General features: G+C 47.5%; 47 protein-coding genes, 1 other RNA gene and 1 pseudogene (2 of these 49 running past the window's edge). 4 read left to right on the top strand and 45 right to left on the bottom strand.

Annotated features, from left to right (window positions below; translation table 11 throughout):
• Window positions 1–3,393, top strand: the 3' portion of a protein-coding gene (locus DWW13_RS00875) for an ABC transporter ATP-binding protein/permease (RefSeq protein ID WP_117760375.1). The gene continues 201 nt to the left of window position 1, outside the view; 3,393 of the gene's 3,594 nt are visible here — the last part of the coding sequence; its start codon lies beyond the left edge, outside the window; its stop codon occupies window positions 3,391–3,393.
• Between the two features lie 94 nt (window positions 3,394–3,487).
• Here DWW13_RS00875 and DWW13_RS00870 read toward each other — a convergent pair whose 3' ends face one another.
• The 11 genes from DWW13_RS00870 to DWW13_RS00820 all read right to left on the bottom strand — a co-directional run bounded on the left by DWW13_RS00870 (window position 3,488) and on the right by DWW13_RS00820 (window position 18,645).
• Entirely contained in the window at window positions 3,488–4,798 is a 1,311-nt protein-coding gene (locus DWW13_RS00870) for a M18 family aminopeptidase (protein ID WP_117760376.1), read from the bottom strand.
• Window positions 4,799–5,038: 240 nt separating this feature from the next.
• On the bottom strand, window positions 5,039–6,964 hold the full coding sequence (locus DWW13_RS00865; RefSeq protein ID WP_117509074.1) for an ABC transporter ATP-binding protein: 1,926 nt from the start codon (window positions 6,962–6,964) through the stop codon (window positions 5,039–5,041).
• A 3-nt stretch (window positions 6,965–6,967) separates the two neighbouring features.
• Window positions 6,968–8,716 (bottom strand): ABC transporter ATP-binding protein, encoded by a 1,749-nt coding sequence (locus tag DWW13_RS00860; protein WP_117760378.1) that lies wholly within the window; start codon window positions 8,714–8,716, stop codon window positions 6,968–6,970.
• Window positions 8,710–9,171 (bottom strand): MarR family winged helix-turn-helix transcriptional regulator, encoded by a 462-nt coding sequence (locus tag DWW13_RS00855; protein ID WP_226906310.1) that lies wholly within the window; start codon window positions 9,169–9,171, stop codon window positions 8,710–8,712. The genes DWW13_RS00860 and DWW13_RS00855 overlap by 7 nt, the downstream gene beginning before the upstream one ends.
• A gap of 236 nt (window positions 9,172–9,407) precedes the next feature.
• Window positions 9,408–11,195, bottom strand: coding sequence for a cobaltochelatase CobT-related protein (locus DWW13_RS00850; RefSeq protein WP_117760379.1), 1,788 nt, complete (start codon window positions 11,193–11,195; stop codon window positions 9,408–9,410).
• An 11-nt stretch (window positions 11,196–11,206) separates the two neighbouring features.
• The gene (locus tag DWW13_RS00845; protein WP_117760380.1) at window positions 11,207–12,118 is read right to left on the bottom strand and encodes an AAA family ATPase; all 912 of its coding nucleotides are present in this window, start codon (window positions 12,116–12,118) and stop codon (window positions 11,207–11,209) included.
• Between the two features lie 269 nt (window positions 12,119–12,387).
• Window positions 12,388–13,845 (bottom strand): radical SAM protein, encoded by a 1,458-nt coding sequence (locus DWW13_RS00840; RefSeq protein ID WP_055226489.1) that lies wholly within the window; start codon window positions 13,843–13,845, stop codon window positions 12,388–12,390.
• A 230-nt stretch (window positions 13,846–14,075) separates the two neighbouring features.
• Window positions 14,076–14,534: a cyclase gene (locus DWW13_RS00835; protein WP_022463293.1), complete on the bottom strand. Its 459-nt coding sequence runs from the start codon at window positions 14,532–14,534 to the stop codon at window positions 14,076–14,078.
• Window positions 14,535–14,857: 323 nt separating this feature from the next.
• Window positions 14,858–16,192 carry an aspartate--tRNA(Asn) ligase gene (gene aspS, locus DWW13_RS00830; protein ID WP_330418062.1) on the bottom strand — a complete coding sequence of 445 codons (1,335 nt, stop codon included), beginning with the start codon at window positions 16,190–16,192 and terminating at the stop codon, window positions 14,858–14,860.
• Window positions 16,193–16,579: 387 nt separating this feature from the next.
• The gene (locus DWW13_RS00825; protein ID WP_117760381.1) at window positions 16,580–17,752 is read right to left on the bottom strand and encodes a metallophosphoesterase; all 1,173 of its coding nucleotides are present in this window, start codon (window positions 17,750–17,752) and stop codon (window positions 16,580–16,582) included.
• A gap of 92 nt (window positions 17,753–17,844) precedes the next feature.
• Window positions 17,845–18,645 carry a PHP-associated domain-containing protein gene (locus DWW13_RS00820; protein ID WP_055218178.1) on the bottom strand — a complete coding sequence of 267 codons (801 nt, stop codon included), beginning with the start codon at window positions 18,643–18,645 and terminating at the stop codon, window positions 17,845–17,847.
• A 296-nt stretch (window positions 18,646–18,941) separates the two neighbouring features.
• On the opposite strand from DWW13_RS00820, the gene DWW13_RS00815 reads away from it, so the two are divergent.
• On the top strand, window positions 18,942–19,964 hold the full coding sequence (locus DWW13_RS00815) for a hypothetical protein (protein ID WP_117760382.1): 1,023 nt from the start codon (window positions 18,942–18,944) through the stop codon (window positions 19,962–19,964).
• A gap of 21 nt (window positions 19,965–19,985) precedes the next feature.
• On the opposite strand, the gene DWW13_RS00810 is transcribed toward DWW13_RS00815, so the two are convergent.
• From DWW13_RS00810 to DWW13_RS00640, 34 genes and pseudogenes are all read right to left on the bottom strand, one after another.
• Window positions 19,986–20,534, bottom strand: coding sequence for a TetR/AcrR family transcriptional regulator C-terminal domain-containing protein (locus DWW13_RS00810; RefSeq protein ID WP_055226495.1), 549 nt, complete (start codon window positions 20,532–20,534; stop codon window positions 19,986–19,988).
• Window positions 20,535–20,654: 120 nt separating this feature from the next.
• A complete protein-coding gene (locus tag DWW13_RS00805) occupies window positions 20,655–22,253 on the bottom strand; it encodes a sensor histidine kinase (protein WP_226906309.1) in 1,599 nt (532 codons plus the stop codon).
• Window positions 22,250–22,933, bottom strand: a complete 684-nt coding sequence (locus DWW13_RS00800; RefSeq protein ID WP_117804030.1) for a response regulator transcription factor — start codon at window positions 22,931–22,933, stop codon at window positions 22,250–22,252. The genes DWW13_RS00805 and DWW13_RS00800 overlap by 4 nt, the downstream gene beginning before the upstream one ends.
• Window positions 22,934–23,192: 259 nt before the next feature.
• Window positions 23,193–24,296 (bottom strand): glycerol dehydrogenase, encoded by a 1,104-nt coding sequence (locus tag DWW13_RS00795; protein WP_118718988.1) that lies wholly within the window; start codon window positions 24,294–24,296, stop codon window positions 23,193–23,195.
• A gap of 32 nt (window positions 24,297–24,328) precedes the next feature.
• Entirely contained in the window at window positions 24,329–24,721 is a 393-nt protein-coding gene (locus tag DWW13_RS00790; protein WP_117760384.1) for a hypothetical protein, read from the bottom strand.
• Between the two features lie 124 nt (window positions 24,722–24,845).
• Window positions 24,846–26,135 (bottom strand): ATP-binding protein, encoded by a 1,290-nt coding sequence (locus DWW13_RS00780; RefSeq protein ID WP_118594709.1) that lies wholly within the window; start codon window positions 26,133–26,135, stop codon window positions 24,846–24,848.
• Between the two features lie 223 nt (window positions 26,136–26,358).
• Window positions 26,359–27,909, bottom strand: coding sequence for an ATP-binding cassette domain-containing protein (locus DWW13_RS00775; RefSeq protein WP_118718986.1), 1,551 nt, complete (start codon window positions 27,907–27,909; stop codon window positions 26,359–26,361).
• Between the two features lie 313 nt (window positions 27,910–28,222).
• Window positions 28,223–29,143: an aminoglycoside phosphotransferase family protein gene (locus tag DWW13_RS00770; protein WP_118718984.1), complete on the bottom strand. Its 921-nt coding sequence runs from the start codon at window positions 29,141–29,143 to the stop codon at window positions 28,223–28,225.
• Window positions 29,144–29,296: 153 nt separating this feature from the next.
• On the bottom strand, window positions 29,297–29,842 hold the full coding sequence (locus DWW13_RS00765) for a hypothetical protein (protein WP_118718982.1): 546 nt from the start codon (window positions 29,840–29,842) through the stop codon (window positions 29,297–29,299).
• 201 nt (window positions 29,843–30,043) lie between these two features.
• Window positions 30,044–30,220 carry a YccF domain-containing protein gene (locus DWW13_RS00760; RefSeq protein WP_082424435.1) on the bottom strand — a complete coding sequence of 59 codons (177 nt, stop codon included), beginning with the start codon at window positions 30,218–30,220 and terminating at the stop codon, window positions 30,044–30,046.
• A gap of 38 nt (window positions 30,221–30,258) precedes the next feature.
• Window positions 30,259–30,735, bottom strand: coding sequence for an LURP-one-related/scramblase family protein (locus DWW13_RS00755; protein WP_117509084.1), 477 nt, complete (start codon window positions 30,733–30,735; stop codon window positions 30,259–30,261).
• Between the two features lie 116 nt (window positions 30,736–30,851).
• Window positions 30,852–31,445 carry a type IV toxin-antitoxin system AbiEi family antitoxin domain-containing protein gene (locus tag DWW13_RS00750; RefSeq protein ID WP_118666295.1) on the bottom strand — a complete coding sequence of 198 codons (594 nt, stop codon included), beginning with the start codon at window positions 31,443–31,445 and terminating at the stop codon, window positions 30,852–30,854.
• Window positions 31,446–32,052: 607 nt separating this feature from the next.
• A complete protein-coding gene (locus tag DWW13_RS00745) occupies window positions 32,053–32,673 on the bottom strand; it encodes a hypothetical protein (protein WP_117509085.1) in 621 nt (206 codons plus the stop codon).
• Window positions 32,674–32,689: 16 nt separating this feature from the next.
• A complete protein-coding gene (locus DWW13_RS00740; protein ID WP_147326093.1) occupies window positions 32,690–33,454 on the bottom strand; it encodes a carbohydrate ABC transporter permease in 765 nt (254 codons plus the stop codon).
• 21 nt (window positions 33,455–33,475) lie between these two features.
• Window positions 33,476–34,324 carry a carbohydrate ABC transporter permease gene (locus DWW13_RS00735; RefSeq protein ID WP_055266562.1) on the bottom strand — a complete coding sequence of 283 codons (849 nt, stop codon included), beginning with the start codon at window positions 34,322–34,324 and terminating at the stop codon, window positions 33,476–33,478.
• A 35-nt stretch (window positions 34,325–34,359) separates the two neighbouring features.
• Window positions 34,360–35,712, bottom strand: coding sequence for an ABC transporter substrate-binding protein (locus DWW13_RS00730; protein ID WP_118594707.1), 1,353 nt, complete (start codon window positions 35,710–35,712; stop codon window positions 34,360–34,362).
• Between the two features lie 389 nt (window positions 35,713–36,101).
• Window positions 36,102–36,408, bottom strand: a pseudogene (locus tag DWW13_RS20095) (DUF188 domain-containing protein); the annotation flags it as partial.
• Between the two features lie 13 nt (window positions 36,409–36,421).
• Entirely contained in the window at window positions 36,422–37,861 is a 1,440-nt protein-coding gene (locus DWW13_RS00720; protein WP_117804025.1) for an ATP-binding protein, read from the bottom strand.
• Between the two features lie 745 nt (window positions 37,862–38,606).
• Window positions 38,607–38,964: a transfer-messenger RNA gene (gene ssrA / locus DWW13_RS00715) on the bottom strand.
• A 128-nt stretch (window positions 38,965–39,092) separates the two neighbouring features.
• Window positions 39,093–39,563, bottom strand: a complete 471-nt coding sequence (smpB, locus tag DWW13_RS00710) for an SsrA-binding protein SmpB (protein WP_022463315.1) — start codon at window positions 39,561–39,563, stop codon at window positions 39,093–39,095.
• A 19-nt stretch (window positions 39,564–39,582) separates the two neighbouring features.
• Window positions 39,583–41,565: a ribonuclease R gene (gene rnr / locus DWW13_RS00705; RefSeq protein ID WP_226906308.1), complete on the bottom strand. Its 1,983-nt coding sequence runs from the start codon at window positions 41,563–41,565 to the stop codon at window positions 39,583–39,585.
• Between the two features lie 70 nt (window positions 41,566–41,635).
• Window positions 41,636–41,872, bottom strand: a complete 237-nt coding sequence (gene secG / locus DWW13_RS00700; protein WP_117760392.1) for a preprotein translocase subunit SecG — start codon at window positions 41,870–41,872, stop codon at window positions 41,636–41,638.
• An 86-nt stretch (window positions 41,873–41,958) separates the two neighbouring features.
• Window positions 41,959–43,302: a phosphopyruvate hydratase gene (gene eno, locus DWW13_RS00695; protein WP_117760393.1), complete on the bottom strand. Its 1,344-nt coding sequence runs from the start codon at window positions 43,300–43,302 to the stop codon at window positions 41,959–41,961.
• A 561-nt stretch (window positions 43,303–43,863) separates the two neighbouring features.
• Window positions 43,864–45,405 (bottom strand): 2,3-bisphosphoglycerate-independent phosphoglycerate mutase, encoded by a 1,542-nt coding sequence (gpmI, locus tag DWW13_RS00690; protein WP_117760394.1) that lies wholly within the window; start codon window positions 45,403–45,405, stop codon window positions 43,864–43,866.
• 180 nt (window positions 45,406–45,585) lie between these two features.
• A complete protein-coding gene (locus DWW13_RS00685; RefSeq protein WP_055267016.1) occupies window positions 45,586–46,875 on the bottom strand; it encodes a homoserine dehydrogenase in 1,290 nt (429 codons plus the stop codon).
• Between the two features lie 15 nt (window positions 46,876–46,890).
• Complete coding sequence (locus tag DWW13_RS00680; RefSeq protein WP_022463321.1) at window positions 46,891–47,274, bottom strand: RidA family protein; 384 nt, start codon at window positions 47,272–47,274, stop codon at window positions 46,891–46,893.
• A 298-nt stretch (window positions 47,275–47,572) separates the two neighbouring features.
• Window positions 47,573–48,325: a triose-phosphate isomerase gene (gene tpiA, locus DWW13_RS00675; RefSeq protein ID WP_022463322.1), complete on the bottom strand. Its 753-nt coding sequence runs from the start codon at window positions 48,323–48,325 to the stop codon at window positions 47,573–47,575.
• A gap of 92 nt (window positions 48,326–48,417) precedes the next feature.
• A complete protein-coding gene (locus DWW13_RS00670) occupies window positions 48,418–49,611 on the bottom strand; it encodes a phosphoglycerate kinase (protein WP_022463323.1) in 1,194 nt (397 codons plus the stop codon).
• A 214-nt stretch (window positions 49,612–49,825) separates the two neighbouring features.
• Entirely contained in the window at window positions 49,826–50,839 is a 1,014-nt protein-coding gene (gap, locus tag DWW13_RS00665; protein WP_022463324.1) for a type I glyceraldehyde-3-phosphate dehydrogenase, read from the bottom strand.
• Window positions 50,840–51,102: 263 nt separating this feature from the next.
• Window positions 51,103–51,903 carry a histidinol-phosphatase HisJ family protein gene (locus tag DWW13_RS00660; RefSeq protein WP_118718980.1) on the bottom strand — a complete coding sequence of 267 codons (801 nt, stop codon included), beginning with the start codon at window positions 51,901–51,903 and terminating at the stop codon, window positions 51,103–51,105.
• Entirely contained in the window at window positions 51,900–52,994 is a 1,095-nt protein-coding gene (gene mnmA / locus DWW13_RS00655; RefSeq protein WP_118718978.1) for a tRNA 2-thiouridine(34) synthase MnmA, read from the bottom strand. The genes DWW13_RS00660 and mnmA overlap by 4 nt, the downstream gene beginning before the upstream one ends.
• Window positions 52,995–52,996: 2 nt before the next feature.
• Window positions 52,997–53,434: a Fe-S cluster assembly scaffold protein NifU gene (nifU, locus tag DWW13_RS00650; protein WP_022463327.1), complete on the bottom strand. Its 438-nt coding sequence runs from the start codon at window positions 53,432–53,434 to the stop codon at window positions 52,997–52,999.
• 107 nt (window positions 53,435–53,541) lie between these two features.
• Entirely contained in the window at window positions 53,542–54,723 is a 1,182-nt protein-coding gene (gene nifS / locus DWW13_RS00645) for a cysteine desulfurase NifS (RefSeq protein ID WP_022463328.1), read from the bottom strand.
• Window positions 54,724–54,729: 6 nt separating this feature from the next.
• Window positions 54,730–55,185: an RrF2 family transcriptional regulator gene (locus DWW13_RS00640; protein WP_022463329.1), complete on the bottom strand. Its 456-nt coding sequence runs from the start codon at window positions 55,183–55,185 to the stop codon at window positions 54,730–54,732.
• Window positions 55,186–55,343: 158 nt separating this feature from the next.
• Between DWW13_RS00640 and DWW13_RS00635 the strand changes: the two genes are divergently transcribed.
• Window positions 55,344–56,705, top strand: a complete 1,362-nt coding sequence (locus DWW13_RS00635; RefSeq protein WP_118718976.1) for a polysaccharide biosynthesis protein — start codon at window positions 55,344–55,346, stop codon at window positions 56,703–56,705.
• Between the two features lie 167 nt (window positions 56,706–56,872).
• A protein-coding gene (locus DWW13_RS00630; RefSeq protein ID WP_117509093.1) for a 3-deoxy-7-phosphoheptulonate synthase crosses the window boundary here: on the top strand, window positions 56,873–57,671 show its 5' portion. The gene runs 236 nt beyond the window's last position; the window shows 799 of its 1,035 coding nt (coding positions 1–799); the start codon lies at window positions 56,873–56,875; its stop codon lies beyond the right edge, outside the window.

Below are 57,671 nucleotides of genomic sequence, written 5' to 3'. Positions count from 1 at the left end.
TCCACGAAAAAGTATAAGGACCGCGACTGGGATTCCTACCGGAACCACACGATCGGCTTTGTCTTCCAGAGCTACAACCTGATCCCGCACCAGACCGTCCTTGCAAACGTAGAGCTGGCGCTTACCATTTCCGGTGTTTCCAAAGAAGTGCGGCGCAAAAAAGCAATCGCGGCACTTGAAAAGGTCGGTCTTGGAAAACAGCTCCACAAGCGGCCGAGCCAGATGTCCGGCGGTCAGATGCAGCGTGTCGCCATCGCCCGCGCTCTTGTCAATGACCCGGAAATTCTGCTTGCCGATGAGCCGACCGGCGCGCTCGATTCCGACACCAGTATTCAGGTCATGGACCTGCTGCAGGAAGTTGCCAAAGAACGCCTTGTCGTCATGGTCACACACAATCCAGAGCTCGCCGAGCTTTACGCCAACCGGATCGTCACCCTGCGCGACGGTGTGATCTGCTCCGACACGAACCCGTTTGAGCCGGATTCCGAAACCCTGCTTCCTCCCAAGCACAAAAACATGGGCAAATCGTCGATGTCCTTTCTGACGGCGCTCTCCTTAAGTTTTAATAACCTGCGCACCAAGAAAGCGCGGACCTTGCTCACCTCGTTTGCCGGCTCGATCGGCATCATCGGCATTGCACTGATTCTGGCACTCTCCTCTGGTGTCAACGAGTATATTCAGAATATGGAAGAGGAAACTCTCTCCGAATATCCGCTTCAGATCCAGCGCACCGGCTTTGACCTCACTTCGATGATGGTCGGCTCACAGAATGCCGGCAAAGACTCAAAAGATTCCGGCAAAAAGAATGAAATCAAAGTCCAGGAAGTCGTGACCAACATGTTCTCCACCATGAACTCCAACGATCTCGCTTCCCTGAAAAAGTACCTTGACGGCGGTGCGGACGGCATTTCCGACTACACAAATGCCATCGAATATTCCTACTCCGTCACGCCGCAGATCTACCGCGAAGACGGCGATTCCATCCGCCAGGTGCACCCGGACCAGTCGTTCCGCTCGCTCGGCCTTGGCGCAAGCTCCAACAGCATCATGTCATCCATGATGAGCACCAACGTCTTTTACGAGATGCCGGACACCGCTTCCCTGTACGAGAACCAGTACGACTTAAAAGCCGGACACTGGCCGGAAAACTATAACGAATGTGTGCTTGTCCTCACTTCCGACGGCGGAATGAGTGATTTTCTGCTCTACACCCTGGGGCTCCGCGATGCACTCGAGCTGGATGAGATGGTCCGCCAGTTTTTAAATGAAGAAACCGTCGAGACCCCTTCCTCCATCGGCACGTATTCCTACGATGATATTCTCGGCACCACGTTCCGTCTTGTGAACAGCGCAGACTGCTACGAATACGACAGTCAGTATCAGGTCTGGAAAGATAAAAGCGACAATGAAGACTATATGAAAAAACTCGTTGCCAACGGCGAAAAGCTCACAATCACCGGTATTGTCCAGCCGTCCCCTGACTCTGCCGCCTCTGCCCTGACCGCCGGCATCAATTACCCGGCATCGCTGACCCGCCACGTTGTGGAGGAAGCAAAGAAATCCGAGATTGTGAAACAGCAGATGGCGGACTCCTCCATCGATGTCTTTACGAATCAGGAATTCGGCACCGTGGATCAGAACAGCGGTCTTGATATGGATTCCTTTATCACTGTCGATGAGGACAAGCTGCAGAACGCTTTCCAGTTCGACGATTCCGCACTCTCCGGTGCTTTTTCCGGTGATTCCATGAACCTTGATTTTTCCAGCGCCTTTGCGGACGCCGGAAGCAGCATGGATCTCGCGGGTGCGATTGACCTCAGTCAGATCTCTCTTAATTTCGACGGACTGCCGCAGCTTGATCTTGGCCAGATTTTATCCGGGCTTACTCTCAATGTCAGTGAAGACGGCATGCAGGAACTGGCTTCCAGCCTCATGGAGGGCTATCAGGGCTACGCCTCGGAGCACCCGGAGGCGGATTATTCCCATTTACAGGAGGATTTCGTCTCCTACATCAATTCCACGGAAGCACAGGAAATCCTGCGGCGCCACATCCAGACCATCATTGCAGACGGCGGCGGTGTTTCCATTACACAGGAACAGATCCAGGAACTCATTCAGCGGATCTTCAAAGGGTATCAGGCATACCTGATCAAGATGGGCTACACCGATCCGGAACAGTTTGATGCTTATCTTGCGGAGTATCTGCAGACCGAAGAAGCTGTTCAGATCATCAACGACTGGATTTCCGAGGTGATGCAGAACAACGGCAATATCGAAATTACATCCGACCAGCTCACTGCGCTTGCGACGGAGCTTTCTAACGGTTATCTCGCTTACGTGAAGGAGAACGGCCTGCCGGATCCGACGGAGATGGGCCAGCACTTTATCGCCTACCTGAACACGGCGGACGGCCAGCAGCGGCTGAACAGCGGTATCACAAAAATCGTCGATCTCGACGGACTGCAGTCCCAGGTTTCTTCTGCGCTCACAAACTACATGGCAGGCGTTATGGGAAGCTACTCCGCTTCTGTCGCCTCGGTTCTGCAGACACAGATCACTTCCGCGATGGAACAGATGATGACGCAGATGGCCTCTGCAATTCAGTCCGAGATGGAGCGCGCCATGACGCAGGTCGGTAATTCTCTGCAGGATTCGATGGGCGATGCCATGAAGATTGACACCGATGCCTTTGCAAGTGCCTTCCAGATGAATATGACTGAGGATGATATGAAGGAGCTCTTCGCTTCTCTTAGTTCTTCCGGCTCTTCCACCTATGAGGGCAATCTGCAGAAACTGGGCTACGCTGATTTTGACGAACCCTCTTCGATCAGCATTTACCCGAAAAACTTTGAGAGCAAGGAACACGTTGTCTCCATCCTCGACGGCTACAATGACACGATGGAAAAAGAAGGCAAAAACGAGCAGGTAATCTCGTACACCGATGTGGTCGGCACTCTGATGTCCTCCGTCACGGATATCGTCAACATCATCAGCTACGTGCTGATCGCTTTTGTCGGCATTTCCCTTGTGGTTTCCTCGATTATGATCGGCGTCATCACCTATATCAGTGTTCTGGAACGTAAGAAAGAGATCGGTATCCTGCGCGCGATCGGTGCTTCGAAACGCAATATTTCGCAGGTCTTCAATGCCGAAACCTTCATCATCGGACTCTGTGCAGGACTGATCGGCATCGGGCTCTCGCTGCTTCTGATGATTCCGGGCAACCTTCTGATCCACCATCTGGCGGATACGACGAAGGTCAGTGCTTCTCTTCCACTCGTCCCGGCGCTTGTTCTGATTGCACTCAGCGTCGTTCTGACCCTGATCGGCGGTCTGATTCCGTCGAAGAAAGCGGCAAAAAGCGATCCGGTTACGGCACTCCGGACAGAATAATCTGATCCTTAAAACACACTTTGCAAGTACGCAAAAAGCGGCCGGCAGAGGCTTTTCAAAAGTCCCGCCGGCCGCTTTTTTCTATCTTAAACTTTTATTTTTCTTCCAGAGAAAATCCATGCTCTGTCCGCACCAGTGTCGTCTCATAGAAGGTCTTTGCGAACTGCACCAGATAAGCAGTATCTTTGGCGCCTGCCGTCTCATACGGGGAATGCATCGCAAGCTGAGCCATTCCGATATCCACGCTTGTCACCGAGACAAGAGAGTTCAGAATTGCGCCAAGCGTGCTTCCGCCCGGAATGTCGGCGTGGTTTGCGAATACCTGGCACGGTACGCCGGCCTTCTCGCAGAGCATCTTTGTTACTGCCTCGGAAACGGCATCCGTTGTATATTTCTGGTTTGCGCTCTGTTTAATGACAACGCCCCCATTCATGTATACGCGGCTCTTCGGATCGTATTTCTCCGCATGTGCCGGGTGGAAGGCATGTGCATTGTCAGCAGAAACAAGGAAGCTTCCCGCAAGATCTCTGTGATATGCAATCGTGTCTTTTCCACAGGCTGCATTGATATGCTGCAGTGTCTCTGTCAGGAACGAAGAATCCGCACCCTGCTTTGTGAGGCTTCCTACCTCCTCATTGTCAAAGATTGCGCAGACATTGACCTGGCCTGTTGCCTTTGCAGCAAGAAAACCCTTTAAGGAGCCAAACGCGCTCTGCAGGTCATCCAGACGCCCACTGGATAAAAACTCCCTGCCGGCACCCCAGATGGATCCTTCCACTCGGTTATACAGATAAAGCTCCATGGAGAGAATATCCTCTTTTGCGGTATCCGGCAGAAACAGCTCATAAAAATGATCTTTCGCTGTCTCATCACCGAGAATCGGGAGCATGTCGGTCTGCACACTGTATTTGATTCCGTTGTTGATGTCACGATTCAGATGAATCGGCAGATTCGGGATCGTCACCAGATCTCGTCCGGCATCAACCAGCACGGATTTCACGCTGTTTCCGTCACGTACCACCATGCGGCCCGCCAGGGAAAGCGGACGGTCAAACCATGGGGAACGGATCATTCCGCCGTAGCCCTCCACGTTCAGGCGGGTGTAATGACCATCCGTCACGAATGGGTCCTCTCCCTTTACTTTAAACGTCGGACAGTCGCTGTGGCTTGCGATGATCTGGTAGCTGGAAAATGCGCTCTCAGGGATCTGGAACGCAATCACCGAGGATTCATTTCTCGTCACATAATATTTTCCGCCCGGAACGAGACTCCATTCTTTTGTCTCCTCCAGTTTTGTATATCCATTTTCGTTCAGCAGATCGCCGGCTTCTTTTACCACATGAAACGGGCTTTTGCACCGCATGATAAAATCGAGCAGCTCCTGCGCTGTATTCAGGTATTCCATAGTTTTTCTCCTTTGCATATATTCAAACGCTTCTTCTATTTTATAAAATCCCGCTGTCTTTTTCAAGACCCAAAAACCTGTGGGAACTTACTGTATCACTCGCAATCATCATTTCGAAGCGGATATTCGCAATCCGCTTCGCTACTCGCACATAAAACCAGCCGCTGCTTCGCAAAAAAATCCCGCACAGACAGATTTTTATTTTCTGTCGTGCGGGACTTACTTTTTCCGTTTTTTCTGCTATGCGGAAACCTGATTTCCGGTATACAGCTGGTAATATTTTCCTTTCTGTTCCATCAGCTGATCATGGGTACCGCGTTCAATAATTTGTCCCTGCTCAAGAACCATGATACAATCGGCGTTTCGTACGGTAGACAGACGATGTGCGATAACAAAGGTTGTTCTTCCGCTCATCAGCTTATCCATACCATCCTGAACAATGCGCTCGGTACGGGTATCGATGGAGCTTGTCGCCTCATCGAGAATCAGTACCGGCGGATCTGCAATGGCTGCACGCGCGATCGCAAGAAGCTGCCGCTGACCCTGGGACAGATTCGCACCGTCTCCGGTCAGCATTGTGTCATAGCCCTGCGGCAGACGCATAATGAATCCGTGCGCATTCGCCAGTTTTGCTGCTGCTACAACCTCATCCTCCGTCGCATCGAGCTTTCCGAAGGCAATATTTTCTCTTACCGTTCCCGTAAACAGATGTGTATCCTGCAAAACAATGCCAAGCGATCTTCTCAGGTCATCTTTTTTGATCTTTCCAATGTTGATCTCATCGTAACGGATCTTACCTTTCTGAATATCATAGAAGCGGTTGATCAGATTGGTAATGGTTGTCTTTCCGGCTCCGGTAGAACCGACAAACGCGATCTTCTGACCCGGCTCTGCAAACAGCGATACATCGTGCAAAACAATTTTATCCGGGTTGTAGCCGAAATCAACATGTTCGAATACCACACGGCCCTGCAGCTCGCGGTAATCCACAGATCCATCTGCCTGGTGCGTATGCTTCCATGCCCATTTTCCGGTACGCTCTTTCGTCTCGGTGAGTTTTCCGTTTTCTTCCTTCGCATTGACAAGCGTTACATACCCCTCGTCCAGCTCCGGCTCTTCATCCATCAGTCGGAAAATACGTTCCGCTCCTGCAAGTGCCATAACAATTGCGTTCAGCTGCTGGCTGACCTGGTTGATCGGCATGTTAAAACTCTTGTTGAAGGTCAGAAAGCTTGCCAGACCACCGAGCGTAAAGCCACCGACGCTGCCAAGGGCAAGTGCACCGCCTACAATTGCACAGACAACATAGCTCATATTTCCAAGCTGTGCATTGATCGGTCCGATAACATTTGCAAACGCATTGGCATTGTAAGCACTCTCATACAGATTGTTATTAATTTCTTTGAATTTTTCGATATTCTCCTCTTCATGACAGAATACCTTGACAACCTTCTGGCCATCCATCATCTCTTCGATAAAGCCGTTGACTTTACCAAGATCCCTCTGCTGTTTTACAAAGAAATTTCCGGAAAATCCGGCCACCTTTTTTGTCACTCCCAGCATGATAGATACCATAACCAGCGTTGTAATCGTCAGCGGGATGTTCAGAATCAGCATACTGACAAAGACACTGACAATCGTGATTGCACTGTTGATGATCTGCGGGATACTCTGACTGATCATCTGACGCAGGGTATCAATATCATTTGTATAAATCGACATGATGTCGCCGTGCGCATGGGTATCAAAATATTTGATCGGCAGCTTTTCCATATTGCCGAACAGATCATTTCTCAGATTCCGCAGGGTTCCCTGGGATACATAAATCATGGTACGGTTCTGAACGAACGCAGCCACAATACCGATTCCGTAAAATCCGGCCACCCGCAAAATTGCGTGGAGCAGCGGGCCAAAATCCGGATCCGGCTGGGTCAGCATCGGCGTGATATAGCCGTCAATCAGCGTTTTCATAAACATCGTTCCCTGTACATTTGCCAGGACGTTGACAAAAATCGCAATGACAACAGCGATGCAGTGTACCGTATAATCCTTTAATACATATTTCATAATTCTGGTAAAGATCTTCATCGGATTCTTGACCTGCGGTTTCACCCCTCTTGGAGGTCTTGCTCCCGGCCCCTTTACCTGCTGTACTCTCTCTGCCATTCCTTACTCACCTCTCTTTTCGTCAAAGTCTCCGCCGCCACCGGTCTGAGACTCATATACTTCGCGGTAAATTTCATTGGTTTTCAGTAATTCCTCATGGCTTCCAAAACCATTTACTTTTCCGTTCTCCATGACAATGATGCGGTCTGCGTCCTGCACACTGGAAATACGCTGTGCAATGATCAGCTTTGTCGTTTCAGGAATCTCAGTCAGGAATGCCTTCCGGATTTTCGCGTCGGTTGCGGTATCGACAGCACTTGTACTGTCATCCAGAATCAGCACCTTTGGTTTCTTCAGCAGTGCTCTTGCGATACAGAGGCGCTGTTTCTGACCGCCGGATACGTTGGATCCGCCCTGCTCGATGTAGGTGTTATAGCCCTCCGGCATCCGATCGATAAATTCATCGGCGCAGGCAAGACGGCAGACACGCTTGCACTCTTCTTCCGAAGCATTTTTATCACCCCATCGGAGGTTGTCGAGAATAGTACCGGAAAACAGCACATTTTTCTGTAAAACAACGGCTACTTCATTTCGCAGCGTTTCCATATCGTAGGAGCGGACATCCTTTCCGCCGACCTTAACGGATCCATCTGTTACATCATACAGACGGCTGATCAGGTTGACAAGACTTGTCTTCGCACTTCCGGTTCCGCCAATAATACCGATTGTCTCACCCGATTGGATGGAAAGATTGATATCCGAAAGAACCGGCTCGCCGGCTCCTTTTTTGTAGTTGAAATAGACATGATCGAAGGTAATGCTTCCATCCGGAATCGAAAAGTCCGGATTCTCCGGATTATCGAGATCACTCTTCTCATTCAGGACTTCTGAAATACGGCGCGCACTTGCAAGGCTCATTGTGATCATAACGAATACCATGGAAAGCATCATAAGGCTCATCAGAATGTTCATGCAATAGGTCAGAAGGCTCATCAGTTCTCCGGTCGAAAGACTGCTTCCGACAATCATTTTGGCGCCGAGCCAGCTGATCAGAAGAATACAGCTGTACACGGTCAGCTGCATCAGCGGTGCATTAAAGGAAAGATTTTCTTCTGCTTTACAGAAAATTTTATAAATATTTTCGGACGCTTTGTGAAATTTTCCTGTCTCATAATCTTCGCGCACATACGCTTTTACCACACGGATTGCGGATACGTTTTCCTGCACACTCGCATTTAATTCATCATATTTTGGAAATGCCTGCTCGAAATATTTGGTTGCAGACCGCATGATCAGAAACAGACACGTTCCAAGAAGAATAACGGCCACCAGATAAATGCTCGCAAGGCGTGCATTGATGTAAAACGACATAATCATTGCAATGATCATACTCGCCGGTGCACGCATGCACATACGAAGGATCATCTGATATGCATTCTGCAGATTCGTCACATCTGTGGTCAGACGGGTGACAAGACCTGCTGTACTGAATTTGTCAATATTGGAAAAAGAATATTCCTGGATATTTTCAAACATGGCCTGACGCAGATTTTTTGCAAATCCGGCAGATGCCTTTGCTCCATATTTTCCGCCCATGATACCTGCAAACAGACCGATGGCTGCTGCCACTACCATGAATGCTCCCACCACGTAAATGTGATGGAGATCGCCTTTTTCTACACCGTTATCGATAATGGATGCCATCATAAGAGGAATGATCATCTCCATGATAACCTCCAGAATCATGAAAATCGGAGTGGCAATGGAGGCTTTTTTAAACTCTTTTACCTGTGCTCCAAGTGTTTTTAACATGATGTCTCTCCTAACATATTTTTTACGTTGTTTTTGACCTGATCGATGACACGGTAGAAAGTGTCAAGATCTTCTTTTGAAATTCCCGCAACCGTCTGTTCTTCCAGCATATCGATCATATCTTTCGTCTTCTCGTGAAGCTCTCTTCCGGTATCGGTCAGCACCAGTTTTTTCAGCCGCGCGTCATAGGGAACGGACTCCCGTTTGATGTAGCCCTTTTTCTCCATGAGCTTTAAAATGTTGGTCACGGTAGAGCGGCAGATCTTAAATTCCGCTTCAATATCTTTCTGGAAAATATCTTTGTGCTCGTTCCTGCACAGATAGTCCAAAATCCACCCGTGCATGGCCGTCAGTTCATCGACGCCCCGCTCTCTGGCGGCTGCCATCAGGTTCCGTGACATCATATTGTCCAGCGTCCGCAGTTCGTGGCCGATTTTTCTTTTTTTACAACACACGCTGCTTTTTTCCTCCTTTCCCCTTTGCTGCCGTCCCCATCTGTTCGTTATAAAACTGTTTGAATAAGGACTGTTCCATAAGCAACTGTTCTATAGATGACTGTTTCATATTAAACAGTTCGCTATAGAACATTCTAGGAGATTTTGTGGGAAATGTCAACCTGTTTGCGTAAAAAAATCGAAAAAAATGCTCCGGATAAAAGTTTTTCACTTTCCGCCCGGAGCATTCCGCTCGTTTATTCTTCGATTTTTCTTCTTAAATAGCTTCCCACCATATGGGAAAAGTTGCGGATATCGCGCGCATACGCGAAATCCTTGCCGAAAATCTTCTGCTCCGCCATAAGCTCCGTCTCCTCGCCTACAAAGACCCCAAGCACCGAGACACCCTGCTGCCTGAGGCGCCGCACCTCAGTTGCCGTGTCATGCAGTGCATAGTCATCCCGGTACGGCTTTGGATTTCTCGCATTCGGCCGGTTCACCAGCACATCGTACGGCTTTCCGTCGCTTAAGAGGATCAGCAGCTTCCGGTCCTCCTGGCGTTTTAAAAGATCCATCCCCGCCGCCTTGACAGCAAGCCCGTCGCGGTTGTTTGAGGATGTGATATACTCAAAAATATTGCTGTTCTTCTCCCGCGGATCGTCGTAATCGCGCATCCGGTGCAGGATCGTGTAATCCCAGAACGTACAGAAGCTCATCACGCGGAACGGGATGTGCAGGCGGCTTAAGGTCTCCGCCAGAATGTACGTCTGCAGTGTCACATTCTCCTGGCGCGGCCGCTGGGAACCGCTCGCATCTACGAGAATATCCACGACAAAATCCAGCGAATTCCGCCGCTGCTCCAGCCGGAACAGATCCGCATTCTGGCTCCGTCCCACCTTCCACATCCGCGCGGGCTGTAAAATTCCGTGGTCTGCATCCGCAAACGACTGATCCTCCTGCAGCAGCATCGCTTTTTTCAGTTCCTGATACAGCAGCGAAATGTTCTGCCGCACCGCGCGGTGCTGGTCGTAATAGGCATGAAGGTTTTTATCCTTCTGCTTCTGCGCGTAGGAGAGCTGATAATACTTTCCGACCGGATTTTTCAGCACACCCTCCGTGTAATAGAGGCTGCAGTCGCTGTGGATGCCGCGGCAGAGCTGGTAATTCCGGCTTTTCTCCTCACTCTCCGAGAGCCACGTTTTTCCGTAATTGCGCTGAATGTACTGATACATCCGTGCCAGCGCTTTCTCATCGACGACAACGACCTTTTTGGTATCGCTTCCCGCTGTTTTTTCTTTCTTCTCTTCCGCCTCTTTTGATGTGAAATTTGTCATATCAAGCGAAACTCGCTCCAGATATGTCTCGAGCCCGTCCTCATACAGCTCTTCCGAAAGGAAATCCTTCCAGGAATACTCGGTGAGCTCCTCGATCGTTACCGCAAGAACCGAGGCAAGATCACCGTGCTTTTTCACAAATGCGGGATCGACGACCTTATTGTACAGCTCGTCCGTCACCCGGATCAGTTCCATTGTATCCGCTGTTTCGGATGCGTGCTTCAGCAGTTTCATCCACTCCCGCGTTTTTCCCGAGTATGAAGGGCTTTTCCCCTCGTCCTCCTCTCTTCTTCCGCGCAGATACTCCAGTTTCAGGCGGCCTGTCTCATTTTTGGATAAAGATTCAAACGAGTGGTCCAGTATTTCCTCCGCTGCTCTCCTTCGAAAGCCCTTGACACCGGGGCGCTCGCTTTCGAGCCGCTTCGATACGGCCTCCTCCGTCACCAGCTGGGCGAGCATCATCAGTTCTCCCTCCGCTGCGCCGCTGTAAACCTTCTTCACCAGATACAGGCTGTAGGCTTCCCGATCAAAGTAACACGAAAAGGCGCCCTGGCGGATTGTGTCGTACAGTACCGTATCCGGCTCCTTCGCATACCGCTCCACATCCGGTCTCAGCTTCAGCGTGTAGTCGCCGCTGACAGTCCAGACGAGATTGCGGATCCGGCTTTCCAGCTCCATCTCATGCGTTTTTAATGTTTCCTCTGTCACCATACGTATTTCCTCTAAAAAATATCCTGCGGCGTCCACTCTTCCGGAATCCGCGTGCGCACGACATCCCGCACGATCTCTTTTTCAAACAGGTCAAAGCATTTATTGACAATGCCGATCTGCACCGCAAGATACGGGGACAGCCCCTGGCGCATCGTGCCGATCGCTCCGAACAGACCGCGGAGGTCGAGCGCGCGCGTGGTGATTTCCGCCTGTTTTGCCTTTTTCTGCAGATCGAGGTAAAGGCCGGCCAGCGCTTCGCGTGCCGCCGGTTTCAGATCCGGGAATTTTGACTGCATCAAATAAAACAGTGTCTCTTCTGTAAGCGGCGGCATGTCAATCACCAGAAAGCGGGACACCAGCGCTTCATTCAGCTCCCTCGTTCCCGCATAGCCGTAATTCATCGTTCCGATCATCCGCGCCGCCGGGTGAAGCAGAATTTTATCGTAGCCCGGCACATCGATGATGCGGCGGTAGTCGAGCGCGGCGTGAAGAACACTGACCGCATCGTTTTTCGCCATGTTGATCTCATCGAGAATGCCAAAACCGCCTTCCTCTGCACAGCGGTAAATGCTGCCTTTCCGGAGTGTGACCTCCTGGTTCTGGAACGTATCGGTTCCGATCAGCTCGGCGCTTCCTGTGTTTACATGGAAGGAAACGTTGTACGTCGGTCTTCCGAAAACATACGCCAGTGTCTCTGCCAGCACGTTTTTTCCCGTTGCCTTCTCGCCGGTCAGCAGCAGATTTTCGCCCTGCAGCAGCGCGGCAATTGCCATCTCCAGAATCTCTTTTCCGAAAAACGGGATTTCCGGCGTGCTCATGCGGTTCTCTAAGCCCTCCGCCACCGGATAGCTCTCGCGGAATTTCCGCACACTCTCAATTAACGCCCCGCTCACGCCCTGTTCCTGTAAAAATGAATCGTTCATCTTCTATTTTTTAATCCTCTCTGTCGTTAAAATATCTTTTTGCTTCTACCAGTATACGGGATCTGCCTTTTTTCTGCAAGACCTGTCGGACTTATAGTAATCCCCGAAAATAATGCAAAAAATTCGCGCTCTGCAGCACTGCCTTTTTTGCATTATTTTCGGGTCTTGCTATAGATTGAATTGAATTGAAACATAAAGACACCGGAAAACAGGCTTTATCCCGTTTCCCGGCGTCTTATTTCTGTCATTGATTCAGTTCATGCATCGCATTATCCGCGGATTCCGGAAAGAATTTCCTCTGTGGAAGCTTTTGCCTCCTCGTCCAGGTTCTCTTTCTTATAGTTCTCATATCTCTGTTTGTGATGCGGATTCTCTGCCCACAGCTCGTCTGCGGCTTTTTTCCACTCAGCAGCATACAGGTCACATTTTCCGCACAGATGCTCTGCGCTCTCCGGAGACTGCAGGTCGGTTGACTTCGCGCCGGTCTTCTCTACCATCTCACGCAGCAGTTCCGGATTTTCGAGCATCGGACATGGGCGCAGGTGGTTGCGGTTGAACGGCTGTCCATCGCGGTATGCCTGGAACAGCGGCTGCTGCAGTGCTTCGATCAGGGAAACTTCGTTGATGTTGGCGCCGGAGTAATGGATGAAAACACACGGCTCCACATCGCCGTTTGCATTGATATGGCAGTAGTTTCTTCCTCCTGCGATACAGCCTCCGACGAACTCACCGTCGTTCTGGAAGTCCATAACAAAGATCTGTTTGTCGCTCTTATCGGAACGGATCTCACGCAGTCTGTGATAGATATATTTTCTCTGCTCAACCGTCGGCATCAGCTCCGGTGCAGCGTCCATGCCGACCGGCATGAAGTGGAAATACCAGCTGTAACGGCATCCGTGCTCGATCAAAAGATCCAGGAACTCGTCACTTGTAACGGTCTCGAGGTTTGCTCTTGTGTAGCAGATGGAAGTACCAAAAAGCAGACCGTGTTTTTTCATCAGATCCATGGCTGCCAGAACTTTATCGAAAATACCCTCGCCGCGGCGTCCGTCGTTGACCTCCTCGAAGCCTTCCAGAGACAGGGAGAAGGAGATATTGCCGAGCTTCTGAACCGCCTCACAGAACTCCTCGTCGATCAGGGTTCCATTGGTGAAGCAGTGGAATTCACAGTCATGATGCTCTTCTGCCAGACGCAGGATGTCTTTTTTGCGCACAAGCGGTTCGCCGCCGGTGAACATGTAGAAGTAGGTTCCCAGCTCTTTTCCCTGGCTTATGATATCAGAAAGTTTCTCATAGGAAAGATTCAGCTTGTGGCCGTATTCTGCTGCCCAGCATCCGGTGCAGTGCAGGTTACAGGCACTTGTCGGGTCCATCAGCATCGTCCATGGGATGTTGCAGTTGTATTTTTCACGGTTCATACGGATCTGTTTCGTTCCGACGAAAGCTGCCTGGAATCCCAGGTTCAAAGCAGTCATTTTGATCACCTGCGGATCCAGCTCGTCCAGTCCGCGGTTGACATACTGTACCCATTTGTTGTCCGGATTCTGCAGCATGGTGCGGATGTTGTCGAAGGTTTTCTCCGCAAACATATTTCCGGTAAATTTCTGTACAAAATCCGTCAGATTCAACAGCGCTTTTGTTCTGTCGTCTCCGTGATTCACATATTTTAAAACACCATCGATCGCAGCGCCTGCAGCGGCTCTTTCTACTTTCATTTTTGCATCCATTGTTCACGATCTCCTTTGTAATAGTTTAATATTTTCGCCCGGAATTGATCTGGTTTTGAATACCACATCCTGGCTTTTTCCCATTATATTCTCCATATTTGGAAAATACAACCCAAAATTCCCTCGTTTTGGACACATCAAAAAAAGTGTCCCACAAGGGAACACTTTTTCCTGTTTTTCTCTTTCCGTTATATTTTACATTGCATTTTCAGATTCACACAAAGCATTTTCTAATTTTCGATCAGAACCGCGCGGATCGGTCCGCCGTACTGGTGTTTCTTTTTGACCGGAGCAGCCACAAGAAAATAATGACCCGAGGTCACTTTCTCCAGATTCAGATTTTCGACAATCACCGTACCTTTTTTCAGCAGCTGCTGATGAACATCATTCCCCGATGTCTCATTTCCGACAGTTTCCTGCTCCACACCGAGCAGCACCAATTTTTTCTCTGCCAGGTAATCTGCCCCATCGCGTGTAATCTGCGCATCGCCGCGGATCAGAAGACGTTCACAGTCCTCTTCCATGACCTCCTCGAGCACTTCTCTTGTCACTTTTCCCTCAAGCTCCGCCACCTGACAGATGCCAAGTGACCGATCGAGCGTCGTCTGCGCCGTTCCTTCCTCCGTCATCAGATGACGCGGCGCGTCCATTGCGGAAAACTGCTCTCCGGAAATGTCATATAATTTCATATTTTCCTATCCTCAAACCGGGAAACTCCCGTCTTTCTTTTTTCCAATATTTGCCGATACTGCCAGATTCTGCCGGCAGCCAAACCTTGTTTAGTATAGCCTATTTTCGGACGCTTTACAAGGCTCATTTCTGCAAAAATTCTGACTTTTATACAGCAATCCTATCTGCAATAAACAATTTGTCATTTTCACTCCCCTGGTGTATAATAGAAATATCCAAACGGTTACGCTATCTTTCAAAAGGGAGGGAAATCTTATGAAACTCCGGCTAAGCCCGTGGATCTGCGCCACAGCTTCGCCGGAGTTTTTTACACTCTTCTGGTTTACGGAATCAGACGGTGAATGTCTCTTGGAAACAGGGATGCGTTCCGCACATTTTCAAATCCGAGAAGCCGTGCCGTAAACCGCTCCAGCCCAAGACCGAGACCGCCGTGCGGAGGCATGCCGCAGCGGTGCATCATTAGATAGCTCTCAAACGCTTCCACATGCATGCCGCGGCTTTCGATCTTTTCCACCTGCTCCCGGTAATTGTGGATGCGCTGGCCGCCGGTCGTCACTTCAAGGCCGCGGAACAGAAGGTCAAAGCTTTCCGTCTCTGCCGGGTTTTCTCTGCTGTCCATCGCGTAGAACGGGCGCTTGGCGCTTGGATAATGTGTCACAAATACGAAGTCACTGCCTGTCGTTTTCTTCACGTATTCGCACAGCAGTTTTTCCTCCTCCGGTTCAAAGTCCAGTTTCTCCGAAAAGGCTCTTTTGTATACGCGGCTCACCAGCTCTTTCGCCTCGGAAAAACGGATTCTCGGAATCTCCGTGATCACCGGCACCTCTGCTTTTAAAAGCGAAAGCTCCGCTCCGCATGTCTCCTGCAGCCGTCCAAATGTGTACCGCAGCATTTCCTGCTCCATCGCCATGATGTCCTCAAAATTCTCGATATAGCCCATCTCAAAGTCCACGCTTGTATATTCGTTCAGATGACGCGCCGTGTCGTGCTTCTCCGCCCGGAAGACCGGTGCGATCTCGTAGACACGCTCGAAGACGCCGACCATCATCTGCTTGTAAAACTGCGGGCTCTGCGCCAGATATGCCTGTTCGCCGAAATACGACAAAGAGAAGATATTAGCTCCGCCCTCGGCTCCCGCCGCTACGAGCTTCGGTGTGTGGATTTCGGTGAAGTGCTGTCCATCCAGAAATTCGCGGAACGCCTGACAGATCTTTGCCTGGATCTGGAAAATCGCGCGCTCTTTTTCGTTGCGCAGCGTAATTGGGCGATAGTCCAGCAGGTTCTCGATGGAAGTGTTGACCCGCTTCTGGTTGATGACAACCGGCGGTACTTCTTCCGGCTCGGAGAGGATTTCCACGTCTAACAGATGCAGGTCATACCCGCTTCTGGAACGCTCTTCACGGATCACCTCCGCGGTAAACCGGACACACGCCTCTTCTTTTAATTCCTCCAATGCAAACCGGGCATACGCCGGCTCGTACACGCACTGTACCATCTGCCGTTTCGTCCGAAGCAGCACAAATGCAAATGAGCTCATTTTTCGGATTTTGTAAATGCTTCCATGCAGCCGCACGATTTCGCCGATGTGTGCTCCTAACTGCTCTGCTTCGAGTTCCTCTGTTTTTCTTACTTTTACGGTATTCATTTCTGTCTTCATAGTCTTTTCTGCCTTTCTGTTCTGATTTTTCTTTATCGCCGCAAAATCAGCAGAAAATCCATATGGACATAATCTGTATGTCCCATACGATCACAACCCTTCTCTGATGTAAATTTCAAGTCATTCCCGCATGGATAAAAAATGGCAAAGAAAAACCACACGGGGTATTTCTTTTTCTCCCAGTGTGGTTTCCCTTTGCCTTATCTTCCACACAGGTACAACACAATCAGCGCCTGTACCTGTGAAGTATAGTAGTCTTCACTTTGATACAAGCGCTATCAATCGTCGTCCCTGTGCATCTGTACGCTGTGCATCTCGTTCATCGTTGATAACCTCTGTTTCGTAGTTTTGTTGTATTATAATTCTGCGTTCCGGTTTTGTCAACCCTTATTTTCCGTAATTGATGATCACCACTTCCGCTTTCGTCCCGATCCGCATCGGCGGTCCCCAGAGACCCACGCCGGATGTGACGATGCTGTACATGTCTCCGACTTTCTTCATCCCGCAGGCATTCTCCCACATCAGGCCGGTAAGGATATTTCCTGGGAAGAGCTGTCCGTCATGCGTATGGCCGCCAAGATCAAGGTCTGCGCCTGCCTCTGCCAGCTCGGTCAGCTCCGACGGCTGGTGGTCAATCACAAAAACTGGAAGCGACTGGTCCAGTCCGGTAAGCAGTTCGGACGGCGTGTCGCGTGTCTCCTGCGTTTTGCGGATCCGGTCGGGATCTTTTCGGCCCGCCAGATAAAAGGCATCATCGATACAAACCACATCATCCTCCAGCAGATGAATCTTCGCGCGGTCCAGGAACTCACCGAACCGGCGGTCGGCGACGCGCTCCTCCTTCGTCTCAAACGTAAAGCCCGCGAGAATCTTCTCATCGAGATCGTGGTTGCCGTAGCAGGCGTACGTGCCGTACCGGCTCTTTAAGCCCGCCAGAAGATCCGCCACGCGGTCCGGCTCATAGATGGCATCGTACTCATTATCAAAAATATCCCCGGCAATCACAACGACATCCGGCTCCTCAGCGTTGATTTTTTCCACCATCTCTTCCATCTGATGACTGCCGATGCTGTACCCCAGATGAAGATCTGCGACGAGCGCAATTTTCAGATGTGCATCCTTTTTCGATGGAACCTCATATCGTGTCGTGTAAATATGGACTGCATGCACCATTCCATAGATGCACATTCCCGTCACAAAAAGGATCGCGCCAAGGCCGACCGCTTTCAATCCCATCGGAGAATACAGCCAAGTTTTCGTCAGTACCGTATGCGCAAAAATGAAGCGCAGCAGCACCAGAATCGCGGTGAAGCCAAGAAAATACAGATACATGCCGAGCCAGCAGTTGCTGATGACCTTTAAAATCCGGTGAACGGGATCTCTTTTGATCAGAAAGCTCGTCAGCAGGGAAAGTGCAAAAAATGCATACAGCACCAAAATGACACCCAGCACGGCCGGATGGCGGAACAGAGGATGCACCTCCTTCATCCACCGCAGCAGCCAGTAGGCGGTAAATACATTTGCCAGTATGTAGACCGGCGCAAGAAATATTGCAAGCATACGTATGTTTCCTCTCTTTTTCGATTCAAATACAGGGCAGGAAAAAGCGTGCCGAACGAAACGTTTCCGGCACGCTTTTTGCCAGGCATTCATCAGAGTTTTTTCTCTATGATATCAAACAGCTCACGTCTCCGCTTCCGCCAGCGCCAGCCATTTGCAAGTTTGTTGTAGAAATAGAACGAATCCACAAGCACCATGTTCAGGCGGCCGATCCGGTCTTTCGTCGTTCCGTTGTAATGTTCGCCGCCGCATTCGATCTGCGGGCACGTTTTTACGTAGGCGATCAGATCATCCTCACTTCTGATAGTATCCGGCAGCTCGGTGTACGCTTTTCCGATGCAGTCCAGCCGGTGCGCATCGCTTCCACCAAAGCCGGGCTTATTGAATTTCTCCGCCAGCCGTTTCGCTTTTGCGTTCGTCTCCGCGCTTTCACACGCATTGAAAATTTCAACAAAATCGAACTGCGGGAGAAGCTGGGCAATCCGCTGCTGATACTTTTTCTTCCGTTCATTCGTGCTGATCATGCTCATAAATTTTTCGCCGTACGGATGCGCCGGTCCTAAAATTCCGCCGTACGCATGGACGATCTTGACAAGGATCGATCCCGGCAGGCCGCGCAGCTCCAGAATTTTTAATTTTACGCCGAACGGCATAATCACAAGAATGTGGCCGCAGTCGCACGTATCGTACTCAACACCTTTTAATACCACAAAATCCTGGTGTGCTCTTCCCTTGATGGCATTCTTCCACTCGCGGTATCCGTCATAGGAATCGTGGTCGGATACCAACATTCCTCCAAATCCTTTTCGTTTCAGTGTTCGGATGTACTCCTCAATCATGACTTTTCCATCCATCGAACCCTCTTTTGTGTGGCAGTGCATATCAAATTTCATGCAAAACGCCTCCTTTTATCTTCCATGTTCGAAAACCATTTCGTTTTTCCTATTTTTCTGGAATCGTTTCGGATGGTTCCGCCGCGTTTTTGGCGCGGCAGAATCGATAGTTTGTACCATCTAACTTTATTTTACCACTTTTTCCACAAAAGAAAAAGAAATTTCTTCTGAAGATCTGGTAAATTTTCCTTAAGGAATGCAGTTTTTAGACAATTCCTGTTCTTTGTCCCTGTTTTTACCGTGTTCTTTTTGCTATGATAAAAACAGCTTATTTTACTTGATCGGAGGAACACATTATGAATTCACAGGACATCACCCGCGCACTGATCGACACAACAGTTGCACGCGCGATGGTGGAGATGGACGCAGATCCGAAACGCAGCGTCCGCAAGCTCTGCGATCTTGGCCGCCAGTTTTCCCGCGGCCGCTTTCAGAATCAGATTTTTGCCATTTTTCAGGATCTTCTGCGCAACGATGAAAGCCCGTATTATCAGGCGATCGACTTTCTGCTGCGCAGCAACGATCCGGAAGCGCTTCGTCAGTTCGGCATCAACATCGGCTACAACAGTTTTACCTACGGTGCGCAGATTCTGCGCCAGAAGCAGAAAGAACTTTCCTTTGCTGTTCCCTGGGTTGTCAAGCTCCGTCTCGACAGCCGCATCCCGGACACTTACGATTCCTCGTTTTTTGCATCCGTGGTCAGAACCGGTCTGACATACGGCATCTACTCTTATCAGCTCCGCTCCATGGATCATCATGAGGATATGGAATCCTACCTTGCCGTCATCCAGTCGCATCCGGAATGCGCGTTTCTTTGGTTTCTTTCCGATACGCCGCTTACCGAAAAACAGCAGAAACTGCTTTTATCCTGCCCGAACCTGATGGTTTCTCTTCCAATTGATGCCCCCTCAACGGTTTCCATGGCAAAAGCCCTGCGCCGTCAGAAAACGCTGTTCGGTATGCACAAAGTCTATCAGGATGCAGATGCTGCCGCTTATCTGCTCTCTTTTGACCACCTGTATTCCCAGATGGAACAGAGTGTCTTTTTCTTTCTGGTCGCAGATGATTCGTGCTCAAAAGAAAGTATCCGGGCTGTTTCCGATGTTGTTCAACAGTACCGTTTCACCCCCATACAGCCATTCTTCCCGATCGAAGTGCAGGAAGACTCCCGCAAAATTGAGCAGATTATCACCGCCAATCCGGCGTATCTGCTGCTTCTGCCGGATCACATGGCCCGCACACTCGATACGCCCACCGTTTCCTTTGAAGAGTTGTCTCTTCGGAATATATTTTACCGTGAACTGCTCGCAGATGCATAAAAGTACAGCCAAAGCGGAATTTTATTTCTTTGGTTCCGCTTTGGCTGCTATTTTTTCTGATGATCTGTATATCACTTCTTTCAGTTCTTCGACAAACGTTTCCGGTTCCAGCTCGCTTTCCATGGAAAACCAGCGCAGAACCGCGGTCAGGAAGGCATCACAGAAGAACGTTACAAACAGTTTCTGATTCTGTACCTGAAAGAGATCCTGTACAAAAAACGCCATGACCGGCTCGAGCATCTCGTAAAAGTAATCCTTAAAACTGTTCTGCCCTTCGATCCTCAGGGCACTCTGGTAAAATGCTTTATTCTGATAGAAAATATTGCAGACCGCCACCAGCACATCCCATTCATTCTCAAAGTTCTTTCCGCCCATGTTTGTCAGAAAGTCCACATAAAAGATCCAGTTTACCAGATCGTATTTATCTTTAAAATGATAATAAAAGCTTTTCCGGTTCAGACCGCATTCCTCGCAGAGATCTGAAATACTGATTTTCGCAAAAGACTTGCGTACCATCAATTTTTTCATCGCATCTGCAAGCGCACTCTTTGTACTGTTGGAATCCGCCATCTCTTCTCTCCCTCTCTTTTCGACCGTTTGTGCTATTATTCTACACCATCTTTTTCCTTTATGCAAGAAAAGCGCACCAGGAAAAGGCTGTATTTCCTTTTTCTGGCACGCTTTTTGCAATCATGCTTCTTCCGTTTTTCCATCTGCCTCCAGTGTGAACCAGAATGCCACACCGTTGTCGTAATTCTGGCAGCCGCACTGCTGCTGGAAGGAATCCATAATGGCTTTTACGATGGAAAGGCCGATGCCGCTTCCGCCGTATTCCCTTGTTCTCGCTTTGTCCACCTTGAAGAATTTCACCCATACCTTGTCGAGATCCTCCTCCGGGATCGGGTCCCCGGTATTGAAAACGGTTGTCTTTACGACATTCCCTTCTTTTTTGCAGGTGATCTCAATCGTGTGGTCGTAGTCCAGATGGTTGAGGGCATTCGTCAGATAGTTGGTGATAACCTCCTCGACTTTGAATTCATCGCCCCAGACATAGAGCGGGTCGCCGCCGGTAAAGAGCACTTTTGCCTCTTTCTGGCGGATCAGGATGTCGGAGGACTGCAGCACGCCTTTGATCACGGCGTTCAGATCGAACCGTTCCATATTGACCTGATCCTCACCGAACTCGAGTTGGTTCAGGTTCAGGAGTTTTTTGACCATCTCGTTCATCTTTGCCGCCTCGTCGATGATGACATCACAGTAGAACTCGCGGCTTTCCTCATCGTCGTTGATGTTGTCTTTCAGGCCTTCCGCATAACCCTGAATCAGAGCGATCGGGGTTTTCAGCTCATGTGTGACATTTGAGAGGAACTCGCGGCGCATTTCATCAATCTGCGTTTTTTTGTCAATATCTTTCTGCAGCTCAACGTTCGCACTTTTCAGCTCGGAAATCGCCTGCTCAAGCTGTTCGGACATGACATTGAAGTTGTTTCCAAGCTCGCCGATCTCGTCTTTTCCGCCGCTCACGTAGCGGGCATCGAAGTCAAGGGCTGCCATTTTTTTCGAAATTTCGGTCAGCTCCTGCACCGGACGGACGATCTGGCGGGTGATGATCCAGATCACAATGGCACCGATGATGATGATCGGAATGCCGATAAAGAGGTAAAACTGGTTGGAAAGGCCGACCGCATCCGTGATGCTCTCCAGCGGGCATCTTGCAAAGTAGCAGTTTCCATTGTCAAACCAGCCGATGATCTGCAGATACTCGGCATCGGCGTGGCTGTCGTAGAATTTCTGGATCTGATAGTTGTCTTTGCTGTCAACGACTTTGGTATTTGCCTGCTCGTTTCCGCTGATCAGGCCGAAGATCAGGGTCTGGAGGCTCTGGCGGTCGGTTGCGTTGGAATAGACGAAGCTGCTGAGCTCCGGTCCGGTAATAATGACTTTCAGGTTGTTGGTAGCACAGAACTGCTCGAAGGTATCAGGGATATTGTCGCTGTCTCCGCCTGTCGCATTCAGTTTCTGAAAGCTCTCTGCCAGAATGTGTTCTTTATCCCGGATATAAAAGGACCCGAGAAAGAAGTAATTGATCAGGCCGATGATAAGCAGGGTAGCTGCCATGGTCGCAATAAAAGTGTAGGCAATTCGTTTTTTGACGGAGTGTTTTCTTCCCTTTTGTGGCATTTTCAAATGAAACCGGTGCTTTTTCTCCGTCTGGTTTCCCATTGTCACACGGGAATCTTCTGCAGGCATCTCCATGGAAGTCTCATTTTGTTTTTCTGTTCCGTTCATGATTCGTCCGCCTCGAATTTATAGCCCATGCCCCAGATGGTCTTGATTAAATCGCCTTTGTCGCCCATTTTGCTGCGGAGTTTTTTGACGTGGGTGTCGATGGTGCGTGCATCGCCGTAGTAGTCGTAGTTCCAGACGTTGTTCAGGATTTTTTCTCTGGAGAGGGCGATTCCCTGGTTTTCGAGGAAGTAGGTGAGGAGTTCGAATTCTTTATAGCTTAACTCCATTGGTTTTCCGTCGATGGATGCCATGTGGGCGGCTTTGTCGATGCGGATGCCGCCGGCTTCTAATACGTCGTCTTCGCCGGTTTTGCCGCTGCGGCGCAGGATGGCTTCGACGCGGGCGACGAGGATTTTCGGGGAGAATGGTTTTGAGATGTATTCGTCTACGCCGAGCTCAAAGCCGAGGAGTTCATCGCGTTCTTCGCTTTTGGCGGTGAGCATGATGATCGGGACTTTGGAGTTCTGGCGGATTTCGCGGCAGACCTGCCAGCCGTCCATTTTGGGCATCATGACGTCGAGGATGATGAGGGCGATGTCTTTCTGGGCGTAGAAGGTGTCTACAGCCTGTTCGCCGTCACCGGCTTCGATGACGTCGTATCCGGCTTTTACTAAGAAATCTTTGACGAGTTTGCGCATGCGGCTTTCGTCGTCTACTACTAGGATTTTTAATTTTTCCATGAGTTTTGTCTCCTTTATATGACGGACGGAAAACGCCCGGCTGCCCGCCCGCTCGTGCTTTTTCCTGATCTCGTTGTGTTTTTATGTTTGATATTTTTACCATTTTACTTTAACATGGGTTTATGTTTTTTCTGTGAAATGGGGTGAGTTTATTTTAACATATAGGAAGGGAGTTGGAAACTTCTATTTTTTGTATTGATTAAATTTGGGTATGAAAAAAGATCTCCTGGGGTTGGCAGGAGATCTTTTTTCATACGGGTTATTCTTCTTCGTCGAGATAGTATCTACCGTAGGCGTCGGCTGCTTTAATGGCGGCGAAGACGGTCTCCGGGGTTACTTCGAATGGCATATTGTGGAGGGTGTCGGTCTCTGCGCATGCGGTTTTGGCTACTTCCATGAGCTGGTCGTCGGTTACGTTTCCGGCACCGAGTTCAGCCAAGGTGACTGGGAGACCGACTTCGATGCACCATAAGATGATGTCTTCGAGTTCATCGAGCGGTACGTTTTCCAGGACGAGCTGAGTCAGGGTTCCGAAGGCTACTTTTTCACCGTGGTACATATGATGGCACTCTTCGAGTACGGTGAAGCCGTTGTGGATGGCGTGGGCTCCTGCGAGGCCTGCGCTTTCAAAACCGATTCCGGAAAGGAGGGTGTTGGCCTCGATGACTTTCTCGACTGCCGGGGTGCATACGCCGGCTTCAAGAGCGATTTTGGCTTTTACACCTTCTTCCATCAGAGTGTCAAAGCAGAGTTTCGCGAGTGCCATCGCTGCCTCGGTTGTTTTTCCACCGGCGCAGGAAGTAGCTCCGCTTCTCTGGCAGGCTCTTGCTTCAAAATAGGTGGCAAGTGCATCACCCATTCCGGCTACGGTCAGGCGGACTGGAGATTTTACGATGATATCAGTGTCCATCAGAACCAGGTTCGGGTTTGCCGGAAGGAAGAGGTATCTCTCGAATACACCCTCTTCTGTGTATACAACAGACAGTGCGCTGCACGGTGCATCGGTCGATGCAATGGTCGGGCAGATGAATACTGGTGTTTCTGCGTAGTAGGCAACTGCTTTTGCGGTATCAAAAATTTTGCCTCCGCCGACACCGATGACCAGATCACAGCCTTTTTCTTTCACGATAGCAACCAGACGGTTGATCTCACTCTCACAGCACTCGCCGTTGAAATAATCAAAAACAACGTTGCAGTCGCTTCCCGCAAAGCTTTCTTCGATCATTGTTCCGATCCGTCTGTAGCCTCCCTGGCTGATCAGAACCAGTGCTTTCTTTCCGCATTTTGCAGCATATGTTCCGATGTTTTTCATTTCCCCTGCGCCCTGTAAATATTTGGAAGGGCTGATTAAAATTTTTGCCATTTCTCTTACGCTCCTTTTTTGTTTTTTGAACGTCATCCTCCGCTTCTGGCGTTTTCTGCGAAAAACGAGTTTACTGCAGAACTTGTCTTTATTATAATAACTGTGCTGTAAAATTGCAAGAATATTTCCATCCAAAAAGCACCCAGGAAGTTCACATATTTCCCGGGATTTTTCGGTTTATTCTGCCTGATCGTAAATGATTTTGCAACGCAGCAGTCCTGTGCGTCGTTTGGGTAGGTATACGGTGCAAACAGATAGACAACTGTCGGGGCATCGTAAAAAGCATTCTGGATTGTGCTGTCATCAGCGATGCTGTCGGCTTCGAGAATTTTGTCCAGTTCTTCCTTTTTGATCTGCTCCGGCTGGTAAAACGGGTGGAATGTCTGGCTTTGATTAAAGTAACCGCCCCTCTGATACGTTTTCACATAAATTGGCTAAGGGTTGGCTGTGTTGACGATCGCATCGGCATGAACTTTTGTGATGTCGTTTCGGATGATTTTAAATGGCATGGGGATCACCTTCTTTCGTGGGATTTATAGCTGTTTTAATTTATAAGTTGCAAACAGCGTATAATGGTATATTTACCATCCGCTCCTGCTCTTTATACTTCAATGTTGAAAATCGAACTGCTTCTTCCGGCTGGAACTTTTCGCAATATGTTTTAAGACTATGGGATCGAATGTTCTGTTCCGCCTTTACTTCAATCGGCACAATACTCTTTGCCTTCTGAATCAGAAAATCCTGCTCGAAAGTTGCTTTTTCATTTCCATAATAATATGGCGTATAAGGGGTATCTGAAATCAACTGCTGCAGAACGTACTGTTCTGTAAGCGCGCCTTTAAATTCAACAAAAATATCGTTCCCCTCCAATATGGATTCTGCTGGCAGTTCACTCATTGCTCCGAGCAGTCCTACATCCAGTACGAATAATTTATATGCATTCATATTTTTATACGCCTTCAGCGGCATATGAGGCTCATTTACCCGGTTGACTTTATATACTAATCCACAATCCAGAAGCCACTGAATTGCTATTTCAAATTCGCTGCTTCTGGCTCCTTTCTTTATCTGTCCAAAGAAAAATTTTTTATTCTCCTTCGCCAGCTGCATCGGAATAGAATCCCATACCATTCGTATTCTTGGGAGAACTTTTGCTTCAATATGCTTTCCAAAATCACCCTCATACTGCCGTACAATATCACTCTGTATCTGTCGTACTTCTGCATAATCTTTATTCAAGCGAAATGCATCTACAACTGCTGGCATGCCGCCTGTATAATAATAATTTTTCAGCCAGAACAAATATTTATCCGCAAAATTGTCAATTAAATTGTAATCCTTTGTTTCCAATGCACTTTCCAGCCCTTCTTCGTCCATAGCGCACAGGAATTCTCTAAAATTGAATGGATATAAATCCAGTAAATCTACTTTTCCCACCGGATAGGATATTCCCTCATGAAGCGCCACGCCAAGAAGTGAACCTGCTGCTATTACATGATATTCCGGTGCTTCTTCGCAAAAATATTTCAAAGATTCCAACGCTTTCGGTGCATTTTGAATTTCATCCAGAACAATCAATGTATTCTCTGGGGTGATCGTTACGCCTGATTCAATATTGAGGTTCATAATAATACGTTTTATATCGAAATCCGTATCGAAAACCGCCTGCATTCTCTGATTATTGTAAAAAGAAATGTAGGCGGTTTTTTCATAATATGTCTTACCAAATTCTTTCATTAACCACGTTTTACCAACCTGCCGGGCTCCCATTAAAATCAGTGGTTTTCTGTTACTTTTTTTCTTCCAGTCTAATAGTTTATCCATTGCAAATCGACGCATGCTGACCTTCCTCCATTTCTCTTTTTTATTATTTCACATTTTTCCCTGGTTATTCTTACTCTAATTTAACATTTTTCCCGACCTAATTCAATATAAAATTAACATTTTTCCCGACTTCACCGGAACAGAATCTGCTGTGAAACCTTCTCTTAAGACAAACATAATCTCTCCACGGAAAAATACGACGGCCAGCCACCGTCGTATTTTTCGTTATCGAATATTTTTATTTTTCTTCTCTGATCAGTCTGAGTCCGTCTTTTTCCAGCAGATACTCCTTCCCGCACACCTCTCCGATATACTTCCTGTCATGCGAAATGCTGATGATGGCGCCTGGAAATTCGCGGAGCATTTTTCTTATGACCGGTCCCGATAAGGGTGAAAAGTTTCGGGTTGGTTCATCCAGAATCAGCACATTGGCATTGCCAAGGCTCATTTTCAGAAGCAATACTTTTGCCTTCTGGCCGCCGGACAGTTCGCGGATGGGGTGATCCATCTCGTCTGCCGTGTACTTCAGCGACCCAAGATACGTTCGTATCTTCGTCCTCTCACTCTTCTCCCCGGTGGAATCCAGAAAATCGACCGGCGTCATGGAAAAATCCAGCTGATCCTCGTAGTTCTGCGGCATGTAATCTACGCGGAGATCCTCCCGTTCTTTCAGCTCTGCCGCAATCTTTTTCAGCAGTGTTGTCTTGCCTGCCCCGTTCGGGCCGACAATGCATATTTTTTCCGGTCCTCTTATCTTTAAGGTGATATTTTCCGCCAGAACCCGCTCCCCATCCGGCGTTTCCAGTTTCGGAAGCTGATATTCGATGACCGTTTTCCCGGCGGGCATGGCTGCCTCTGCTCCTCCAAGCTGGAAGTAAATCGCTTCCTCCTGCTCCGGCATTTCTGTCATGCGGGCATCTTCTTTTTCAAATCTGCGGTTCATCGCCTTTACGGTATGCATTTTGTCCTTCAGATTTTTCGCCACGGACGGTGCCTGACGGGAACAGTTGCTCAAGGCGTTCTGCACGCTCTGGTATACCTTTCGGTATTTCTCATCGCGCAGCGCTTTCTCTCTCCTGTCACTCTGCGCCTTCTGTTCCTGGCGCTCGAAATTCTGCAGGCGCTCCTCTACATACGTCCGATAGGGAAGTTTCGCAACCGTGTATCTCGATTTTGTCTTCCGCACAATCTGTTCAATATGAATGACCATATTTGCCGTGTTTTCAATCAGCATTTCATCGTGCGAAATAAAAACAACAATATGCTCCCATTCGCGGATCAGTTTCTCCAGAAGTTCCAGTGTCGCAAGATCAATATCATTTGACGGCTCATCCAGCAGAAGGACCGTGACATCCTCCATGAGAAGACGCATCATCTGCGCTTTCACCTTCTCGCCGCCGGAAAGCTCACTCATCTGCTGATCCCGATAGAAAAACTCTTCCGTCAGACCAAATTTTCTTGCCAGCACCGCCAGATCCTTCGGTGTCTGATCCCAGAACTTTTCTTTTTCATAGAAATACTCATACACCGTCTTCGTTTTCTCCGCCTCCGGAAGTTCCTGCGGCAGATATCCAAGCCGCTCCTTTCCGATGATGCGCTCGCCTGTGGATTCGATGTAATCTTCCGTCAGTGCGGGATCGTACATCCACTTCAGCAGCGTCGATTTTCCGTTTCCCTCCTCTCCAATGATAACGGCCTTATCACCGTCATTCAGTACAAGCTGAAAATCTTCGAGAATCACCCGCAGATCTTTTTTATGTGTCAGTGTTAATTTTTTTATCTGCATCATACAGAAGTCCCCTTTGCTCCGGCAGCCTCTTTTCTGCTTTTTTACGCAAAACGAGCCTGCCCTGCGTACGCAAAACAGACCCGCAAAAAAATATCCCTGTTCTATTCTCATAAAAAAGGGAGATGATTCAGCGATTCTCGTCTTTAAGCGTACACGAAAAACAGGCCTGTTTTCCAGGCTGCCCGTTCTTTGTGTTTTTCTTAAAGTCGATTATCGCAGAAACATTCCCTCACCTTTACACCAATGGTGCTCTTTCTTTTTATTTTCTGTTCCCTATTATAGGACAACTTACAGATAAATGCAATCCGTTTTTTTACAAATTGAGAAGTTCCTCTGCCAGCGCCTGTGCATGCTCCAGATACCAGCCGTCTTCGTCCTCTTCTGCTTCCACAAACTCGATATACTCATTCAGCGTGGCCAGCTTCACATCCAGATTGAACTGTTCGCGTGAAATCTTTATCTTTAACGCTTCATACATCCGATCCAGAAACAGCTCTTTCTGTGCATCGTTCATGTAGAACGGGAAAGTACTCCGTGTCTCGGTCGCATGTGCCAGGAATCTTGCAATGTCCAGAGAATACGGCATCATTCCACCAAATCCCCAGTCAATCATGACAACATTTTCGCCGTCATAGATCACATTCCACTGCAGGAAATCACCGTTTGACATTGTACATGGACAAGTCAGCTGGCGGTCCAGGAACATCTGATACGCTTTCCGCAGAATTGGATCATCCGCTACGGACGATGCTCGGCGCAGAACGCGTTTCCAATATTCGACAAATCTCTGCTCCACTTCATTTTCCGGCGCTTTGTCCATCGACGGTGTCCAGAAATACGACTGAATTTTACTTAAGGTTTCTGCCGCTTTTTCTGTTGTCTCGTCCGTCATATCCCGCATGTCGTTTCCTTCTACATACTTCATGCAGATCCAGTCCGCATCCTCTGCCTGCCGCATGCCGACATACTGCGGTACGTGAAACTCTCCTTTTGACAGATACTGCGCATAAATCTGCGCTTCTTTGCTGCCGGTTTTCTTCAGTGTATATTTTCCTGCATCTGTCTCGATCACATACACATCGTACTCCCGCACTTCATCTTCCGCCTCGCCCCACTGCTCGCAGATGCGGGAAACTGCTTTTACCGGTTCTCCGATGATTTCAAATGCCATTGTTTTGATTTCATCTGAATCTACTGATTTCTGAAAATTTCCTAACTCCATCTCTTTTGTCAAATCCTTCTCTTTTTCACATTATTCTACTACTATATCACATCTGTGACACTTTTGTCATTCTATCTTTCTGGCTTTTAAAAGCTTTGGAAAGTTTTTTCACAAAAAAGCAGGCGCACCAGACATTGCCGTCTGATGCGCCCGTATCTGTCAATTTTATGATCCAATCGAGTATTCCATCGATGCCACGCTTAAGATAACGGTTGCGCTTTCATCCCCTTCCTTAAAAGCCGTCAGCTGCAGAACCGTATCCTGCTCCCCCTGCCACTGATAAATCTGATTTCCGAGTCCAGTTGCAATTCCTCCGCCGTATAAAGAATTCAGTTCGTCTACTTCTTTCTGAATCCATGTATTGGCATCCTGTTCGATGTCAAAAGTAAAGGAAACCTGACTCAGCTGACCGTCCGAAAATTCCAGATCCATGTTAGATTCTGCATTTTCCAGGGAAAATTTTTCTTTGCTCTCGTATGTCTTTGTGCTGCTCTCATCACCCTGTCCCAGATCTTTTTCATCAAACTTCAGGAAGCTCTGTTTGAAAAGCTGTTCCGAATCCGTTCCCCATTCAAAATCCGCATACTGGAAAACCTGCTCCTCTGTACAGAGTTCCTTTAAATCCAGATCTCTGCTCTGTGATCCTCCTGCAGATGTGCAGCCCGCCAGCAAAAACAAAGGTAATAAAAAGATTGTCTGTCTTATCTTCATAAACTTCCCCCCTTCTGTTTCCTGATTTTTTAATTAATACTGAATATTCTATCGTTTCTTTATTTTTTCTGTAAATTTATGGTATCATACTTTATTCTGCTGCGCAATACTTTTATCATGTTTCTATTTGCATCAAAGGAATGGCCGCCTCATGATATGCATAGAAAAAGACCGGTAACCCGATCTTTTTCCATACACCTTTTATCCAATTACACTCGTGCCAAATGGCATAAACGAAAGCCTTGCCATCTTGAAAAACTGCCGTCCAAACGGAATTCCAACAATCGTAATACACCAGATGCATCCTGCAAAAATCCATGCAAGTCCGCCGAACATGCCTCCAAATATAAACCACAGAATATTTCCCAAAGTTCTCATATCCGCATCTCCCCTGACGCCATTCCAGACACCACCAGCTATCCATTATTTTGTGAACAGTTTGCCGCATCGATCGCCAGCACCAGTAATAATGCCGGAATTTCATTGCTCGGATTATCATATTCGATGACATACATGTCACCCCAGCTCAGAAGTTTTTTATGTACGTGGACGACTGCACTGCAGGCTTCATATACATCGTAATCCCATCCCATGAAGTCACCTTCTGCACGCCATCCCATGAAATCTACATCGTATTTGGGGCGGAACAGTGCAAAACGTTTTTCGATATGTCCCATTAACTGCCCGTTCCATTCAATTTCGAAAGTCGGAAGAAAGCAAAATAATTTCTGTTTGATAAACCCAATTTCATTATGCGCCGCATCGTACACATGCAGACGGTGTCCCAGCGAGATAAATTCATTTTTCACAAAATACTTTTGGTTCCCCTGCTCGTCATAGATATCATACGTGTCTGACCAGGAAAATACACGTTGTTTGATTAGTAACTGCATATCTGCTCCCCTTTTCATTTTTCTATCAGACAATCAACTTTTTTATGGAAAATTTTTCCTTTTCCCCTTAATTTTCGGCCGCGATTTTGACCCCATTTTTTTCGGTCTGAAACGGTCTATAGCAAAACCTCCATATATCGCAGCACCTTGGGCTTCACACGAAGCTGATCTGCGTACTGCATCAGTCTGTGAATGTTCTTATCCTTGGATGCTGCATAGCGTTTCATAGCTTCTCCGACAATCTGTATATCACTGCCGCTGCCGCGCAGGATGTCACACAGCGTCCGTTCCAAATTGTAAACACGAATTGGATTGCCGGATGGGGATTTCATTTCAATTCTGCCAAGTTCATAGTTCTCCGGCACAACGCGCTTGACAATTAGATTTTCCCGTTTCAAGGATGAAGCATTGTAGCCTTTGGGAAAGGTCATCGTATATTTTGCCGGGGTACGATCCGAATAGCCCCGCAGATACAAAGCAGTATCGTGCGAATAAATTCCGCGCCCATACTTTCGCTGTAAAAGGTAGAAATCATCCTCCCATACGTCGCTCCACACATACAGGCCACGCCCGAAGCGGTATATCTCGCCGCTCTTGACAAACTTCTGTAAAACGCTGCGGTGCAGTCCGGCTTCTGTTACTTGCGCTGCGGTAATCGTACCGTCCTCTGACGCCTCTCGCAGTTCTTTGATTTTCTCCTTAACATTCATGTTTCTCACCCCTCTTTGACAATCACACATTATATTATATTGAAATAATGTGTGATTGTCAACTGTAAAGCGACGAACACACATTAAATTACGTAAAAATAATGTGTGATTGTCAGATACCAGGGAATTTCTAACATGTACTTAAGTAAAAAACAAAGAACGGCATAGCCGTTAAGCTATATCGTTCCTTGTTTCCATATTTTTTAAATTACCACCGCATTACTGGCGTTTTTTCTGCGGACGGTTTCTTCCAGCACACCGAAAAATCCTGCCACCAGCGCCATTAAAATGCCGGTCAAGGTCGCATCTCCTGTTTCTAGGCTTCCGGCTTTGGTGATAGTCGTACATTTTTCATTGTCATTCACAATGTTTCCAGTTCTTACGATTAGGACCGTAGTTCTTATGAAGCGGTTATGGTATAATCAATATATAGAAGCAAATGCAATTGATAAGTTACGGAATATATTGGGCTACAATGCGAAAGGTATCATGACGCATTATTCGGATGATAATGTGTTTTAAAGCCTGTACAAATCGGCACATGCATAGAACATAATGAAACAGCCTCACCCCTGAAAGTCCCGGTAGTGAGGCTGTATTCTTTTCCTTAATCTTTTTCTGTTAATTTCACCCGTTCTCCATTTGTCAATTCTGATGTGCTTACGACCATCGGTTCGTCTACTTCTGATAAAAGTACCACGAAATCTGAATTTCTATTTGGAAAACATGTCACAGCTTTTTCTTCCAGAATATTTTCATACCCCCAGGCTCCCTTCTGACGCTTAATATAATAGACACACGTTTTTCCAAAGTCTCCTTCATGAATCGCCTGCCGTGTGATCACTTTTGGAAAAACATCTTCAGAAGTGATTTCGATTTTTCCCTCAACGTTTTCACCAATCGAATGTTTTTCATACAGATCTACCGTAAGCTCATACAAATCATCCTTTCGAATGACAGAACACACTTTTCCAACCAGAAGATCTCTGCCCTCCTGCAGCAAAGATTCCGGAACGTTATCATACATGCTGATATAGCCAATTGCCTGATCAGCTGCGCTTACTTCCAAATCAACTGGAAATTCATACTCAATGCTGCCTTCCTGTGCCTCCTCTGTCCAGACGGAAGGAAGCGTTTTGTTCTCTTCTTTGACCGACCAAAACGTTGCGGCAGTTAAAAACAGAAACCACAGAGCGATTAACCCTATACTTATTTTTTTGAACTTCATCGTACTTTCTTCCCCTCTACGCTTTCACACCGGACATACTGATTCCCTGTATCAAATAGTCCTGTCCCATTAAGAATATCAATAAAACTGGTACTGCGTAAAAAACGGACGCTGCATAAAAGATATCCGGCTGTTCCTCTAAAATCTGGCAAAGATACACGGATAACGGCTGCTGATATGGCTCTCTCAAAAAAATGACCGCCTGGTCTACAATATTCCAATTGTCAATAAAAATCAGGATTAATGCAGCAGCAATGGCTGAACTCAAATTAGGCTTTACAATGGAACGATAAATTCTGTATTCGCTGGCTCCGTCCAGTCTGGCTGCTTCTAACGTTTCCTGCGGAAAATCCTGTATCTGCTGACGAATCAGAAATACCCCCAATGGCTGAAACATTGCCGGAAGAATAATTGCCAAGGACGAATTTTGAATGCCCAGCCAATTCGCCACTAAATAATTTGGCACTAAAGTCAGCTGCAGCGGCATAAGCATGACAATCATGTAAAGATAGAACAAAATCTCCTTGTATTTCCACCTGCATTGCCAAAAGCCGTATGCGGCAAGCGGTGCAAGCAAAAGCTGTCCAATCAAAACCGGAATAGTAATAATCAGGGAATTCCACATCATCCGCAAATACAAAGGTCTCTTAAAGAGCAATATAAGATACTCTTCTGGAACTTGTACCGACTTTCCAGCCACAAACAACAACGGAATGACTGCCAAAATGACAGCTCCCATGCAGATCAGCTTTTCGAAAAAATTCGAATATCTCTTTTTCATAAAATCACCCACAAAAGATCTTTACAAATAATCCAGATTCTTCCTCTGGACCCGATAAATGATGCCCAGAAAGATTCCCAGTATGAGAAACATACACCATGCTGCAGCAGACAATTTCTGCATATTAAGTGACAAAAACTGGTTATTCATATAGTGCTGCAGCATATAAACATACGGTGATGGATAGGCCCCATACAGCATATAGATCTCTTTAAAAACCTTAAAAGAATTCACGATCGACATCAACAGCACAACTAACGTCGTTGGTTTTAATAAGATCCATGTAATATATTGGAATTCCTGCCGCCCTGTAGCTCCATCCAGCTGGCACTGCTCATGATAGATCTGCGGAATCCAGTTTATCCCGGACCAGAAAAGGACAATCGAAAAACTGATATTTTTCCACAGATACATCAGGATAATAATCAAAATGGCCCATCTGGAATTCTCAATATCGAACATGTTTTTTCCAAAAAGCTGTAAAAACCCATCCAGAAAACCATTTCTCTCAAACAAATATTTCCAGAAAGCAATCACCGTTCCAGATGGAACGATTAATGGGATCAGGAGCAGGATAAGAAGAATTCGACCTCTCCTCTGCTTTTTCAAAACCAGTACCAGAAGCAAAGCAATCGCCATTCCCAGCGGTATTGCAATCCCGCAAAAAATTCCGGTATTACGGAGTGCTGAAAGGAATAACTCATTTTCGAATAACAGTTTAAAGTTTTTAAGACCCACCCATTCCTTGTTCATCATGTTGTCAATCACTGCAAAATACAAGGACAGAAGAAACGGCACGATGTAAAAAGCCATGATCCCGATAAAACTTGGAAGGATAAAACACATATAAATAAAATTTCGTTTTTTCATTTCATATACCTGATTCCATGGATTAAGGACAGCTTCTACTCATTAACATAAAGCTCTGCTCTTTGCTGAAAAAGCTTCGCACATTCCTCTGGGGTGATTTTCTGCTCCATACATTCGTTTCGAATTTCAGTCAAAATACTGTCTAACTGTAAATCCCGAAAAGCTTTTGCAGAAACTTTTTCATTGTATGCTTCCCATTTTTCTGCTGTGTCGTCATCATTTTCCAATTGATACGCAACAAGCTGCCGTGTGTTTTCTTTGTTCAGCATACTGCCATAGGTAAAGAAATTTCTGTAGTAAGAATCACTGTTTGCATCTTCGAACTCAAATTGTTTCTGACCAATGCAGAATTTGATAAATTCCCATGCAAGCGCTTTATCTTTGCAGCCTGAACTCATGGAAAAGTCCTCACCAATTCTCCAGAAAGGAATTTTTCCATCCGTTGATTTCAACAGGATCGGTTTTGTTGCCGTATCGGTTTCTTCAAACATTCCGCTCGTAGAACCTTCGAGTAAATTTGTAAATGTATTCAGCAGGACACTCTTTCCGGAAAAGCTTTTAATATCCGTAAATGCATGGGTCGCATAGGATGGTTGATATTGATACAGTTCCTGCATTTTTCTCAGAAAATCCACATAATTTTCTGAATCAAAATTTACTTCTTCCTTCTTCAAATAAGCTCTGTCCTCTGTCATCGGCAGAAACACGTAAATATTGTTTTGTACATCAATCGTAAAATCATCATCTGCAATTGGCTTGGCCTGCTGATATAACTCATATAAATCATTGATATCCATTTCGTCCGGGACTTCATAATTCAGTTCATCCGTTATGTTTCTATTCAACCGAAGCATAACATAATAAAAACCTTCCGGAATTTGATACAGTTTTCCATCGACTTCTGCTGCTCGCAGGATATTATCGTAATAATCATCTCTGTTAAAATTAGGATCTGCATCAATATACTGATTTAAGTCCTCGAAATAGCCGCTGCCTTTCGTCTTAATTTCCGATGGTAAATACGTTGCATCATAAATATCCGCCCGTTGATCCGATGCAAGTTCTGTAAGCAAGGTATTTAAGCCTTCATTATACTGTTCATCCGTAACATCATTGTCAAAAACAACCTTTGTTTCAATTTTTACGCCTGGATGCTCCTTCATAAATAAATCAATCATATGCTGGGTCTGCGGCTCAATAAATAAGGTTCCATATGTAAGCGTTCCTTCCAAATCAGCTCCCTCTTCATAGACAGAAATATCATTTCTCACATCTTTTTCATCTTGGGACCCACTTTGTGTGCTTCCACAGGCGCCAATCGCTGCTGCACATAGCATTCCAATTACCACGCAGGATACCTTTTTACCATATTTTCCGAGTTTTTTCATAGGCACTTTTCCTTTCAATTTTTCTCACCGCTTATATTTCTATATTTTATTATATACCCTCCGTTTCATTTGACAATATGCTTATTTTTACTATATTTTCAGAATTATTTTTATTAGTTTTGCACATAAAAATGCCCTGACACTTTTTCCTTTTTGAAAAATAGCATCCGGGCATATCTCCTAATATTATCAAATCACTTTATTTCACTCTCTGATAATTTTATCTTCTAAACTCTTTTCCTTCTTTCTCCTGTATCATCCCTAACATTTTTTCAAAAGACTGTTCAAATCCCTCAGTATCCGCCTTTTTTTCGCTTCTTTGTCCTTCTGACACGATGATGCGGGTATTTTTTCACTTCGTTGTTTAAATAACGCTCCATGAGCATCTAATCGATATTCTTATTCGTGTACCATTTACCAGAATGATGAATCGCATAAGAACCTCTTCCCAACGCTATCGCCGTCACACCATAATCCTGCGATACGACAATATCGCCTTTATGACAGACACGGATCAGTTCATAATCCACAGCATCTGCTCCATCACCAACCACGACTATTTCGCTATAATCCGATATCAAATATCAAATCATGATTGGTATCGCACAACAGTGTTACCGGAACACAATGCTCTTTTGCAATTTTCTCAACCGTCTCAATTACCGGACAGGCATCTGCATCGACCAATTTTTGCATTCTTCTGTTTCTCCTACTTTGTGATTACCCAATTCGATTTTCTGTTTGTTCCATTTTGTACCAACACACCATTTTGCTGTAAAGAAACAAATATTCGTGAAACAGTTCTTTTGGACACACCGATCTGTTCCGCATAATACGCCTGGGTTGCAAATGGGTTCTTTTCTATAGCCTGTAACAGTTTTTCTATCTGAACCTGTTCCTTCGTTCGTGATATTTTAACGCCATCAATGCCATTTTTTGTTTTCTTGGCGTTGATTCTGGCGTTATTTGTATCGTTTTGTCCTCGATAGATATTGATACGCAAGTCAACTTCTCCACCGATAAACTCCGGTTCCTGTAGTCCAGCAGATTTTACCTTGTCTATAATTCTCGGAATCCCGCTTCCCCAATGTTCAATCAGATTCATATACGAAAAGGCATGTGCAAGGGCTTCATTCCTGATTTTGGAATAGCCTTCTTTCATACGCTCCAACGTTTGTCCCATCGGCAATTTCCCCGGCGATGTGATTTCCAGTCGGTTGTCATACACCGCAACCTGTATTGTACCATGATCCAGATAGCTGCGATGCACCACCGCGTTGATAATCAACTCACGAATTGCATCCGGCGGGATTTCATAAATATCCTGACGGTAAATGCCGACAAGCGTAGCTCCCAGATGAATATTTCGCAGAACAAACTGAAATGCTTCCTCTATTTGTTCCCACAAAGGACCCGTATATTCCCTTCGATCAACAAAAACCGCTTTCGTTGTTCCCTTAAACACACCGCACTGAATGGCAACATGAAGCCCTCCACAGCCCGTTAAGATAGCATAAGCGTTAGAAGGGTAGTCTTTTCCATCACGTTCAATCAAAATACCCCATGATCGAAGCTGCTGCTTTCCAACGTCTTTTACCGATGCTTTCTGCTCCTCATTATGGGCATTTTTGACTGCCTGCTCCTTCATCGCTTTACAAAGCGTATCAATTTCTTCTTCTGTAACACTCAGTCCAGTACATAACGCCTGATCAAAATAACGATTGCTTCCCTCAAGCATCAGCTCTTTGATCATATACTCGTCAGCAAGCCGGGTTGTTCCAGCAACACGGACATATACGCCTCTCTCTCGTCCAAGCGCTTTAATGTAATATGGCCGCTGTCTGCCTTCAGAAATTTCTGCCACAATAACCGTCTTGCCATCAACTGTCTGCAGCGTAATATCTGGAATAATTGCCGGTTCACAGCTATCCGAGACGGCATTGGCAATCGCATCCATCTTTTTGAATACATCTTCCTTGTCAAAGCCAACCACTTCTCGGGTTTTATCCGCAATTCCAAAAATAATTTTTCCTCCGGTTCCATTTGCAAAGGCAACCACAGACTTCATATATTTGATGCTCTTTTCCGGCAGGTTCTCTTTGAATTCTACGTTTTTGGATTCTCCTGCAAGAATTTCTTCTATGGTCATAAATACACCTCGCTATCCGTGTTTATTTTAATAAATCAATGCTTAAAGTTCTCTTTATATCTGTTACCTTAACATATAATTCTCATTCAAGCAATGCAGTACTTTTAAAAATCGTAATTCATTTTTTCAAGTCTGTCAATTCTATTATTTTCCTTTTCTCGCGCATGATCAGATTCAATCATAGGGCGAAAAGTACAGAATCTATTAGTCCCTTACCAACTCAAAACATCCTTAAGCATTTGTTTTACCGCTTCAAAAGTTAACCTGCTGGATATTTTTTTATATTGTGAACAGAAATCTTTGTTATACGGAGCCACCGTTTTTAAATAGTGCATATGCACTATTTTCTTACCGAAGATGACGATCTTGATAAGGATGAATTTGAAGAAGGCTTTTACATTGACTTCTTTTAATCTATCGTCTGTTTGCCATGCCCGCCTTTGTGCGGGCTCTTTTTATCAAGAGTTCGACGGAAGTCGAACTTTCCTATTGTACAAAAAAGCAGGCACATCAAGTATCTCTACTTCATGTGCCTGCAGCACTTTGAAACGGTCTCTTTTACGTTCTTAACAGTGCGAATAAAGATAAAGTTTGACAAAATTTCGAATTTTTCCTTTCTTTTTTGACCAAAATTCATGCGGTTTTAAACGGTCTGAAACGGTCTAAAGCGGCATTTTTGCCCTGTTTTTTCCATCAAAAATGTACAAAAAAACCGCTAAAACACTGGATTTTAGCGGTTTTTCAGGTATGGACCTGAGGGGAATCGAACCCCTGTCCGAAAGCCTATTCATTCAGGCATCTCCCATTACAGTCATTCTATTAAAGGTTCCCCCATCGGCACGCCGGATGACAGGCTTGCCGCTTCGGTAGCTTCATAAAATCTTCCATCTCCGCAAAGCTTTGGAAACGAAGTGCTCCGCATCTGTTTGATGCCAGGAGAATAGCCGCGGAAAACTATTCAGCTGACAACGCCGCACTTAGGCAGCGTACGCTACGTAATTATCGTCTGCGTTTAAATTTAGGTTCCAGGTTGATGACGCGGTCCCGGAGTCCACGAATGGCTTCCCAAACTTCAAAACCCCCGTCGAAACCAGTACAAGCCCGTGCTGGTTCTACAGACGCTTTTCTTTGATACGGGGACGCAAACAGATCGTCCCGGTGCAGTGAAAACTCTCTTTCAACTGCCGTATATCGTATTATAGTCTTTCCCCATACTTTTTGTCAAGGATTTTTAATACAGATTTTTAACTTTGAAATCTCTCTCCGCCTCACGTCTCTGATCCTTCTTTGCGATATCCTGCCGTTTATCATACAGTTTTTTACCGCGTGCCAGACCGATCTCGACTTTTACGAGGCTGCCTTTAAAATACACCTGCAGCGGAACGAGCGTGTAGCCTTTTTCCTTGATCTGCGCCTCAAGTTTGCGGATCTCATAGTCGTGCAGCAGCAGTTTCCGGATGCGCAGCGGGTCTTTATTGAATATGTTGCCCTTCTCGTACGGACTGATGTGCATGCCGTATATGAATACCTCATCACGCTCAATGCGGATGAAGGATTCCTTGATGCTGCATTTTCCCATGCGGAGGGATTTTACCTCGGTACCGGCAAGGGAGATGCCGGCCTCGTATTTATCCTCGATAAAATAGTCATGATATGCCTTTTTATTGTTGGCAATCATTCGATTTCCTTTTTGTTTTGCCATAGCTTTTTCCTCCAGGGATTTATTCTGTCTCGGTTTCTTTTTCTACATACGTAAAATTGATTGTCCGGTTGGCAGGCTCGGCGTTTCGTACACGGACACGCACCGGCTCACCAAGGCGGAATACTCTTCCGTGCTGCTCTCCGACCAGACGGTAATTTTCTTCATCAAAATTATAATAATCATCTTTGAGCGTCATAATGTGAACGAGTCCCTCTACGGTATTGGGCAGCTCCACATAGAAGCCCCAGCCGGTCACACCGGAAATGACGCCGTCGTACTCTTCGCCGACATGCTCCAGCATATATTCGGCTTTCTTCAGCTTCACAGCCTCTCTTTCTGCCTCTGCAGCACGCTGCTCCATCGCACTCGACTGCTCCGCCACATGCTGCAAAATGGACGAATATTTGCCGATTCTGCCGCCCTTGTCGAGACGTCCCCGCAGATCGTCCTTGATAATGCGGTGGATCTGCAGATCCGGGTAACGGCGGATTGGTGAGGTAAAATGGCAGTAATATGACGCTGCCAGTCCGAAGTGGCCGCTGCATTCAGGGGTATAAATGGCTCTTGCCATCGACCGGAGCAGCAGGCGGCTGATCAGCGGCTCTTCCGGGGTTCCCTCGATGCTGGTGAGAATCTTCTGCACCTCACCCGGCGTAATCTCATGGGAACGCTTTTCGACTTTGATGCCCTGTTCACGGATCAGCGTCAGCGTTGCCTCCATGCGGTCTCCGTCCGGCTTGTCATGCGTCCGGTATAAGAACGGGATTTCGCGTGTGCAGTATTCCTCTGCCACGGTCTCGTTCGCCATCAGCATGAAGTCCTCGATCATCCGTGTTGCCACGTTCGACGGATACGGGCGGATCTCCACCGGCGTCCCTTCTGCATCAAGAATTACTTTGCTCTCCGGGAATTCAAAATCAATTGCTCCGCGTTCTTTCCGACAGCTCCGGATCAGTGCAGACAGTTCCTGCATCTGGCGGAACATCGGAACCAGCTCATGATATTCCTCCAGCAGCTCCGGATGTGCTTCCGGCTCGGTCAGGATTGCATTGACGGCGGTGTAGGTCATGCGGCGGTCCACGCGGATCACCGTCTCAGCGATCTGATGGCCGATCATGCGGCCTTTCTCGTTGATCGTCATAATACAGGAGAGTGCCAGGCGCTCCTGCCCTTCATTCAAGGAACAGATGCCGTTTGACAGACGCTTCGGCAGCATCGGAATGACGCGGTCCGGCAGATAGACACTGGTGCCGCGCTTTAACGCCTCACGGTCGAGGGCGGAATTTTCCTGCACATAGTTGCTGACATCAGCGATATGAACGCCAAGCGTCCACGTATCGCCCGCTTTTGTGACGGATACGGCGTCATCGAGGTCTTTGGCATCCTCGCCGTCGATTGTCACCATCTGCCAGCTTTTCAGATCGAGGCGGCCGTTGTAATCGTTTGGAATTACTTCCTCCGGGCATTTTTCTGCCTGTGTGATCACGCGTGCCGGGAACTCCTCCGGGATCTGGTAAGCGTCCACGACTGCCTGGATATCGACAGTCTGGATACGCGGCTTCTTCTCTGTGTCGCCGTCCTTTCCATTCTTTCTGCGGAATCGGTCATCGCGTCCTCTTCTGCCCTGCTCTCCGGCGCGGCGGTCTCTTTTTTCCCGTTTTTCCGTCGTTGTGGATGCACCGCGGCTCTTCTGGTAACGGCCGTCGGAGATCACATCGATTTTTCCTTCTTTTACCAGGATTTCCATAACCTCCGCAAGCTCCGACCGTTTTGCTTTCGGCACCTGCAGCAGCATGGCAATGTCTTTCAGACGCATCGGCTCATAGTTTTTCGAACTTACGAGATCAATGAGCAGCGTCTTGCGGTTTTTCAGCAGTTTCGAACTTCTGGAACGCGGATGGCCCGCATGACCGCCATGGTTCCCGCTGTTCTGTCCTGCATGGGACACCGCGCTGCCCTGCGGATATTTCCTCCGATCTTTTTTCTTCTTATTATCTTTCATCTATTATCTCCTCTTTGTAGAAAAAGACACCCTTACGCCTTCTCGTGGGAATAAGGATGTCTTTACTTTGCTAAAAATTCATGTTTAATACAACCGACAGTACAACAAACAGAACTGCCATGATTTTTGTTGCACGGATCAGAGTTCCTTCTGCAGAACGGCTTTTGTTTCTTCCCCAGTAAGTGTCTGAGATACCTGCGATAGCACCGAGACCCTGCTGTTTTCCTTCCTGCATCAATACAACAACGGTTAAAGCAATACAATCAATGACATAAATGACTGTCAAAATCGTTCTTAAAATTTCCACAATTACACCTCCTACGGCCAACTTATATTATTTTACCATAGCAGGAGTTCGATTTCAACTGTTATTTGCCTATTTTACGCCGTTTTTCACCATTCTCTTACGCAGGTTCCCTTTTGCGGGAACGGATTCCGGTATTTCGCTTCCTCACCGAGGCGTTCCTCGATGCGGAGAAGCTCATTGTATTTCGCATTCCGCTCCGACCGGCACGGTGCTCCGGTTTTGATCTGGCCGGCGCCTGTCGCGACGGCAAGGTCTGCCAGAAAATCATCCTCTGTCTCTCCGGACCGGTGGGAAATGACGGCGCGGTACCCTGCTCTCTGCGCCATCTCCACCGCATCCAGCGCCTCAGAGAGCGTTCCGATCTGGTTTACCTTGATCAGAACCGCATTTGCCGTGCCAAGTGCAATGCCGCAGGAAAGCCTTCTTACATTCGTCACAAACAGATCATCCCCGACCAGCTGTACTCTGTTCCCGAGCGCTTCCGTCATCTGTTTCCAGCCTTCGAAATCGTCCTCGCACAGCCCGTCTTCGATGGATACGATCGGGTATTTTTCGATCAGTTCCTCATAGTAGGCAACCATTTCTGCGGTATCCCGAAATACTGTCTTTCCGCACTGACGGGATTCCCCGGGAAAGTAGTAGACGTTCCTGCTCTCCTCGTAGAGCTCGCTTGCCGCCGCATCGATCGCGATCATCACGTCGTTTCCGGGCGCATAGCCGGCTTTCTGGACCGCATTGACAATGAGATGCAGTGCTTCATCGGAATCCTTTAAATCCGGCGCAAAGCCGCCCTCATCGCCGACAGAAGTCGAGTATCCCTTCTCCTTCAGGAGCTGCTTCAGCGTATGGTAAATCTCCGCGCACATGGAAAGACCCTCCCGGAATGAGGGAGCGCCGCACGGCATAATCATAAATTCCTGCAGATCGACGGTGTTGTCGGCATGACGGCCGCCGTTTAAAATATTCATCATCGGCACGGGCATACGGCTTGTGTGGCAGCCGCCCAGGTACTGGTACAGCGGTAGATGAAGCGCATTTGCCGCCGCGCGCGCCACAGCAAGTGAGACACCGAGAATGGCGTTTGCCCCGAGGTTTTCTTTCGTTTCGGTTCCGTCTGCCTGGCACAGGATATGGTCAATCCGCTCCTGCTCGAGCGCATTCTCGCCGACAACGGCATCGGCCAGCACGGTATTGACCGCTTCTACAGCCTTTCTCACGCCCTGCCCCAGATAGCGCACTTCCTGATCTCTTTTTTCCAGTGCCTCAAATTTTCCTGTCGATGCCCCGGACGGCACCTGGGCACGCCCCATATGGCCTTCCAGCCCGAGAATCCCCTCCCCGACGGCCACTTCCACCTCTACGGTCGGATTTCCGCGCGAATCCAGAATTTCTCTTCCTGTCACGCTTCGAATTGGTAAATATCGAAACATAGTTTTCCCTCCTGTTTTGCTGCAAAGTGAACAGTAACCAAGTTTCTTCTCTGCGTTCACAGTATGACCGTGCTATGGGAAAAATATGTTACTCTCTCTGTCGAAACCTCTTTTTTCCAGTCCTTATTCTTTTCAAACATAAAAAAACGCAATATGAAAGCCATCCGATTTTTCCATTTTCGGATGGCTTTCATAAGTTAGAACTGTGCATTGGACTGAATCCTTTCTTTTTTTGTTCTTTTGTTCTTTTGTTTCGCTTTGTGGTACTTCGTTACGTTTTCTTGGGTCCATACCTTCGCTTTCTTAGTTTATGGGGTAATTCGTTATGTTCTCGGTGGTCCGTCCTCTCTTTCTGTTTTTTTCTTCCGTTTTCTTTTGTTGACTTTACTATATCAGTTTTCTCACCGTTTGTCAACACTTTATTTTGATTTTTTATCTGTTTTTCATTTTTATTCTGTCTCTTATTGCGTAATTATTTTTATTTTCAGATTATTATGATAAAATATCCCTGCCGCACCCGTTTCAAAACGAATCCGGCAGGGACATTTTCACGATTTCTCTTTATTTCTTAATCAGCAGGGATTTTCCTGTCATTTCTTTTGGCTGCTCCATTCCCATCAGCTCGATCAGGGTCGGTGCGATGTCTGCCAGGCATCCGCCCTCTCTTAACGTGTAGGATGGGTCTGCATTAACCAGAATGAACGGAACCGGATTGGTGGTATGAGCGGTGTATGGCTCGCCGGTCTCGTAATCTACAAGCTGCTCTGCATTTCCGTGGTCCGCACAGATGAACATCTGGCCGTCAACCTCTTTTAATGCCTCCACTGCCTTGCCTACGCACTCATCAACAGCCTCAACTGCCTGGATTGCTGCGCTCTCAACACCGGTATGGCCAACCATATCCGGATTTGCAAAGTTGATGATGATAACATCATATTTCTGGGAACGAATAGCATCCGTCAGCTTGTCGCATACTTCGTAAGCACTCATCTCCGGCTTCAGGTCATAAGTAGCAACCTTCGGGGATTTTACAAGGATTCTATCCTCACCTTTATTTGGCTCCTCAACGCCGCCATTGAAGAAGAAGGTTACATGTGCATATTTCTCGGTCTCAGCAATACGTGCCTGAGTCATGTTATGTGCTGCCAGATACTCACCGAAGGTGTTGGTGATCTCTTCTTTTTTGAACGCAACGGATTTGTTCGGGATAGTCTCATCGTATTCCGTGAAGCATACGTAGGTCAGATCCAGACGTTTTTCTCTCTCGAATCCGGTGAACTCATCTGCGCAGAATGCTCTTGTCAGCTCTCTTGCACGGTCCGGGCGGAAGTTGAAGAAAATCACAGAATCTTTATCCTGAATCGTTGCAACCGGTTTTCCGTCTTTTTTCAGAACGGTCGGCAGAACGAACTCATCGGTTTTTTCAGCATCATAAGAAGCCTGAACAGCCTCTGCTGCATCGGTTCCTTCTACGCCTTCCCCTTTTGTCAGAGCTTTGTAAGCCAGCTCGACACGATCCCAGCGGTTATCACGGTCCATTGCATAGTAACGGCCGGAGATTACGCCGATTTCGCCGACACCGATCTCATCCATTTTTGCCTGCAGCTGCTCTACATAAGATTTTCCGGATGCCGGAGGAGTGTCACGGCCATCCAGGAAGCAGTGTACATAAACTTTCTCGAGACCTTTGCGTTTTGCCAGCTCCAGAAGTCCGAATACGTGGGTGATGTGGCTGTGAACACCGCCGTCAGAGAGAAGTCCGAACAGGTGCAGTGCGGAATTGTTTGCTTTTGCATTTTCAACAGCCTTTACCAGCTCTTCATTCTCGAAGAAATCACCGTCCTGGATTGCTTTTGTGATTCTGGTCAGCTCCTGGTATACAACACGGCCTGCACCCATGTTCAGATGGCCTACCTCAGAGTTACCCATCTGTCCGTCCGGAAGACCTACAGCAAGTCCGCTGGCCTGTCCTTTTACGTACGGGCACTGGCTCATCAGCTGGTCCATAATCGGAGTTTTCGCTTCGCAGACAGCGTTATGCTCGCATTTGTCATTCAGTCCATATCCGTCAAGAATCATTAATACGGTTGGTTTTTTACTCATTGTGAATTCCCTTCTTTACTTAAATTTTGGGTAACAATCCAGAGCCCCGTCTCGATTCCGCTTACGCTGCATCTCGATGTTGCTTTTCGCCATATGAAACTCCAGAAAAAGCGCTCCTTCATGCAAGCAGGATTCGCGATTTTTCTTCCATTTCGCATGGCTCTGAATTGTTACATTTTGTTAGTATACCCGGATTGTCGAAGAAATCTCCTGGATCATCGACATTCCGCCTAAAATCTGCATGGCATCCTCAAAATGGCGCTCTTTGACCTCGTCCGTAATGACGACGATCTCGGCGTATTTTCCATTGACACGTTTCTGAAGCATCTGTGCAATCGAAACCTTGTTGTTTCCAAAGACAGAAGCTACCGATGCCAGCGTTCCATACCGATTTTCAATCTGCATGCGTACAAAATATTTCGACTTAATTTCGCCGACACGCTTGATCGGGCATTCCCGGTAGCATGTGCAGCCGATTCTGCCGCAGCAGTTCCATAAAATATTGCGCACAACATCGAAAATATCGCCCACAACGGCACTCGCAGTCGGAAGCTCTCCGGCACCTCGTCCGTAAAACATCGTATCCTGTACGGCATCGCCTGTCAGGAATACGGCATTGTAGGAATCATTGACAGTCGCGAGCGGATGATTGCTGTCGATCAGCATCGGATGAACGCGGGCTTCGATTCCTTCCGGGGTATCTTTTGCCACGCCAAGCAGCTTGATCGTGCATCCCATCTCTTTTGCATACTCGATATCAGTCGCCGTGATTTTGGTAATGCCTTCGGTGTAAACATCTTCAAATGTCACTCTGGAGTTGAACGCTGCCGAAGCTAGGATTGCTACCTTGCGGCCGGCATCAAGACCTTCCACATCTGCGGTCGGGTCTGCTTCTGCATAGCCCATGTCCTGCGCCAGACGGAGCGCATCACCAAACTCCATGCCTTCCTGCGACATTTTTGTGAGAATGAAATTTGTGGTACCGTTGAAAATACCCATCAGCTCTGTGATATGATTGGCGGCAAGGCACTGTTTCACCGGACGGATGATCGGAATTCCTCCCGCCACGGATGCCTCATAGAGAAAATCTTTTCCGTTTCTCTTTGCTGTCGCAAGGATTTTTTTGCCCTCGGATGCCACCAGATCTTTATTTGCCGTTACAACATTCTTTCCAGCATCCAGGCAGGCAAGAATGTAATTCATGGCCGGCTGTTTTCCACCCATAACCTCAACAACAATCTCGATTTCCGGGTCATTGGCAATCTCCTCGAAGCTGGTGGTAATGATGGAGGGATCGTCAACCTTTGCAGCTGCTTTTTCCACATTGCGCACAAGAATTTTTTTCAGCTCTACACGTGCTCCCAGCTTCGGAAGCATTTCCTCCTGCTGGCTTTTCAGCACTTTATACACACCGGTACCGACAGTACCAAGACCCAGCATTCCGATTTTAATTACTCTTTCCTCTGCCATACTCATCTCTCTCTCTTATTTCAGGGATACGATGCATTCAATTTCCACTTTTGCTGCTTTCGGAAGAGCGGCAACTGCTACACAGGAACGAGCCGGTTTGGACTCGCCAAAGAAAGCACCGTATACTTCATTTACCTTGGCAAAATCGTTCATATCGGTCAGGAAAATGGTTGTTTTCATCACTTTCGTGCGGTCAGTTCCTGCTGCTGTCATGATTGCGTCCAGATTCTTTAAAGAGAGGGTTGCCTGCTCTTCTACGGTTTCCGGGATCACGCTGTCATGCTCTACATCAAAGCCAAGCTGTCCGGAAATAAATAAAAGGCCGTTGTCTGCGACCGCCTGTACATAAGGTCCGATTGCTGCCGGTGCTTTTTCTGTATTAATGATTTCTCTTGCCATAATCATATTCTCCTTTATGCTTTCTTTCGCGTCGTCTGATTTGCCGCGTTTTTTCCCTCTATCATGCGGTTTTTCCGACACTTTTTGTCGTTCCCATCATATCACATGTGGAAGATGTCCGCAAGTGCGAAAAAGCATTGCAGAAGTTTATTACGCCAGATCCTAAAGAGCGGTATTGCCATCACGTCGTAAAACAGCAAACGCCACCAAACACTTTCCCTTTGACATTTCTGCCAAATTTCACCGTGTTTGGTGGCGTTTTAGCCTGTTTTATTGATTGATTTCGTACAAAATCTAATTATTTATTGTAGTTTACGATAGCTCCGAAATCTGGTTTCAGGGATGCTCCGCCTACCAGACCGCCGTCGATGTTCTCCTGTGCGAACAGTTCCGGTGCGGTTTTTGCGTTTACAGAGCCGCCGTACTGGATACGGATAGCTGCTGCTGTTGCATCATCATAGATTTCAGCGATGCACTCGCGGATGCCTTTGCAAACTTCCTCAGCCTGCTCTGTTGTAGCAGTTTTGCCGGTTCCGATTGCCCAGATTGGCTCGTAAGCGATAACGGCTGTTTTTGCCTGATCTGCTGTTACATTCAGGAATCCAACCTTTACCTGCTGACGGATGAAATCCATCGTTACACCCTGCTCTCTCTGCTCCAGAGTTTCTCCGCAGCACATGATCGGGGTGATGCCGTGCTCGAAAGCTTTCAGCATTTTTTTGTTTACGGTCTCGCTGGTCTCTGCGAAGTATTCTCTTCTCTCAGAGTGGCCAAGTACAACGTATTTCACACCAGCGTCTGTCAGCATAGCCGGGGAGATTTCGCCTGTGAAAGCACCTTTCTCCTCGAAATACATATTTTCAGCACCAATCTGGATGTTGGAGCCTTTTGCAGCCTCTACAACCGGGATGATATCGATGGCCGGTACGCAGAAAACAACGTCAACGTCGTCATTTGCCACCAGTGGTTTTAATGTATTAACTAACTCTACTGCCTCGCTCGGAGTCATGTTCATTTTCCAGTTTCCGGCGATAATTTTCTTTCTTGCCATGATCGTTTGATCTCCTTAGTTTTACTTATTGAAACGGTTCAGAGCCGGTTCAGAGCCACCTCTCGATTCCGCTTGCGCTCTGAATCGTTGTTTTATTTGTCGTTTGCTGCTGCAACGCCCGGCAGTTCTTTTCCTTCCAGGAACTCCAGGGAAGCGCCGCCGCCAGTGGAGATATGAGTCATCTTATCGCCATATCCAAGCTGGTTTACAGCTGCTGCGGAATCTCCGCCGCCGATGATCGTAACTGCATCTGTTTCAGCCAGTGCTGCTGCAACTGCTTTGGTTCCTGCTGCAAAATTCGGCATCTCGAAGCATCCCATCGGTCCGTTCCATACAACGGTTTTAGCAGTTTTAACAGCATCAGCGAACAGTTTTGCAGTTTCCGGTCCGATATCCAGACCTTCCCAGCCATCCGGAATCTGTCCGGCCGGAACAACCTGTGTATTTGCGTCGTTTGAGAATGCATCTGCAACAACGTTGTCTACCGGAAGAAGCAGTTTCACGCCTTTTGCTGCTGCTTTTTCTTTCATTTTGTTTGCATAATCCAGATAATCCATCTCAAGCAGAGAATCACCAACGGTGCCGCCTGCTGCTTTTGCGAAGGTATAAGCCATACCACCGCCGATGATCAGGACATCAACTTTATCGATCAGGTTGTCGATAACAGAAATCTTGCTGGATACTTTGGATCCACCAAGGATGGCAACAAACGGACGCTCCGGATTGTTGACAGCATTTCCAAGGAATGCGATCTCTTTCTCCATCAGGTAACCAACAACAGCAGTGTCAACATATTTGGTAACACCAACATTGGAGCAATGAGCACGGTGTGCGGTTCCGAATGCATCGTTTACGAATACGTCACACAGGGAAGCCAGTTCTTTGCTGAACTCCTCACCGTTTTTGGTCTCTTCTGCACGGTAACGGGTGTTCTCCAGAAGGATTACATCTCCGTCTTTCATAGCCTCAACAGCTGCTTTTGCGTTCGGTCCTACAACCTCAGGATCTGCTGCAAATTTAACTTCCTGTCCAAGAAGCTCGGAAAGGCGAACTGCAACCGGTGCAAGAGAAAGCTCTGGTTTTGGTTCTCCTTTCGGTTTTCCAAGATGAGAGCAGAGAATTACTTTTCCGCCGTCAGCGATCAGTTTTTTGATCGTTGGAAGAGCTGCTACCAGACGGTTCTCATCTGTGATTTTTCCATCGATCAGCGGAACGTTGAAGTCACATCTTACAAGGACTCTTTTTCCTTTTACGTTGATATCATCTACGGTTTTTTTGTTTAACATGGGCGTTTCCCTCCATATATCCAACTGCATCTGCCGCGCCGTTTCTTTGTTTTTGCGGCATCGCGGTCCTTATTTAAAAATGCAGTTTATAATTTTTGCACACGGAAAAGGGCTGTTTTTGTGCCGTATTTTTCCGCCGCATTCGCAAAAAGGGCCCGGTCCTTAACAGACCGGACCCTTTGGGCTCTGAAATTTTGCCGTTCAGTTTGTTAAATTATGCTAACTCGCTGAAGTATTTGATGGTACGAACCATCTGGCTTGTGTAGGAGTTCTCGTTATCATACCAAGAAACAACCTGTACCTCTGTTGTTCCGTTGTCCAGCGGAAGAACCATAGTCTGAGTTGCATCGAACAGAGAACCATATCTCATACCAACGATGTCGCTGGATACGATTTCATCTGTGTTGTATCCGAAGGACTCGGTTGCAGATGCTTTCATTTTTGCGTTGATCTCGTCAACAGTTACAGTTCCTTCTACAACTGCTGTAAGGATTGTGGTAGAACCGGTTGGGGTTGGAACACGCTGTGCAGAACCGATCAGTTTGCCGTTCAGTTCCGGAATAACAAGACCGATTGCTTTTGCAGCACCGGTGCTGTTTGGAACGATGTTAACTGCAGCTGCACGGGATCTTCTCAGATCGCCTTTTCTCTGCGGTCCGTCCAGAGTCATCTGATCTCCAGTGTAAGCATGGATAGTAACCATGATACCGGATTTGATCGGAGCCAGTTCGTTCAGAGCTTTTGCCATAGGTGCAAGGCAGTTTGTGGTGCAGGATGCAGCGGAGATGATGTTATCGTCTGCTGTCAGGGTCTCATGGTTTACATTGTAAACGATGGTCGGAAGGTCGTTACCAGCCGGAGCGGAGATAACTACTTTACGAGCGCCTGCATTGATGTGTGCCTGAGCTTTTGCTTTGGAGGTGTAGAATCCGGAGCACTCCAGAACTACGTCTACGCCAAGCTCTCCCCATGGGCAGTTGTTAGCATCCGGGAAAGCATAGATTTTGATGTTTTTGCCATCTACTGTGATGGAATCTTCATCGGATGTTACGGTATCAGCCAGAGCATATTTTCCCTGAGAAGAGTCATATTTTAACAGATGAGCTAACATCTTCGGGGATGTTAAGTCGTTGATTGCTACTACTTCATAACCTTCTGCTCCAAACATCTGTCTGAATGCAAGACGTCCGATACGGCCAAAACCATTGATTGCTACTTTTACTGCCATGATTTTCAATTCCTCCTAAAAAGTGAATTTTAATTTTGAGTCTCTGTACTTTGTTAAAGAAACATCAACCTTATCTGTATAATACCTAATTTCGTCGGAAAATTCAAGTTCTATTTTCAAGAAAATACGAAATTATTTCTAAAATTTGTGAAGAAGCCGGATGCCAATCCGTATTTCTGCAAAATTTCGAAAGATCCGTCTATTACAGAAAGAGCCGGAATCCAGCCTTTCCGGGGCTTTTTCCGGCTTTTCCTGCGTGTTTTCTATTGGATCGGCAGATATTCCGGCTTTTTCTCTTTAAACCGCACGTAGTACCGGAATCCGGCTTCCTGCGCGATAGCTGCCGCGTCCGCGAAATGAAACGCTATATGTTCCGGTTTGTGGGCATCGGCACCGAAGGTGATCTTTTCGCCGCCCAGTTCCCGGTATCTTCTGATGACATCCGGCGTCGGATTCGGCACGCCAAGGCCTGCCTTGTAGCCGCCGGTGTTGATTTCCAGCGCGATATCGTACTGAATCAGCTCTTTTAAAATGGTATCGATCTCGTCCGCAAATGCGCGGTAGCTGTAATCTTTTCCCTTTTCTCTGCAGTAGCGTACCACATAATCCAGATGACCAAGCGTCTGGAAATTGTGGAAGAACCGGATATTTTCTGCTGTAGCCCGAAAATACGCCCGGTACAGCTCTTCTGCTGTCCAGTCCGGGAAAGCATCCTCATAATAGGGGTCTTTTCCGTCAATGACATGCATGGAGCCGATCACATAGTCGAACGGCCACGCATTTACATACTCTTCCATCCGTTCTTTTAAGTGGAGCTGCAGTCCCAGTTCCACGCCGAATCGGATATCGATTCTGCCGCGATATTTTTCCTGCAGTTCCCGGATTTTTGCCGCATATGCCGGTGTATCGAGCTGGAACTCGCCGGTACTGTAATCCATATCGTAGTGATCCGTCAGGCAGATTGCCGGAAGTCCCAGCTCGACTGCCCGTTTTACCATCTCTTCTGTTGGTGCTTCGCTGTCACTTGAAAAGAAACTGTGCATATGACAGTCCGCTATTTTCATCTTTCGGCCTCCGTAATCGTTCCGCCTCCGCCGACACAGCCGTCCACGTAGAAGACAACAGCCTGTCCCGGTGTCGGAGCACGCACGCCGTCCGGGAAGGTACAGGTAATCTCATCTTCCCCGGTCCGTTTGATCACGCACGGGGAGCCTTTGTGCCCGTACCGGATTTTTGCGGTGCAGGAGAGCTCTTCTCCAAGTTCCAGCGGCGGAATTGCCATATAGTTTACTTTGTTTGCTTTTACTACTTTTGCGAAAACCTCTTCATTTTCGCCGACCACAACCTCGTTCGTCTCCGGACGGATTTCCAGTACGAACACGCGGTGTCCCATCGGAAGGCCGAGTCCGCGGCGCTGTCCTACGGTGTAATGGGTAATCCCCTCATGGCTACCGAGGATTTCACCCTTTGTATTCACGAAATTGCCTTTCGGTGCCACGATTCCTGTCTCGTTCTGGATAAAGGAAGCGTAATCCTGATCCGGCACGAAGCAGATTTCCTGGGAATCCTTCTTTTTTGCTACCGGAAGACCGATTTTTGCTGCAATCTCACGAATCTGATCTTTTGTGTAGTCTCCGACCGGCATCAGCGTATGCGAAAGCTGCTCCTGGGTCAGATTATACAGTGCATACGTCTGGTCTTTTGCCGCTGTTACCGAATTTGCAATCGCATACCGTCCATTGGCAAGCTGTTCGATTCTTGCATAATGTCCGGTCGCAATGTAGTCCGCTCCAATGGAAAGACTGCGCTGAAGCAACGCTTCCCATTTCACATAGCGGTTGCAGGCGATACACGGGTTCGGTGTTCTGCCGCAGAGATATTCGTTCGTGAAATAGTCCATGACGTTCTCACGGAACTCTTTTTTGAAGTTCATGACATAATACGGAATGTCCAGCACCTGTGCCACGCGCCTTGCATCATCAACAGCAGAAAGGCCGCAACAGCCCCCGTTTTCCTCCTGGACTGTCTCGGCCTCATCCTGCCAGATCTGCATGGTCACCCCGATGACATCGTATCCTGCTTTTTTCAGGAGATACGCTGCCACCGAGGAATCTACGCCGCCGGACATTCCAACGACTACTTTCTTTTTTCCCATACTTAGTATTCTTCCTCTTCCTCGCCCTCGCTGATATCAGACTTCGGTTTTGCAAGACCTTCGATCTTGATGTGGTGTTTCTCTGCGTAATCCCAGAGTGCAGCGTGAATTGCTTCTTCTGCAAGCAGAGAACAGTGAACTTTGACCGGCGGAAGTCCGTCGAGTGCTTCCATAACGGCTTTGTTGGTTACTTCCAGAGCTTCCTGGATGGTTTTTCCTTTTACCAGCTCGGTTGCCATACTGCTGGTTGCAACTGCGGCGCCGCAGCCGAAGGTTTTGAATTTGCAGTCCTGAATGATGCCGTTATCGTCGATGTCAAGATACATTCTCATGATATCGCCGCATTTTGCATTTCCAACGGTACCTACACCGCTTGCGTTCTCAATTTCTCCTACATTTCTCGGATGCTGGAAATGATCCATTACTTTTTCACTGTACATTGTTATTCTTCCTCCTGAACTATTTCAAAGCAGTCCTCCTCCGGCACAGCTTTTACCTGAATTTTTCTGTACCGGCTTTCTGGATGGACTGTCTTATTTTTTTAAACTTATTTACCCTGCTGTTTTTTGATGTAATCCTCATACAGCGGGGACATGCTGCGCAGACGGTCTACGATCGCTTTAATCTGCTCTACAACAAAATCAACGTCCTCTTTTGTGATCTCCTCACTTAAAGTCAGACGTAAGGAACCGTGTGCTTTCTCGTGCGGCAGTCCGATGGCCAGCAGTACATGGGACGGATCCAGGGATCCGGAAGTACATGCAGAACCGCTGGATGCGCAGATACCTTTCATATCCAGCATGATCAGAAGGGACTCTCCCTCGATGAATTCAAAGCTGATGTTGCAGTTGTTCGGCAGACGTTTTACCGGATCGCCGTTCAGACGGCAGTTCGGAATCTCGGTTAAAATACGGTTGATCAGATAATCACGTACTTCGATTTCTTTTGCGGTACGCTCCGCCATAGTTCTTGCCGCACGCTCTGCCGCAACTCCATATCCTACGATGCCCGGTACATTTTCTGTTCCGGCACGGCGTTTTCTTTCCTGCGCACCGCCGTGTACGAAGGAGCGGATTTTCACACCCTTTCGGATGTAAAGGAAGCCGATTCCTTTCGGTCCGTTAATCTTATGACCGCTGGAACTGAGCATATCAATATTGCACTCATCCACATTGATCGGGATCTGGCCAAATGCCTGTACAGCATCTGTGTGGAATAAAATATTGTGTTCTTTTGCAATTCTTCCGATTTCCTTGATCGGCTGAATCGTTCCGATTTCGTTGTTTGCCGCCATAACGGAAATCAGAATGGTCTCAGGTGTGATGGCTGCTTCGAGTTCATCCAGATTGACAACGCCGTTCTCATCGACGCCGATATAGGTGATTTTCGCACCGCGCTCTTTTTCCAGATACTCACAGGTATGAAGAATCGCATGATGCTCGATTTTTGTGGTGATGATGTGGTTTCCTTTATTTTTATATGCTTCAAAGGTAGCTTTTAACGCCCAGTTATCGGACTCGCTGCCGCCGGCTGTGAAATAAATTTCCTCCGGTTTTGCGCCGAGCACGTTTGCGATCTGCTCTCTTCCTTTGGTGATGGCTTCTTTGCTTTTTCCTGCAATTGCATAAATACTGGATGGATTTCCGTAGTATTCGCTGAAATAAGGAAGCATAGCCTCGACAACTTCCGGGGCTGTTTTTGTTGTTGCCGCATTGTCCAGATAAATCATTGTTGTTCACTCCTTGTCATTTCTATCGCTGTTTCTGTTTTTCTCTAATTGCCGGCTCTGCTGAACCAGCTCTCCGAGGCTGATGGAATCCACAGCGTTCGTAATTCCCTCATTGATCCTCTGCCACACAAAACGCGTGACGCAGAAATCGGCCGCATCGCAGCCGCCCAGGCCTTCATTGACCGAGCACGTGACTGCCTCGAGTCCGCCCTCCAGCACACGGAGAACATCTCCTACCGAAATGGAATCTGCCGGTTTTGCAAGTACATATCCACCGCCTGCTCCCCGCACACTCTCAATGAATCCGGCTTTTCGAAGCGGACGCACCAGCTGCTCCAGATAGCTCTCTGAGATATTCTGGCGTTCTGAAATGCTGGCAATGGACACTGCACCCTCTTCTTCGTGACTCGCCAGATCGATCATGGCACGCAGACCATATCTTCCTTTGGTCGATAATTTCATTCCTGGTTCTCCTTTTTCCTGTGCTGTCGTTTTCCAATTCCGACAGTTTTAATCGGATTTATTTCTCACTCAGAATAGCACCTATCACGGGGTTCTGTCAAGGAGTTTTTTCGCATATTTTAGACTATCTGCGCAATGCCGTGAAAGGAGTCTATCCCATGCTGAAAATCACAAGAAAGAACACGCTTCTTCTTGGCACACTGATCCTGACCGCGTCCGGGATCATCTGCAGAATTCTTGGATTTCTCTATAGAATATTCCTGTCGCGCCGGATCGGTGCGGAAGCCTTTGGTATCTACCAGCTCGCCACACCACTCTACGCACTGATGCTCTCCCTTGGCGCAGGCGGCATGCAGACGGTGCTCTCGCGCTTTGTCGCATCGTACCTTGCCAAAAAGGATTCCAGACGGGCAAAGATCTGTCTGGCGGCCGGATGCGGCATTGTAGTGATACTTTCCTTCTCCGCCTCCATCTTTCTCTTTTTCAGCGCGGATTTTATCGGAACACGGCTTCTTTTTGAGCCGCGGACGATTCTGCTCCTCCGGATTTTATCACTCGGCATTCTCCCCTCCGGGATCCACAACTGTCTCTCGGCATGGTATCTTGGCCAGAATCAGACGGCACTGCCTTCTTTTTGCCAGCTTTTGGAACAGTTCGTGCGCATGGGCGCTTCCTACCTTGCCTGGCTTTTCTGTCTTCCCACAAGCCTCCCCTCTGCCGCTGTCGCTGCATTCGGTACTGCCGCCGGCGAACTCTTTTCGTGTCTCTTTCTGATGGCCTGCCTGTCCGTCTCGCACAGCAGGTCCCCTCAGAAACACCGCCCGATTTCTGTTTTTTTCAAAGAAAAGACCCTCTGGTACGATACCTTCCGAGAGCTTGCCGTTTTGAATCTTCCGCTTACGCTGAACCGTATTCTTCTGAATGTCCTCCACAGCATTGAAAGTGCTCTGCTCCCCGGCTGTCTGGTCACCTTCGGTCTTTCCCGGAAAGCAGCGCTCTCGCAGTATGGCATTCTCACCGGTATGGCACTTCCTATGATCTTTTTTCCATCTGCCATCACCCACGCGGTGTCCGTCATGCTTCTGCCCGGCGTAGCAAAACAGCAGGCCGACGGTACGCCGGAGCAAATATCAGACACGATCCGTTATACAATTTCTTTCTGTGTGCTGCTTGGCACTTCCGCTGTTTTTGCCTTTTTCTTTTTCGGTCCGTGGCTTGGACGTTTCCTTTTTCAAAACGAAGAAGTCGGCGTTTTTCTGCGTATCCTTTCATTTTTAAGTCCTTTTCTCTATCTGGAAACGACACTTGGAAGCATTTTAAACGGCCTTGGAAAAACTTCTCTCGTTTTTTTCCAGAACCTTGCCGGAGATGTAATTCGTATTCTTGCAATTCTTTTTCTCGTCCCGGTTTTCGGCATCCGTGGCTATCTCTATGGTATTCTTGCAAGTGAACTTACCATTATGACAATGGCACTTTTGTTCCTGCATCGGGAATCTGCAAACGGATTTGCTGTTCATTGATACCTTTTTTCTATCTTTTTTAAGAGAAACAGAATTTTCGCCGAAAAAATATCGACAATCTTCGCGTTATGTATTATAATTTATAGATAGTTTGCGACGGGGCACACAAGAACGCTCCTCTGTCCGCAGCTAGAAAAGAAGTGCATCTAAGATAAAGGAGAACGAAAATGAGCCTTGAATTTGTAAGAAAACTTCCCACCCCAACAGAGATCCGGGAACAATATCCCTTAAGCGCCCGCGCAACCGAAATCAAAAAACAGCGTGACGCTGAAATCGCAAAAGTCTTTACCGGGGATTCCGATAAATTTCTTGTTATCGTAGGACCTTGCTCCGCAGACAACGAAGACGCTGTTCTGGAGTACAATCACCGTCTGGCAAAGGTTGCCGACAAAGTATCCGACAAACTGATCATCATCCCGCGTGTCTATACCAACAAACCGCGTACCACAGGTGAAGGCTACAAAGGTATCGTTCATCAGCCGGACCCGGAAGGAAAGCCGGACCTGCTGCACGGCCTGATCGCCATGCGTAAAATGCATATGCGTGTAGTAGAAGAGACTGATCTGACTTCTGCAGACGAAATGCTGTATCCGTCCAACTGGAGCTATCTGTCCGATATTCTCTCCTATGTTGCGGTCGGCGCACGTTCCGTAGAAAACCAGGAGCACCGTCTGACTGTTTCCGGCATCGACATTCCGGCCGGCATGAAAAACCCGACCAGCGGTGATCTTTCTGTTATGATCAACTCCGTCATTGCCGCACAGGGCTCCCACTCCTTTATTTACCGTACCTGGGAGGTAAAGACAAGCGGAAATCCGCTGGCGCACACCATTCTCCGCGGTGCGACCAACAAGCACGGCAACTCCGTGCCGAACTATCACTACGAGGACATTCAGCTTCTGCTGGAGAAATACAACGAAACACATCTCGTAAACCCGGCTACCATCATCGATGCCAACCATTCCA

The organism is Blautia sp. AF14-40, from assembly GCF_003479665.1.
Taxonomy (GTDB): Bacteria; Bacillota; Clostridia; order Lachnospirales; family Lachnospiraceae; genus Fusicatenibacter; species Fusicatenibacter saccharivorans.
This window is presented reverse-complemented; position numbering and strand designations above follow the sequence as displayed.

Coding starts and splice junctions, on each gene's coding strand:
- gap (WP_022463324.1), bottom strand. CDS start 50,839: ATGGCAGTAAAAGTAGCAATCAATGGTTTTGGCCGTATCGGACGTCTT.
- DWW13_RS00860 (WP_117760378.1), bottom strand. CDS start 8,716: ATGTTAAAAACACTTGGAGCACAGGTAAAAGAGTTTAAAAAAGCCTCC.
- gpmI (WP_117760394.1), bottom strand. CDS start 45,405: ATGAGTAAAAAACCAACCGTATTAATGATTCTTGACGGATATGGACTG.
- mnmA (WP_118718978.1), bottom strand. CDS start 52,994: ATGGGAAAAAAGAAAGTAGTCGTTGGAATGTCCGGCGGCGTAGATTCC.
- DWW13_RS00850 (WP_117760379.1), bottom strand. CDS start 11,195: ATGGTGACAGAGGAAACATTAAAAACGCATGAGATGGAGCTGGAAAGC.
- DWW13_RS00750 (WP_118666295.1), bottom strand. CDS start 31,445: ATGAATGTTAAGGAGAAAATCAAAGAACTGCGAGAGGCGTCAGAGGAC.
- DWW13_RS00765 (WP_118718982.1), bottom strand. CDS start 29,842: ATGAAGATAAGACAGACAATCTTTTTATTACCTTTGTTTTTGCTGGCG.
- nifS (WP_022463328.1), bottom strand. CDS start 54,723: ATGATTTATCTGGACAATGCGGCAACAACAAAAACAGCCCCGGAAGTT.
- DWW13_RS00720 (WP_117804025.1), bottom strand. CDS start 37,861: ATGACCATAGAAGAAATTCTTGCAGGAGAATCCAAAAACGTAGAATTC.
- aspS (WP_330418062.1), bottom strand. CDS start 16,192: ATGAAGACAGAAATGAATACCGTAAAAGTAAGAAAAACAGAGGAACTC.
- DWW13_RS00870 (WP_117760376.1), bottom strand. CDS start 4,798: ATGGAATACCTGAATACAGCGCAGGAGCTGCTCGATTTTATCATGCGG.
- DWW13_RS00635 (WP_118718976.1), top strand. CDS start 55,344: ATGCTGAAAATCACAAGAAAGAACACGCTTCTTCTTGGCACACTGATC.
- DWW13_RS00845 (WP_117760380.1), bottom strand. CDS start 12,118: ATGAACGATTCATTTTTACAGGAACAGGGCGTGAGCGGGGCGTTAATT.
- DWW13_RS00755 (WP_117509084.1), bottom strand. CDS start 30,735: ATGCAGTTACTAATCAAACAACGTGTATTTTCCTGGTCAGACACGTAT.
- DWW13_RS00670 (WP_022463323.1), bottom strand. CDS start 49,611: ATGTTAAACAAAAAAACCGTAGATGATATCAACGTAAAAGGAAAAAGA.
- DWW13_RS00685 (WP_055267016.1), bottom strand. CDS start 46,875: ATGGCAGAGGAAAGAGTAATTAAAATCGGAATGCTGGGTCTTGGTACT.
- DWW13_RS00820 (WP_055218178.1), bottom strand. CDS start 18,645: ATGAAATTTGATATGCACTGCCACACAAAAGAGGGTTCGATGGATGGA.
- tpiA (WP_022463322.1), bottom strand. CDS start 48,325: ATGGCAAGAAAGAAAATTATCGCCGGAAACTGGAAAATGAACATGACT.
- DWW13_RS00800 (WP_117804030.1), bottom strand. CDS start 22,933: ATGGAAAAATTAAAAATCCTAGTAGTAGACGACGAAAGCCGCATGCGC.
- DWW13_RS00660 (WP_118718980.1), bottom strand. CDS start 51,903: ATGAAAATAGCGGACTGTCATATGCACAGTTTCTTTTCAAGTGACAGC.
- DWW13_RS00780 (WP_118594709.1), bottom strand. CDS start 26,135: ATGCGTCGATTTGCAATGGATAAACTATTAGACTGGAAGAAAAAAAGT.
- DWW13_RS00735 (WP_055266562.1), bottom strand. CDS start 34,324: ATGAAAAAACGAAATTTTATTTATATGTGTTTTATCCTTCCAAGTTTT.
- DWW13_RS00740 (WP_147326093.1), bottom strand. CDS start 33,454: ATGAAAAAGAGATATTCGAATTTTTTCGAAAAGCTGATCTGCATGGGA.
- rnr (WP_226906308.1), bottom strand. CDS start 41,565: ATGAAAGATAATAAGAAGAAAAAAGATCGGAGGAAATATCCGCAGGGC.
- DWW13_RS00640 (WP_022463329.1), bottom strand. CDS start 55,185: ATGAAATTATCGACCAAAGGAAGATATGGTCTGCGTGCCATGATCGAT.
- DWW13_RS00865 (WP_117509074.1), bottom strand. CDS start 6,964: ATGGCAGAGAGAGTACAGCAGGTAAAGGGGCCGGGAGCAAGACCTCCA.
- DWW13_RS00835 (WP_022463293.1), bottom strand. CDS start 14,534: ATGAAATTATATGACATTTCCGGAGAGCAGTTTTCCGCAATGGACGCG.
- DWW13_RS00810 (WP_055226495.1), bottom strand. CDS start 20,534: ATGGCGGATTCCAACAGTACAAAGAGTGCGCTTGCAGATGCGATGAAA.
- DWW13_RS00730 (WP_118594707.1), bottom strand. CDS start 35,712: ATGAAAAAACTCGGAAAATATGGTAAAAAGGTATCCTGCGTGGTAATT.
- eno (WP_117760393.1), bottom strand. CDS start 43,302: ATGTTTCGATATTTACCAATTCGAAGCGTGACAGGAAGAGAAATTCTG.
- DWW13_RS00795 (WP_118718988.1), bottom strand. CDS start 24,296: ATGGCAAAAATTTTAATCAGCCCTTCCAAATATTTACAGGGCGCAGGG.
- DWW13_RS00745 (WP_117509085.1), bottom strand. CDS start 32,673: ATGAAGTTCAAAAAAATAAGTATAGGGTTAATCGCTCTGTGGTTTCTG.
- DWW13_RS00775 (WP_118718986.1), bottom strand. CDS start 27,909: ATGATGCAGATAAAAAAATTAACACTGACACATAAAAAAGATCTGCGG.
- smpB (WP_022463315.1), bottom strand. CDS start 39,563: ATGGCAAAACAAAAAGGAAATCGAATGATTGCCAACAATAAAAAGGCA.
- nifU (WP_022463327.1), bottom strand. CDS start 53,434: ATGTACAGTGAAAAAGTAATGGATCATTTCCAGCATCCGAGAAATGTA.
- DWW13_RS00680 (WP_022463321.1), bottom strand. CDS start 47,274: ATGGCAAGAGAAATCATTAATACAGAAAAAGCACCGGCAGCAATCGGA.
- DWW13_RS00825 (WP_117760381.1), bottom strand. CDS start 17,752: ATGCTTGCAATATTTCTTGCGCCGGTCTACATACTGGCAAATGTATTT.
- DWW13_RS00840 (WP_055226489.1), bottom strand. CDS start 13,845: ATGGATGCAAAAATGAAAGTAGAAAGAGCCGCTGCAGGCGCTGCGATC.
- DWW13_RS00815 (WP_117760382.1), top strand. CDS start 18,942: ATGAATTCACAGGACATCACCCGCGCACTGATCGACACAACAGTTGCA.
- DWW13_RS00805 (WP_226906309.1), bottom strand. CDS start 22,253: ATGAACGGAACAGAAAAACAAAATGAGACTTCCATGGAGATGCCTGCA.
- DWW13_RS00760 (WP_082424435.1), bottom strand. CDS start 30,220: ATGAGAACTTTGGGAAATATTCTGTGGTTTATATTTGGAGGCATGTTC.